The sequence below is a fragment of the Mesorhizobium sp. LEGMi-168a genome (genome assembly GCF_058312955.1).
The window spans coordinates 1-56,597 of sequence record NZ_JBZEGV010000009.1 but is presented as its reverse complement, the minus strand read 5'-3'; the positions used below and the strand labels follow the sequence as shown (position 1 = coordinate 56,597).

At 64.2% G+C, this 56,597-nt stretch carries 49 protein-coding genes (1 of these 49 running past the window's edge); 34 read left to right on the top strand and 15 right to left on the bottom strand.

Going from position 1 to position 56,597, the window contains the following annotated elements; translation table 11 throughout:
* Positions 1-368, top strand: partial view of a phosphate/phosphite/phosphonate ABC transporter substrate-binding protein gene (locus AC4FWB_RS14680; protein WP_491026856.1) — the end only. 565 nt of this gene lie to the left of the window's left edge; the window shows 368 of its 933 coding nt (coding positions 566-933); its start codon lies off the left edge, out of view; its stop codon occupies positions 366-368.
* A 7-nt stretch (positions 369-375) separates the two neighbouring features.
* On the opposite strand, the gene AC4FWB_RS14675 is transcribed toward AC4FWB_RS14680, so the two are convergent.
* The 3 genes from AC4FWB_RS14675 to AC4FWB_RS14665 form a co-directional block, all read right to left on the bottom strand.
* Complete coding sequence (locus AC4FWB_RS14675) at positions 376-987, bottom strand: TadE/TadG family type IV pilus assembly protein (RefSeq protein ID WP_491026855.1); 612 nt, start codon at positions 985-987, stop codon at positions 376-378.
* A 43-nt stretch (positions 988-1,030) separates the two neighbouring features.
* Complete coding sequence (locus AC4FWB_RS14670; RefSeq protein WP_491026854.1) at positions 1,031-1,636, bottom strand: TadE/TadG family type IV pilus assembly protein; 606 nt, start codon at positions 1,634-1,636, stop codon at positions 1,031-1,033.
* 138 nt (positions 1,637-1,774) lie between these two features.
* On the bottom strand, positions 1,775-2,197 hold the full coding sequence (locus tag AC4FWB_RS14665; RefSeq protein WP_491026853.1) for a pilus assembly protein N-terminal domain-containing protein: 423 nt from the start codon (positions 2,195-2,197) through the stop codon (positions 1,775-1,777).
* A gap of 356 nt (positions 2,198-2,553) precedes the next feature.
* Between AC4FWB_RS14665 and AC4FWB_RS14660 the strand changes: the two genes are divergently transcribed.
* The 9 genes from AC4FWB_RS14660 (at position 2,554) to AC4FWB_RS14620 (ending at position 11,726) form a co-directional block, all read left to right on the top strand.
* Positions 2,554-2,727 carry a Flp family type IVb pilin gene (locus tag AC4FWB_RS14660; protein ID WP_491026852.1) on the top strand — a complete coding sequence of 58 codons (174 nt, stop codon included), beginning with the start codon at positions 2,554-2,556 and terminating at the stop codon, positions 2,725-2,727.
* A gap of 161 nt (positions 2,728-2,888) precedes the next feature.
* Complete coding sequence (locus tag AC4FWB_RS14655; RefSeq protein ID WP_491026851.1) at positions 2,889-3,407, top strand: A24 family peptidase; 519 nt, start codon at positions 2,889-2,891, stop codon at positions 3,405-3,407.
* A 196-nt stretch (positions 3,408-3,603) separates the two neighbouring features.
* The gene (cpaB, locus tag AC4FWB_RS14650) at positions 3,604-4,416 is read left to right on the top strand and encodes a Flp pilus assembly protein CpaB (RefSeq protein ID WP_491026850.1); all 813 of its coding nucleotides are present in this window, start codon (positions 3,604-3,606) and stop codon (positions 4,414-4,416) included.
* On the top strand, positions 4,413-5,954 hold the full coding sequence (locus tag AC4FWB_RS14645; protein WP_491026849.1) for a type II and III secretion system protein family protein: 1,542 nt from the start codon (positions 4,413-4,415) through the stop codon (positions 5,952-5,954). The genes cpaB and AC4FWB_RS14645 overlap by 4 nt, the downstream gene beginning before the upstream one ends.
* A gap of 14 nt (positions 5,955-5,968) precedes the next feature.
* Positions 5,969-6,709 carry a CpaD family pilus assembly protein gene (locus tag AC4FWB_RS14640; protein WP_491026848.1) on the top strand — a complete coding sequence of 247 codons (741 nt, stop codon included), beginning with the start codon at positions 5,969-5,971 and terminating at the stop codon, positions 6,707-6,709.
* A gap of 30 nt (positions 6,710-6,739) precedes the next feature.
* A complete protein-coding gene (locus tag AC4FWB_RS14635) occupies positions 6,740-8,023 on the top strand; it encodes a CpaE/TadZ family protein (protein WP_491026846.1) in 1,284 nt (427 codons plus the stop codon).
* A gap of 30 nt (positions 8,024-8,053) precedes the next feature.
* Complete coding sequence (locus tag AC4FWB_RS14630; protein ID WP_491026844.1) at positions 8,054-9,553, top strand: TadA family conjugal transfer-associated ATPase; 1,500 nt, start codon at positions 8,054-8,056, stop codon at positions 9,551-9,553.
* Positions 9,554-9,683: 130 nt separating this feature from the next.
* Positions 9,684-10,697: a type II secretion system F family protein gene (locus AC4FWB_RS14625; RefSeq protein WP_491026842.1), complete on the top strand. Its 1,014-nt coding sequence runs from the start codon at positions 9,684-9,686 to the stop codon at positions 10,695-10,697.
* A gap of 12 nt (positions 10,698-10,709) precedes the next feature.
* Entirely contained in the window at positions 10,710-11,726 is a 1,017-nt protein-coding gene (locus tag AC4FWB_RS14620; protein WP_491026841.1) for a type II secretion system F family protein, read from the top strand.
* 90 nt (positions 11,727-11,816) lie between these two features.
* Here the strand turns inward: AC4FWB_RS14620 and AC4FWB_RS14615 are convergent, their stop codons facing one another.
* Positions 11,817-12,638, bottom strand: coding sequence for a tetratricopeptide repeat protein (locus AC4FWB_RS14615; RefSeq protein ID WP_491026839.1), 822 nt, complete (start codon positions 12,636-12,638; stop codon positions 11,817-11,819).
* Positions 12,639-12,880: 242 nt separating this feature from the next.
* Here AC4FWB_RS14615 and AC4FWB_RS14610 point away from each other — a divergent pair, with 242 nt between their 5' ends.
* From AC4FWB_RS14610 to pdeM, 5 genes are all read left to right on the top strand, one after another.
* Positions 12,881-14,245 (top strand): leucyl aminopeptidase family protein, encoded by a 1,365-nt coding sequence (locus AC4FWB_RS14610; protein WP_491026838.1) that lies wholly within the window; start codon positions 12,881-12,883, stop codon positions 14,243-14,245.
* 184 nt (positions 14,246-14,429) lie between these two features.
* A complete protein-coding gene (locus AC4FWB_RS14605; protein WP_059185013.1) occupies positions 14,430-14,780 on the top strand; it encodes a MarR family winged helix-turn-helix transcriptional regulator in 351 nt (116 codons plus the stop codon).
* 68 nt (positions 14,781-14,848) lie between these two features.
* Positions 14,849-15,709, top strand: a complete 861-nt coding sequence (locus AC4FWB_RS14600; protein ID WP_491026836.1) for a C40 family peptidase — start codon at positions 14,849-14,851, stop codon at positions 15,707-15,709.
* A 228-nt stretch (positions 15,710-15,937) separates the two neighbouring features.
* Positions 15,938-18,475 carry a ligase-associated DNA damage response DEXH box helicase gene (locus AC4FWB_RS14595; RefSeq protein WP_491026996.1) on the top strand — a complete coding sequence of 846 codons (2,538 nt, stop codon included), beginning with the start codon at positions 15,938-15,940 and terminating at the stop codon, positions 18,473-18,475.
* Between the two features lie 25 nt (positions 18,476-18,500).
* Positions 18,501-19,217 (top strand): ligase-associated DNA damage response endonuclease PdeM, encoded by a 717-nt coding sequence (gene pdeM, locus AC4FWB_RS14590; protein WP_491026835.1) that lies wholly within the window; start codon positions 18,501-18,503, stop codon positions 19,215-19,217.
* A gap of 8 nt (positions 19,218-19,225) precedes the next feature.
* Here the strand turns inward: pdeM and AC4FWB_RS14585 are convergent, their stop codons facing one another.
* The 3 genes from AC4FWB_RS14585 to AC4FWB_RS14575 are packed head-to-tail and all read right to left on the bottom strand — an operon-like array spanning position 19,226 to position 23,835.
* Positions 19,226-20,161, bottom strand: coding sequence for a dimethyl sulfoxide reductase anchor subunit family protein (locus AC4FWB_RS14585; RefSeq protein WP_491026834.1), 936 nt, complete (start codon positions 20,159-20,161; stop codon positions 19,226-19,228).
* 12 nt (positions 20,162-20,173) lie between these two features.
* Positions 20,174-20,908 carry a 4Fe-4S dicluster domain-containing protein gene (locus AC4FWB_RS14580; RefSeq protein WP_491026832.1) on the bottom strand — a complete coding sequence of 245 codons (735 nt, stop codon included), beginning with the start codon at positions 20,906-20,908 and terminating at the stop codon, positions 20,174-20,176.
* Positions 20,905-23,835 carry a molybdopterin oxidoreductase family protein gene (locus tag AC4FWB_RS14575; RefSeq protein ID WP_491026830.1) on the bottom strand — a complete coding sequence of 977 codons (2,931 nt, stop codon included), beginning with the start codon at positions 23,833-23,835 and terminating at the stop codon, positions 20,905-20,907. Before AC4FWB_RS14575 ends, AC4FWB_RS14580 begins: the two co-directional genes overlap by 4 nt.
* A 278-nt stretch (positions 23,836-24,113) precedes the next feature.
* Here AC4FWB_RS14575 and AC4FWB_RS14570 point away from each other — a divergent pair, with 278 nt between their 5' ends.
* On the top strand, positions 24,114-25,001 hold the full coding sequence (locus AC4FWB_RS14570) for a LysR substrate-binding domain-containing protein (RefSeq protein ID WP_491026829.1): 888 nt from the start codon (positions 24,114-24,116) through the stop codon (positions 24,999-25,001).
* Positions 25,002-25,316: 315 nt separating this feature from the next.
* Here AC4FWB_RS14570 and AC4FWB_RS14565 read toward each other — a convergent pair whose 3' ends face one another.
* From AC4FWB_RS14565 to AC4FWB_RS14550, 4 genes are all read right to left on the bottom strand, one after another.
* The gene (locus AC4FWB_RS14565; RefSeq protein WP_491026827.1) at positions 25,317-26,573 is read right to left on the bottom strand and encodes an Hsp70 family protein; all 1,257 of its coding nucleotides are present in this window, start codon (positions 26,571-26,573) and stop codon (positions 25,317-25,319) included.
* Between the two features lie 198 nt (positions 26,574-26,771).
* The gene (locus tag AC4FWB_RS14560; protein WP_491026825.1) at positions 26,772-27,566 is read right to left on the bottom strand and encodes a TIGR02186 family protein; all 795 of its coding nucleotides are present in this window, start codon (positions 27,564-27,566) and stop codon (positions 26,772-26,774) included.
* Positions 27,566-28,483, bottom strand: a complete 918-nt coding sequence (locus AC4FWB_RS14555; protein ID WP_491026823.1) for a sulfite exporter TauE/SafE family protein — start codon at positions 28,481-28,483, stop codon at positions 27,566-27,568. Before AC4FWB_RS14555 ends, AC4FWB_RS14560 begins: the two co-directional genes overlap by 1 nt.
* 211 nt (positions 28,484-28,694) lie before the next feature.
* Positions 28,695-32,798: a peptidoglycan-binding protein gene (locus AC4FWB_RS14550; RefSeq protein WP_491026821.1), complete on the bottom strand. Its 4,104-nt coding sequence runs from the start codon at positions 32,796-32,798 to the stop codon at positions 28,695-28,697.
* 459 nt (positions 32,799-33,257) lie between these two features.
* Between AC4FWB_RS14550 and AC4FWB_RS14545 the strand changes: the two genes are divergently transcribed.
* The 9 genes from AC4FWB_RS14545 (at position 33,258) to AC4FWB_RS14505 (ending at position 43,141) form a co-directional block, all read left to right on the top strand.
* Entirely contained in the window at positions 33,258-33,719 is a 462-nt protein-coding gene (locus tag AC4FWB_RS14545) for a MerR family transcriptional regulator (RefSeq protein WP_126102429.1), read from the top strand.
* Between the two features lie 238 nt (positions 33,720-33,957).
* Complete coding sequence (locus tag AC4FWB_RS14540) at positions 33,958-35,754, top strand: acyl-CoA dehydrogenase (RefSeq protein WP_491026819.1); 1,797 nt, start codon at positions 33,958-33,960, stop codon at positions 35,752-35,754.
* Between the two features lie 124 nt (positions 35,755-35,878).
* Positions 35,879-36,316 (top strand): endonuclease domain-containing protein, encoded by a 438-nt coding sequence (locus AC4FWB_RS14535; RefSeq protein WP_491026818.1) that lies wholly within the window; start codon positions 35,879-35,881, stop codon positions 36,314-36,316.
* Positions 36,313-37,482 (top strand): acyl-CoA dehydrogenase family protein, encoded by a 1,170-nt coding sequence (locus tag AC4FWB_RS14530; protein ID WP_491026816.1) that lies wholly within the window; start codon positions 36,313-36,315, stop codon positions 37,480-37,482. The genes AC4FWB_RS14535 and AC4FWB_RS14530 overlap by 4 nt, the downstream gene beginning before the upstream one ends.
* A 32-nt stretch (positions 37,483-37,514) precedes the next feature.
* Positions 37,515-38,723 (top strand): acetyl-CoA C-acetyltransferase, encoded by a 1,209-nt coding sequence (locus AC4FWB_RS14525; protein ID WP_491026815.1) that lies wholly within the window; start codon positions 37,515-37,517, stop codon positions 38,721-38,723.
* Between the two features lie 15 nt (positions 38,724-38,738).
* Positions 38,739-40,958 carry a 3-hydroxyacyl-CoA dehydrogenase NAD-binding domain-containing protein gene (locus AC4FWB_RS14520; protein WP_491026813.1) on the top strand — a complete coding sequence of 740 codons (2,220 nt, stop codon included), beginning with the start codon at positions 38,739-38,741 and terminating at the stop codon, positions 40,956-40,958.
* Between the two features lie 9 nt (positions 40,959-40,967).
* Positions 40,968-41,510, top strand: coding sequence for a thioesterase family protein (locus AC4FWB_RS14515; protein WP_491026811.1), 543 nt, complete (start codon positions 40,968-40,970; stop codon positions 41,508-41,510).
* Positions 41,511-41,604: 94 nt separating this feature from the next.
* The gene (locus tag AC4FWB_RS14510; protein ID WP_491026810.1) at positions 41,605-42,246 is read left to right on the top strand and encodes a S24 family peptidase; all 642 of its coding nucleotides are present in this window, start codon (positions 41,605-41,607) and stop codon (positions 42,244-42,246) included.
* Between the two features lie 10 nt (positions 42,247-42,256).
* Positions 42,257-43,141 (top strand): thermonuclease family protein, encoded by an 885-nt coding sequence (locus AC4FWB_RS14505; RefSeq protein WP_491026809.1) that lies wholly within the window; start codon positions 42,257-42,259, stop codon positions 43,139-43,141.
* Here the strand turns inward: AC4FWB_RS14505 and AC4FWB_RS14500 are convergent.
* Positions 43,104-44,753: a lysine--tRNA ligase gene (locus AC4FWB_RS14500; RefSeq protein ID WP_491026808.1), complete on the bottom strand. Its 1,650-nt coding sequence runs from the start codon at positions 44,751-44,753 to the stop codon at positions 43,104-43,106. The two genes, AC4FWB_RS14505 and AC4FWB_RS14500, sit on opposite strands and share 38 nt — an antisense overlap.
* Positions 44,754-44,910: 157 nt before the next feature.
* On the opposite strand from AC4FWB_RS14500, the gene AC4FWB_RS14495 reads away from it, so the two are divergent.
* Entirely contained in the window at positions 44,911-45,321 is a 411-nt protein-coding gene (locus tag AC4FWB_RS14495) for a tellurite resistance TerB family protein (protein WP_292339817.1), read from the top strand.
* Between the two features lie 157 nt (positions 45,322-45,478).
* Here AC4FWB_RS14495 and AC4FWB_RS14490 read toward each other — a convergent pair whose 3' ends face one another.
* Complete coding sequence (locus AC4FWB_RS14490; protein WP_491026807.1) at positions 45,479-46,351, bottom strand: ABC transporter substrate-binding protein; 873 nt, start codon at positions 46,349-46,351, stop codon at positions 45,479-45,481.
* A gap of 226 nt (positions 46,352-46,577) precedes the next feature.
* On the opposite strand from AC4FWB_RS14490, the gene AC4FWB_RS14485 reads away from it, so the two are divergent.
* The 3 genes from AC4FWB_RS14485 (at position 46,578) to AC4FWB_RS14475 (ending at position 48,983) form a co-directional block, all read left to right on the top strand.
* Positions 46,578-47,309 (top strand): LuxR family transcriptional regulator, encoded by a 732-nt coding sequence (locus AC4FWB_RS14485; protein WP_491026806.1) that lies wholly within the window; start codon positions 46,578-46,580, stop codon positions 47,307-47,309.
* 277 nt (positions 47,310-47,586) lie between these two features.
* A complete protein-coding gene (locus AC4FWB_RS14480) occupies positions 47,587-48,225 on the top strand; it encodes an acyl-homoserine-lactone synthase (protein ID WP_491026805.1) in 639 nt (212 codons plus the stop codon).
* 11 nt (positions 48,226-48,236) lie between these two features.
* Positions 48,237-48,983, top strand: a complete 747-nt coding sequence (locus AC4FWB_RS14475; protein ID WP_491026804.1) for an enoyl-CoA hydratase-related protein — start codon at positions 48,237-48,239, stop codon at positions 48,981-48,983.
* An 86-nt stretch (positions 48,984-49,069) separates the two neighbouring features.
* On the opposite strand, the gene ppk2 is transcribed toward AC4FWB_RS14475, so the two are convergent.
* A complete protein-coding gene (gene ppk2 / locus AC4FWB_RS14470) occupies positions 49,070-49,975 on the bottom strand; it encodes a polyphosphate kinase 2 (protein WP_491026803.1) in 906 nt (301 codons plus the stop codon).
* 191 nt (positions 49,976-50,166) lie between these two features.
* Between ppk2 and AC4FWB_RS14465 the strand changes: the two genes are divergently transcribed.
* The 3 genes from AC4FWB_RS14465 to AC4FWB_RS14455 all read left to right on the top strand — a co-directional run bounded on the left by AC4FWB_RS14465 (position 50,167) and on the right by AC4FWB_RS14455 (position 53,365).
* Positions 50,167-51,432 carry a sensor histidine kinase gene (locus tag AC4FWB_RS14465; RefSeq protein WP_491026802.1) on the top strand — a complete coding sequence of 422 codons (1,266 nt, stop codon included), beginning with the start codon at positions 50,167-50,169 and terminating at the stop codon, positions 51,430-51,432.
* Between the two features lie 108 nt (positions 51,433-51,540).
* Positions 51,541-52,266 (top strand): phosphate signaling complex protein PhoU, encoded by a 726-nt coding sequence (gene phoU / locus AC4FWB_RS14460; protein ID WP_491026801.1) that lies wholly within the window; start codon positions 51,541-51,543, stop codon positions 52,264-52,266.
* Between the two features lie 88 nt (positions 52,267-52,354).
* A complete protein-coding gene (locus tag AC4FWB_RS14455) occupies positions 52,355-53,365 on the top strand; it encodes a magnesium and cobalt transport protein CorA (RefSeq protein ID WP_491026800.1) in 1,011 nt (336 codons plus the stop codon).
* Between the two features lie 113 nt (positions 53,366-53,478).
* Here the strand turns inward: AC4FWB_RS14455 and AC4FWB_RS14450 are convergent, their stop codons facing one another.
* Positions 53,479-53,997: a GcrA family cell cycle regulator gene (locus AC4FWB_RS14450; RefSeq protein WP_491026799.1), complete on the bottom strand. Its 519-nt coding sequence runs from the start codon at positions 53,995-53,997 to the stop codon at positions 53,479-53,481.
* A gap of 356 nt (positions 53,998-54,353) precedes the next feature.
* On the opposite strand from AC4FWB_RS14450, the gene AC4FWB_RS14445 reads away from it, so the two are divergent.
* Together AC4FWB_RS14445 and argF are read left to right on the top strand one after the other, a co-directional pair.
* The gene (locus AC4FWB_RS14445) at positions 54,354-55,553 is read left to right on the top strand and encodes an aspartate aminotransferase family protein (RefSeq protein WP_491026797.1); all 1,200 of its coding nucleotides are present in this window, start codon (positions 54,354-54,356) and stop codon (positions 55,551-55,553) included.
* A 16-nt stretch (positions 55,554-55,569) separates the two neighbouring features.
* On the top strand, positions 55,570-56,496 hold the full coding sequence (gene argF / locus AC4FWB_RS14440) for an ornithine carbamoyltransferase (RefSeq protein ID WP_491026796.1): 927 nt from the start codon (positions 55,570-55,572) through the stop codon (positions 56,494-56,496).
* Positions 56,497-56,597 lie beyond the last annotated feature (101 nt).

Genomic DNA, 56,597 nt, shown 5'->3' with positions numbered 1-56,597 from the left:
CGGCCGAGACGATGCTCGGCGACGGCGAAGCCGACGGGCTGTTCGGCTGGGAGCCTGTCGACGCCGGTGGCCAGCCCACCGATGCGGGCGGCACGATCATGCGGCTCGAGGCTGCCGGCGTCTCGAAGACGTCGCTTCGGGTGCTATGGACCTCGGCTCCGCTGCGATACGGGCCTCACGCCGTGCGCAGCGATCTCGATGCCGAGGCGAAGCGCCGGCTGGCCGTGTTCCTGACCAATCTCAAGTCGCTGACCCCCGATGTCTACGATCTTGTGGAATCGACGCATTCCGGCGGGTTCGAGCTCGCCACGTCAAAGGACTACGCAACGGCCCTCGCCATCGTGCGGCGGGAAGGGAACGGCCAGTAACAATCTTTCAGCAGTCGCTGCAGGGAACGGTGGGGCCGCGGCGCGGCCTCAGATAGTAGGTTTCGCCCATCGATATGTTGTTGAAGGCCGAGGTCAATCCAAGCGTCTTCGAATTGTCGGCCGACCAGGTGATGATCGGCTTATAGCCGAGGTCGCTTTCCACGCGGACAAGGAAGGTGTTGCGGATATTCAGCGTCGCCGGAACGGTGGTGATGCTGTCCTTCAGCGCGTCGGCGCCATAGGTGGTGCCCACAAGCTTGCGCGACCATGCAACCTTCACCTTGGGCGACGCCTCGTCGGTGATCTGGATGCCGGTAATGATGATCGTCGGCGTGGAGCGGTTGTAGGGCTGCAGCGTCGATGAGCCGATCGTCATGATCGCATCGAGATCGGCTTTCGTGACGTTCGTCTGCTGCGTGACGAGATCCGCCACCATGCTGCCGATGCGGCTGACCTTCTTGCTGGTCTCGATCGCCTGCGAGGCTTCCATCGTGATGAAATACATGATGAGCAGCACCGGCACGATGAACGCGAACTCGATCGCCGCGACGCCCCGGCGATCGCGGCAAAACCGCGCCGCAATAGCCGAAATTCCCCTGTGTGCCCCCGCACGGTACATGTCTTACCCCCAACGCCCGCCGTAGTCTCAGCCGGCCGCAATCTCAGTCGTCGAATGGTTCGTTCTGCCACGTCACGGACGCGAAATGCAGCGTCTTGCCGCCGTTCAGATTGGCCATCTGCTTGGCCAGGAAATCGGTCATGACCGGCCATTTGTAGAAGACCCTGAGCATGTTCCTCGATTCCGCCAGCCCGGGAGACACCGTGAAAGTCGTCGAGCTCGTGCCTGTCAGCAAGATTTCGCCGTTCTGGATCTTGAAGCCCGCAGCCGCTGCGGCAGCGAAGGTCGGATATTCGCGCAGGTCCACCAGCAGTGAAGCGTTTGACCCGGACCCCGGGCAATTCGTGGTGACCATGATCGCCATCCTGTCGCAGATCAGCGTCTTGATCGAGGCTTCGGTGACGTTGGCCTTCTTGAGCTGCCCGGTCCGCAGCTGGCGGGCGATATCGTCGGTGACGTTGGCCATCACCTCCTGGCCGGCGAACGAGATGCAGCTTTCGAGGATGGCGAAAACGAGCAGGGCGAACGGCATGGCCAGCATCGCGAATTCCAATGCCGTGCTGCCGCGTCTGTCGCTGAAGAAGCCATGACGGGGCTTTGCCCGTCCCTTGCTGTCCATGCCACCCCCCGGTGCCGGATCCTTGCTCATGTCCCGTTCCTGCCGATCCCTCGCAATGTCGGCGGCAACATAGCGAAAACCCATTGAGGCCCGGTTTGGATGAGCGTTAAATTCGCTGGGCGGCCTTTAACCCGCCATTAACGTCGCGTGCGCCTGCGTGCGTCGACCTTAGCGGGCGGCGTTCATTTCGGTTTCGGAAGTTCTCTCGGCCTCGCTCTTGTATGAGCTTTCGCAATAGGGCGTGCAGGACATGGTCTGGACTTCGGCGCGCCTGTAGATGCGCACCGAAGACGCAGCTTGCCGCACGACCGTCACCTGCTCATCGATGATCGGACTGCCATCCTGGTCGAGCACGACCAGATTGGTGACGCCGAAACCCTTGCCGGTGAGCACGACCGTCGAGGCGTCCTGCACGGCTGCGTCGGCGATTGCCGGATTGCCGATGACGATCGTATCGGCGGCGCGCGACAACTTGACGATCTTTGCCTGGTTCATGGTGACTTCGATGCCGGCGCCGGCACTGGCCGGCACGACAAAAGCCGCAACCGCCAGCAGCGCGGCAACTGGAAATGGCGATCTCGACAAGGACATTAAGGCGCTCCGAAGCGGCAGACTGTTCAACGGAACATGAACGAAATTGGTGAACCGACGGTTAAACGCCGCATGGCTGCGGTAAGGATTGGTCGCCTCAAGGACCATGCGCCAGCAGCATGCGCTGTTTTAGCAAGATCGCGGGTGTGCCGGATCTCCGCCCTTTTCCCGCCTGCCGGTCCGATTCTGGACGTTTAGGCCACGGTTAACTATGCAACGGGTTCGCCTGCGGAAAGGAATCGGTAAGGGTGTTTATTAAGCCGATTGAAAGAGCTTCTCCCTACATTCGCAAGCATCCGATCGACCGCCAGAGAAGTTGACGGAAGTGCTGTAACACGTGGAGTAGGAGCTCTCGAATGTCTAACCTCATCGCACGTTTTGTGAAGGATGAATCCGGCGCGACCGCCATCGAATACGGTCTGATCGCCGCTCTCATCGCGCTCGCCATCATGGTCGGCGCCGGCTCGCTCGGCAACGCCCTGAACGCCAAGTTCAAACACATCGCCAGCGTGGTCTCGAGCTCGAATTAACCCGGGCTAGCTCATTGTCTTGGAAAGAAGGGCCGCCCTCCGCGGCCCTTCTTCTTCTTCTGTATTTCTCCTTCGCATGGAGACTTTGACCGTTCGTCCTCATCAATCGTTAATGAGGCATGTCTACCTGAAGCGGAAGTTCCACCCCAGGCGCCACCTCCATGCTTGAAGCTGTAATCTTCGTCGTCTTTCCTTTCTGCATGTTGTTTGCGGCGATCTCCGACATGCTGTCGATGACGATCGCCAACCGCGTGCCGGTGCTGCTCCTGGCGACGTTCGCCCTGGTGGCTCCGTTGACCGGGATGGATTGGGCAACCTATGGCGGGCATTTCGCGGCTGGTGCCCTGGTGCTGGCGGTGACCTTCGGCCTGTTCGCGCTCGGCGGCATGGGCGGCGGCGATGCCAAGCTTCTGGCGGCGACCGCGGTGTGGATGGGGCTCAACATCAGTCTTGTCGGCTATCTGGTGACCTCGACATTGATCGGCGGCATGCTGACGATTGCCATTCTGGCCTATCGGAAATCGCCGCTTGCTGCCTATACCGGCCACAGCCGTTTTCTGCGCCATTTTGCCGATGAGAGCGTAGGCATTCCCTATGGCGTCGCGCTTGGTCTCGGCGGGCTCCTCACCTTTCCGGATTCTCCGCTGATGGTCTGGGCGCTGGACAGGCTCACCGCCTGACTCGTTTTCCTGACAAGGGCAGTTCTCGAGGCGGCGTGGCCGCCTTTTTTCGTTAACGGCAAGCGGTTCCGTCCAATTTGAGTAAACCTTAAATTAATCACGATCGTAAGCATTACATTAACCTTGTTTTGACGATTGCAACTGCAAAGTCCGACCTGGCGAGGTGGTTTGCCTTGAGGCGAAGGGTTCGGACGAAATGCCAGCATCCCGACTGATTATTCTGGGCGTGGCTGTGGCCGCGGCGGGTGGCGCGGGTTATGTCGCAAAGAACATGGTGGTGGCGCCGCCGCCCCAGGTGGTCCTCGACGCTCCCAAGCAGCCGGCGATCGCGCTGCAGGATGTGCTGGTGCTTTCCGGCGATGTCGGCATGGGCAGCCAGCTCGGCAAAAACATCAGCTGGGAGCAATGGCCGGCCAGCGGCGTCAACGCCAATTTCATCACCCGTGCCGCCGAGCCGGACGCGGTCGAAAAGCTCAAGGGCTCGGTGGCGCGTGTGGCCATGTATACCGGCGAGCCGTTGCGGCGCTCCAAGCTGGTCGGCGAGGGGCAGAGCTTCATGTCGTCGATCCTGCCGTCCGGCATGCGCGCCGTCGCGACCGCCATATCGGCCGATACATCGGCGGGCGGCTTCATCCTGCCCAATGATTTCGTCGACGTCATCATGACCCGGCGCGCCGACACCGGCAACGGCGGCAGCGGCTTCAACACCGAGACCATCCTCAAGAACATCCGAGTCCTGGCCATCGACCAGACCATCCAGGAAGACGAGGAAGGCAAGAAGACCAGGGTCGGCCAGACCGCGACGCTGGAGCTGACGCCGCAGCAGGCGGAGATCATCACCGTGGCGCAGCAGATGGCGGACCGCCTGACACTGGCGCTGCGCCCGATCGTCGACGCGAATGAGAAAAGCCCGGGCGAGGCCGACTATCTGGTGAACGGCAATGGCCGGCGCGGCACGGTGCGGCTGATCAAGTCAGGCGAAGTTTCCGAAGTGGGAGCAAGGAAATGAGGCTAAACGGCAAACTGCCGGTCATGGCGGCGGCGGCAATCGGCCTGTTCCTGCTCGGCGCCAACGCGCCCGGCCTCGTCGAGGCCAAGGCCGCGAACAGGGCGACAGGCGTGACGGCCTCGGTCGCCACGCAGCGCGTCAAGCTCGGTCTCAACAAGTCGGTGGTCATCGATCTGCCGAGCGACGCCTACGACATCCTCGTCGCCAACCCGGCGGTCGCCGACGCGGTGACGCGCACGGCGCGCCGCATCTATCTGTTCGGCAAGGCGGTCGGCGAAACCAACATCTTCGTCTTCGGCCCCAACGGCGAGCAGATCGCCAGCCTCGATCTTGCGGTCGAACGCGACGTTGCCGGACTGGAAGAATACCTCAAGCGCTTCCTTCCGTCCTCTGAGATCAAGGTCGAGCTGCTGAACGACAACGTGATCCTGACCGGCATGGTGGACACGCCGCTCGACGCCAAGCGCGCCGTCGATCTGGCGACCATCTTCGTCTCGGGCGGTGAAGCCACGACCGGCCAATATTCGCAGACAGCCGCCGGCGGATCGGCCAACGGCGGGGTCGACATCAACAATCCCGACCAGGAGCGCCGGGTCTCCAAGATCGTCAATCTGTTGCAGATCGTCGGCGACGATCAGGTGACGCTGAAGGTGACGGTGGCGGAAGTCAGCCGCTCGGTGATGAAGCAGCTCGGCGTCAACATGATCGGCAGCGGCAGCGCCAACGGCATTTCGTTCAGCACGGCAAGTTCTCCCGCCTTCGGGTTGGGCAAGCCGATTTCGCAGTCAACCGGCTTGGCGCTGGGAGACACCGTCGGAAACGGCATCCAGACCTACATCAATGCCATGGAGCAAAGCGGCGTCATGAAGACGCTGGCGGAGCCGACCCTCACCGCCGTTTCTGGCGAGAAGGCGACATTCAAGGTGGGCGGCGAATACAATCTGGTCAGCGGTCGCTCGAGCAACGTGTCGACTGACAACCAGACCGGCCTGACCACATATAGTTTCGACAAACTCGAATACGGCATTGGTCTCGAGTTCCAGCCGGTCGTGCTGTCGGCCGGGCGTATAAGCCTCAAGGTCAGAACCGCAGTTTCGGAGCCGACCACCGAAGGTTCGGCGACCATCGAAGGCGGAGGCACCACGCCCGGCATGACGATTTTGTCGCTCCGCAAGAGGTTGGCCGACACCACCGTCGAATTGCCTTCGGGCGGATCGATGATGATTGCCGGCCTCGTCCGCGACGACGTTCGCCAGGCTGTTTCAGGGCTGCCCGGCCTGGCCAAGATCCCGGTGCTTGGCGCGCTGTTCCGCAGCAAGGACTTCGTGCGCAACGAGAGCGAGCTCGTCATCATCATCACGCCTTACCTGGCAAGGCCGGTGGCGCGCAACGAACTAGCCAAGCCCGACGACAATTTCAATCCGCCGAGCGACGGCGCCGGCATGTTCCTTGGCCGCGTCAACCGCGTCTACGGCACCATGCAGACCGACAGGCCACCCGGCCGTTATCACGGCGTGGTCGGCTTCATCTACAAGTGAGCGGGAAAGCGGACATGTCTCAGTCAGCATATAAGGCCATCACGATCGCGACGACAGGATCGGGCCGGGAGCGCATCCGCCGGTCTGTCGTCCCGGCCCTGGCGATCGCGCTTGCGGCGTCGCTCGCCGGCTGCGCCAACTGGCACAGCGACAGCGTGACGGTCGGCGCCATCCCGGATGATTACCGCACGAACCATCCGATCGTGATCGCCGAGAAGAACCAGAAGATCGATCTGCCGGTCGGCGCCGGCGATCGCGGCATGACCGGCGCTCAACGCGACACGCTGCTCGGTTTTCTCGATAGCTATGACAGGAGCGCCGCGCCGACGTTGACGATCGCGACCCCCGTCGGATCGGCCAATCAGGCCGCCGCCACCGCCGCCAGCCGCGATTTCGCCAGGTTGGCAATGGCTGCCGGTGTCAAGCGCAACCGGATCGTCATGACATCCTATCAGTCTGCCGTGCCGGAGGCCTCGGCGCCGGTGCGCGTCGCCTTTGTCGCGGTGAGGGCCCAGACCGACAAATGCGGGCGTTGGCCGGACGACCTCGCGGAGACGTCGGAGAACAAGCATTACGCCGACTTCGGCTGTTCCTACCAGAACAACCTTGCAGCCCAGATGGCCAATCCCAACGATCTGATCGGGCCGCGCAAGCAGTCCGACATCGATGCCGAAAATCGCAGCAATGTGATCGATGTCTATCGTGGCCGAGGCATTTCGGACGAGTTCCTTGGCAATTCGGAAGTGACGTTCTGAGCCGCGCCGGATGACGGAAAGAGCATGACGATGAGCAATCTTGCCTACGACACGCCCGCAGATACCGGCGATCTTTCGCAACAGGACATCGCCGCCATGCAGGCGCTGCGCCCGGTGCCGCGCATCTCCATCCAGGCCTTCTGCGAGACCGAGGGCGTCGCCAGCCCCATCGAGCGTGCCGGCGAGGATCGCCGCATGGCCAAGGCCCATCTCAAGGTCCATATGGGCGGCATCGCCACCGCGATCGAATTCTACCAGTCGGCGCCGACACCCAACCTGATCCTGCTGGAATCGCGCAGCGAGCCGAAACAGCTGCTCGAACAGCTCACTCAGCTCGCCGAATATTGCGATCCGTCCTCGAAGGTAGTGGTCATCGGCCATTACAACGATGTCGGCCTCTACCGGGAGCTCATCCGTTCCGGCATTTCCGAATATGTCATCGCGCCGGTCTCGATGACCGATATCGTCAGCGTCGTGTCGTCGATCTTCGTCGATCCCGAGTCCGATCCGATCGGCCGCTCCATTGCCTTCATCGGCGCCAAGGGCGGCGTCGGCTCCTCGACGATCGCCCACAACGTCGCCTGGGCGATGTCGTCATTGTTCAAGTCTGAAGTCGTCGTTGCCGATCTCGATCTCGCCTTCGGCACCGCCAACATCAACTTCGACCAGGACCCCGCGCAGGGCATCGCCGAGGCGGTTTTTTCGCCCGAACGCGTCGACGAGGTCTATCTCGATCGGCTGCTCGCGCAGTGCGCCGAACATTTGTCTCTGCTGGCTGCACCCTCCACACTCGAGCGCGTCTACGATTTCGATCCGGACGCCTTCTCCCAGGTCATCGAAACGGCGCAGCGCAGCGCCCCTTTGCTTGTGCTCGACGTCCCTCACGTCTGGAGCGGCTGGACGAAGAGCACGCTGATCAAGGCCGATGAGATCGTCATCACGGCCACGCCCGAGCTCGCCAATCTGCGCAACACCAAGAATATGGTGGATATGCTGAAGCGCCTGCGTCCGAACGACCCGCCACCGAAGCTGATCATCAATCAGGCAGGTGTTCCGAAACGGCCGGAGATCGCGGCATCGGATTTTTCCGAACCGCTCGGCATCACGCCCATGGCGGTGATCAATTTCGAGCCGCTTTTGTTCGGCAACGCGGCCAACAACGGCCGCATGCTTGGCGAGATGGACGCCAAGAGCCCGGTCGTCGGCACGATCAACGAAATCGCGCATGTGCTGACCGGGCGCAGCGAAATCAAGGTGAAGAAGAAGGCAGGCCTGGGCTCCATCCTCGGCAAGCTTTCGCGCAACAAGAAGTGACGCTCGCAAAGCGGCATCGGATAGTCGATCATGTTTGGTAAAAGAGGCACAGACGACGGCAGCCGGGCAGCTCCCGAATTCCGTCCGCCGGCACCTCCTCCCGCCGCTCCCGCTCCGACCGGGACGATGGCTCTCGATCGGCCGGCCGCGCCGGCGCCGAGCACGCCCGCTGCGCCCCCCGTTCGCCGTCCGGTGGAAGCACCGCCGATGGCGCCCGAGCCGCCGAGAAGAGTCCAGCGCGAGCGCAGCGAGACCTACTACGACACCAAGAGCCAGGTGTTCTCCGCGCTGATCGACACGATCGACCTGTCGCAGCTCGCCAAGCTCGATCCGGAAAGCGCGCGCGAGGAAATCCGCGATATCGTCAACGACATCATCGCGATCAAGAACTTCGCGATGTCGATCTCCGAGCAGGAAGAGCTGCTCGAGGACATCTGCAACGACGTGCTTGGCTATGGGCCGCTGGAGCCGCTGCTCGCCCGCGACGACATCGCCGACATCATGGTCAACGGCTCCAAGAACGTCTACATCGAGGTCAACGGCAAGGTCGAACCGACCAGCATCCGCTTCCGCGACAACCAGCAGCTCCTCAACATCTGCCAGCGCATCGTCAGCCAGGTCGGCCGCCGCGTCGACGAATCGAGCCCGATCTGCGACGCGCGTCTTCCCGACGGCTCGCGCGTCAACGTCATTGCGCCGCCGCTCTCCCTCGATGGCACCGCGCTCACCATCCGCAAGTTCAAGAAGGACAAGCTGACGCTCGACCAGCTGGTCAAGTTCGGCGCCATCTCGCCGCAAGGCGCGGAGATTCTCAAGATCATCGGCCGCGTCCGTTGCAACGTCGTCATCTCGGGCGGTACCGGTTCGGGCAAGACGACGCTGCTCAACTGCCTGACCAACTACATCGATCGCGAGGAGCGGGTCATCACCTGCGAGGATTCGGCCGAGCTGCAGCTGCAGCAGCCGCACGTGGTCCGTCTCGAAACCAGGCCGCCCAATCTCGAAGGCGAGGGCGAGGTGACCATGCGCGACCTCGTCAAGAACTGCCTGCGCATGCGGCCCGAACGCATCATCGTCGGCGAGGTGCGCGGTCCGGAAGTGTTCGACCTTCTGCAGGCGATGAACACCGGCCATGACGGTTCGATGGGAACGATCCACTCCAACAGCCCGCGCGAATGCCTGAACCGTATTGAATCGATGATCGCCATGGGCGGCTATTCGCTGCCGCAGAGAACGGTGCGCGAGATCGTCGTCGGCTCGGTCGACGTCATCATCCAGGCGGCCCGTCTGCGCGACGGTTCGCGCCGCATCACCCACATCACCGAGGTGATCGGCATGGAAGGCGATGTCATCATCACCCAGGATCTCGTCCTCTACAACATCAAGGGCGAAGACTCGAGCGGCCGTCTGATCGGCGAGCATGTCTCCACCGGCATCGGCCGGCCGCATTTCTGGGATCGTGCCCGCTACTACGGCGAGGAGCAGCGTCTGGCCAATGCGCTCGAGGCCATGGAGAAACGCGCTGACTGATGCATCTGGAGGTCTGAAGCAATTCCAGGAAAAGTGTGAAGCGGTTTTCCGTCCGGAATTGCGTCTAAACGAAGAAATGGGCGGTTCGCCGTTTCTGTGAAACGGCGAAATGCCCTAGGGATCCCGGTCGATGTTCGGAATTGACACCACGGTTCTGGCTTTCGTTGTGCTTGCGGGCTTAAGCGCCGGCGCGGTGGCCTATGCTTTCCTGTTCAAGCGCATCGATAACGAAAAGCAGGCCGGCAAGCGGCTTGAGACGATCAAGGCGGCCGAGACCGACCGGTCGGTGGTGAAGGCTTCGCGCGACCGGGCCGCGGAAGCGGTCCGGCGGCGCAAAAGCCTCCAGGATTCGCTCAAGCAGCTCGATGAAAAGCAGAAATCCAACGACCGCAACATCAAGAAGCCGCCGCTGAAGGCCCAGATCCGCCAGGCCGGCATGACGGTTTCCATCGAGCGTTTCTACATCTACTCGGTGATCTGCGGGATCGTGCTTACCTTTCTCGTCTATCTCGCCGGTGCGCCATTGCTGGTCCTGCCTGGCGCTCTCCTGGCGGGCGCCTTCGGCCTGCCGCGCTGGTTCGTGTCGTTTCGCCGCGCGCGCCGGGTGAAGGCTTTCCTGGAGGAATTCCCGAACGCGCTCGACATCATCGTGCGCGCGGTCAAGTCCGGCCTGCCGTTGAACGATGCGATCCGCCTGATCGCGAACGAATCTCCCGAACCCGTTCGGGCCGAGTTCCGCCGCATCGTCGATTCCCAGCAGATGGGTCTGTCGATCCCCGATGCCACGCTGCGCATGTCCGAGACCATGCCCTGTTCCGAGGCGGGCTTCTTCGGCATCGTCATCCAGATCCAGTCGCAGGCCGGCGGCAATCTCTCCGAGGCGCTGGGCAATCTTTCGCGCGTGCTGCGCGACCGCAAGAAGATGAAGGCCAAGGTGCAGGCGCTGTCGATGGAAGCGAAGGCATCCGCCGTCATCATCGGCGCCTTGCCGTTCGTCGTCGCCTTCCTGGTCTATCTTTCTAGCCCGAACTACATCATGCCTTTGTTCACGACCAGCGTCGGCAATCTGATCCTCGGCTGCTCCGGCGTCTGGATGTCGATCGGCATCCTGGTGATGCGCAAGATGATGAATTTCGAAGTGTAGGGGCGCGGACCCATGACAGACCACGTCGTCAAGACGCTGACCGATCCTTCCTTTCTTATCGCGCTCCTGGTCGGCATCGCGGTTTTTGCGACCGTCTTCACGCTCATGCCGGCGCTTGGCGGCAATCAGCTCAAGGCGCGCATGAAAAGCGTGGCGCTCGAACGTGACGAGCTGCGTTCAAAGCAGCGTGCGCGCCTCGCCAGCGAAGCCGACCGCCGCCGCAAGGGCCTGCGCGAGGAGCAGTCGATCGGCATGCGCAACATCGTCGAACGGCTGGACCTCAAGCGCGCGCTTGCCGACGAAGGCACGCTGCAGAAGCTCAAAGTGGCGGGCTTCCGCGGCCAGAATCCACTGACGCGCTTCCTGTTCTTTCGCCTGATCCTGCCCTTCATCGGTTTCGCGCTGGCGGCGATCTACGTCTTCCTTCTCGGCGGTCTGCCGCAACAACCTGCCTTCATCAAGCTGTTCGTCTGCGTTCTGGTCGCCTATGGCGGCTTCTATGCGCCGATCCTCTATGTCAACAACCGCGCGACCAAGCGCAAGCAGTCGATCCAACTGGCATGGCCGGACGCGCTCGACCTGATGCTGATCTGCGTCGAATCCGGCATGTCGGTGGAAGCTGCGCTTCGCAAGGTCGCCGACGAGATCGGCGCCCAGTCCGTGGCGCTCGCCGAGGAATTCGTGCTCACCAACGCCGAGCTCTCCTATCTGCAGGACCGCAAGGTCGCCTATGAGAACCTGGCAAGCCGCACCGGCCTGGAATCGGTGAAGTCGGTTTCCCAGGCCCTGGTTCAGGCGGAGCGTTACGGCACGCCGGTGGCGCATGCCCTGCGCGTGCTGGCCTCGGAGAGCCGCGACATGCGCATGAACGCGGCCGAGAAGAAGGCCGCGGCACTTCCGCCGAAGCTCACCGTGCCGATGATCCTGTTCTTCCTGCCGGTTCTGTTCGCCATCATTCTGGGGCCGGCCGGCATCCAGGTCAGCCAGCGCGGCATCTTCGGCGACCAGCACAATTCCAGCAGCGAGTAGGCGAAGCTGTTGAGGTCATGACAAAGCCGCATGGCGGGTGCCGCGCGGCTTTTCGTTGGTTGGCGGAGATGGATTGCCGCGGCAGCGCGGTCAGTTGGTCGCGACCTTATCCTTGTCCTGATCCTTGAGCTGGCTCCAGGTATTCTTCTGGGCAAGCATCTGGCGCAGGTAGGCGACGTTGGCTTGCGCCTGCTCGGGCGAAAGCTCCTGCGAGGCGATTTTCTCGGCCTCGTCGAAGCGGCCCTGCAGGCCGACGACCAGCGCCAGGTTCTGCCGCACGCGGCTGTCGGCTGCCGGCTGCTGGGCGGCCGAGCGCATATAGGTTTCGGCGGTGCGCAGATCTCCCTCCAGCACATAGGACATGCCGAGATTGGAGAGGATCGAAGGTTCGTTCGGCTTGAGCTCGAGCGCCTTTCGATAGTCCTGACGAGCCTCGTCCCGCTGCCCCATCTGGTCAAGGATCGCGGCTTCCGCCGAAACCAGGCGCCAATCCGGATATTCCGGCGTCTGCGCGCGGCGCACTGCATCGAGCGCCTGCTCGAACTGCCCGTTGGCGGCCAGCGCCTTGCCGTAGGCGGCGAGCACGTCACGGTCCTTGGGGTAGGCGATTGCGAGCTTGCGCATCACGGCCAGCGACTGGTCGGCGTCGCCATCCATCTGCAGCGCCGCGGCGAAATTCGTGGCGATGCGTTTGTCGTTCGGGCTCCTGGCATAGGAATCGCCAAGTCTGGTGGTGGCGCTGTGCAATTCGCTGGCCGACATTGTTTCCAGCGGTCTGTTGTCGGAGCGGGAAATGGAGCCCGTCGTGAATTTGCTGGTGCTGCCGCAGCCCGCCACGCTGGCCGCCAGCGCTGCCACGAATGCCGCGGTGATCAGACGTTTGCCTGCGACGTTCAACGCTTTGATCGGCATCGGCGCTGGTCTCCATTCCTGCGCGGCCATTGTCTGGCCGTCTTCCCTCCCGCAGAAATATTCTGTTAACCCTAACGGACGGTTAAGAAGGCCTCTGAAGTTCCTTCGTGTAGGCGAGGCCCTGGTCAGGGAAACGACCAACTTCTCGGAGGCAACCGCGTTCGGACCCACGCTGTCACTTGCCCACCGGCGACGCCTCTGTCAGTGGAAACGAGAACAAACCTTGAGTCGGAGACTGTCGAATGGCCGTCGAACTTGTCGAACGCAAACCTGAGAACGCCTTGCCGGTTCATCTGGTGGCAAAGGACGGTCTTGAAGAAGCCGGCCTCGCGCCAGCGGCAATTGCCTGGGCCCGGGCGAACGGCTTTTCCGGCGAGGCAGGCCGGACCCTGATCCTGCCGGGCGAGGGTGGCGCGCTCGCCGGCGCGCTGTTCGGCATCGGCGACGGCGAGAGCCAGCTTGCCGTCGGCGCCCTGGCGAGATCGCTGCCCGAAGGCGAATGGCATTTTGCCCAGGATTTGCCCGCGCCCGATCTTGCGGCGCTGGCGCTCGTCCTCGGCGGCTACGTCTTCACCCGCTACGGCAAGAAGCCGGGCAAGGCGTTGCGCTTCGCGCTGCCACCGGGCACCGACGGCGCGCATGTGCGCCGCATCGCCGAGGGCGTGTTCCTGGCGCGCGACCTCGTCAACACGCCGACGAGCGACATGGGGCCGGCTGAACTGGAGGAGGCCGTCCAGGCATTGGCCGCCGACCACGGCGCCGACGTCTCCGTCGTCAAGGGCGACGATCTCCTGGTGCGGAATTTCCCGATGATTCACGCCGTTGGCCGCGCCTCGGCCGGCGCGCCGCGGCTGATCGACATGACATGGGGACCGAGCGACGCGCCTAGGGTGACGCTGGTCGGCAAGGGCGTCTGCTTCGACACCGGCGGCCTCGATATCAAACCGTCGTCGGGCATGCTGTTGATGAAGAAGGACATGGGCGGCGCCGCCAATGTGCTGGGTCTCGCCTCCATGATCATGGCGGCGAGACTGAATGTCCGGCTGCGTGTGCTGATCCCCGCGGTCGAGAATTCGATCGCCGGCAACGCCTTCCGGCCGGGGGACGTGCTGAGGAGCCGCAAGGGCATCACGGTCGAGATCGGCAACACCGACGCCGAAGGCCGCCTGGTCCTGGCCGACGCGCTGGCGCTTGCCGACGAGGAAAGGCCGGCCCTGCTGGTCGACATGGCGACGCTGACCGGAGCCGCCCGTGTCGCGCTCGGTCCCGATCTGCCGCCCTTCTACACCGGCGACGAGGCGCTGGCCGCCGATCTGGCTGAGGCTTCGCTCGCCGTCGAGGATCCGCTGTGGCGCATGCCCTTGTGGCGGCCCTACGATGCAAAGCTTACCTCGAAGATCGCCGACATCAACAACGTCACCACGGATGGTTTTGCCGGATCGATCACCGCAGCTCTCTTCCTCAAGCGCTTCGTCGAGAGAACGCCGGCATGGGCGCATTTCGACATTTTTGCCTGGAATCCTGCCGACCGCCCGCACGGCCTGACAGGTGGCGAGGCTCAAGGCATTCGCGCGCTGGAGCGGATCATTTCGACAAGGTTCGGATAGAGCAATTCCAGGAAAAGTGCGCAGCGGTTTTCTGTCCGGAGTTGCGTCAGACAAGAGCGCAATTCCAGGAAAAGTCTGAAGCGGTTTTCCGTCCGGAATTGCCTAAAACAAATACTCGGCGAGAAGCCGGCAAAACGCCGTGGACTGAAACGGAAGCGAAACAATTTGCCGTCATGATTACGCCATGTCGATCTCGATGCGCCCGAGCCAGGCCTTGCGACTGTGGCAGCAGGTGTTGCTGTCGCAGGTGCGCGACGGCGCGCCCGATCTCACCATGCGCCAGACGGCGATCCTGCTCACCATCTATCTCGACCCGCCGCCGCACACGGTGCGCGGTCTGGCCGCCAGGCTCAATGTCACCAAGCCGGTCATCACCAGGGCGCTCGACACGATGGGCGCGCTGAAGCTGGTCTCGCGCCACCGCGACGAGCTCGACAAGCGCAACGTGCTCATCCGGCGCACGGTCGAAGGCGCGCTCTTTGTCGAGCGCTTCGGCGATGGTATCGTTGACCGGGCGCACGAATTACCAATCTAGAGCATGATCCCGAAAAGTGGGAACCGGTTTTCGGATAAGATCATGCTCAATCAAGCAGAGTTATCGATTTGACCGCCAGGGATGCCCGCCTTCACGCCTTTCGTTCCGATCTCGCCGATGCCAGGCTGAAAGGAGAGGTCGCCGCCGACCGCTTTGTTGCCGGCCGGCCGGCGCGGATCACGACTTCCGTCGCCGACCTGCGCAAGGCGCCGCGCCCCGATGCCGGCGTCAACACCCAGGCGCTGTTCGGCGACGACGTGCTTGTCTTCGAGGACGCGGAAGGCTGGGCCTGGGTGCAGGCCGAGCGCGACGGCTATGTCGGCTATGTCGCCGACAATGTTCTTGGGGCTCGCGAGCATGCGCCGACCCACATCGTCTGCGTGCCGCGCACCTTCCTTTATCCGGGGCCCGACCTGCGCTTCCCGATCAGCGGCCAATTGTCGATGGGCTCGACGGTGACGGTCACCGGTTCCGCCGAAACGCGCGGCACGCATTACGCGCTGCTGCCCTCCGGCCAGGCGATCATCGCCCGCCATCTGCGGCTGGTCGCCGACCTTGCCGACGACTACGTCACGGTGGCCGAGAGCTTTCTCGGCACACCCTATCTGTGGGGCGGCGTTTCCGGCTTCGGCATCGACTGCTCCGGGCTGGTGCAGCTTGCGATGCGCATGATCGGCAGGGATGTGCTGCGCGATTCCGACATGCAGGCCGCGAGCATCGGCACGCCGTTCGAACCGGGTCCCGATTTTTCCGGGCTGCAGCGCGGCGACCTCGTCTTCTGGAAGGGCCACGTCGCCGTCATGACCGACGCGAAAGACATGATCCACGCCAACGGCCACACCATGTTGGTCTCGCGCGAGGGCCTGAAAGAGGCGGTCGAGCGGATCGGTTATCTCTATGGCGGTCCGACGGGGTTCCGCAGGCCGTAGCGCCAGCTTCCCCTTCTCCCCTTGTGGGAGAAGGTGTCGCCGAAGGCGACGGATGAGGGGTGCTCCAGGGAAAGCCAGCGTCTCACTTCGCTGGAACACCCCTCATCCGTCTCGGCGCTATCGCGCCGATCCACCTTCTCCCACAGGGGGAGAAGGGGACAAGGCGCCTGATCCCCTTTTGTTCCGATTTTTCTTGGCGATTGCTTGCCGTCGCGCTACCTCTGGCGCGTGACAGAGCAGCCGCGCCTTGCCGAACAGAATGCCGCCGTTCTCCTGCCCGAGCCATTCGTCAAATGGTTCGGCGCAAAAGGCTGGTCGCCGCGCGTCCACCAGCTCGAACTGCTCGCGAAGGCGCAAGGTGGACAATCGGTGCTGCTGATCGCGCCGACCGGCGCCGGCAAGACGCTCGCCGGCTTCCTGCCTTCGCTGACCGACCTGGCCAACCGGCCGCGCCGCAAACCCGGCCAGGCGCATCGCGGCATCCACACGCTCTACATCTCGCCCCTCAAGGCGCTGGCCGTCGACATCGAGCGCAACCTCGGCAAGCCGGTCGAGGAGATCGGCTTGCCGGTCACCATCGAGACTCGCACCGGCGACACGCCCTCGCACAAGCGCCAGCGGCAGAAACTGGCGCCGCCCGACATCCTGCTCACCACCCCCGAGCAACTCGCCTTGCTGATTGCTGGAAACGATGCAAAACGTTTCTTCGAGGACCTGCGCTATGTCGTGCTCGACGAATTGCATTCGCTCGTCACGTCGAAGCGCGGGCATCTTTTGGCGCTCGGCCTGGCGCGGTTGCGCACCTTCGTTCCCGAGCTGCAGACCATCGGTCTGTCGGCAACCGTCGCCGAGCCGGATGAATTGCGGCGCTGGCTGGTTGCGCAGAATCCTCCCAAAAACGCAAAGAACCCCGACATGGCCGGGCTGATCACTGTCGCCGGCGGCGCCAAGCCCGACATCTCCATTCTCGACTCGCGCGAGCGCGTGCCGTGGTCGGGGCATTCGGCCCGCTACGCCATTCCAGAGATATACGAGGCGATAAAGCAGCACCGCACGACGCTTCTCTTCGTCAACACGCGCAGCCAGGCCGAGCTTTTGTTCCAGGAGCTGTGGCGGGCCAATGAAGACTCGCTTCCGATCGCCCTGCATCATGGTTCGCTCGACGTCGGCCAGCGCCGGCGCGTCGAGAAGGCGATGGCCGACAATGCGCTGCGCGCCATTGTCGCCACCTCGACGCTCGACCTCGGCATCGACTGGGGCGATGTCGATCTGGTCGTGCATGTCGGCGCGCCGAAGGGCGCCAGCCGCCTGGCGCAGCGCATCGGCCGCGCCAACCACCGCATGGACGAGCCGTCGAAGGCGATCCTGATCCCTGCCAACCGCTTCGAGGTGCTGGAATGCCGCGCAGCCCTCGACGCCAACTATCTCGGCGCGCAGGACACGCCGCCGCTGGTCAAGGGCGCGCTCGACGTGCTCTCCCAGCATGTGCTGGGCGTCGCCTGCGGCGGACCATTCGACGCCGACCATCTGTTCGAGGAGATTCGAACTGCGGCTCCCTATGCCGCTCTGGAGCGCGAGACCTTCGACCGCGTCGTCGACTTCGTCGCCACCGGCGGCTACGCGCTGAAGAACTACGAGCGCTATGCCCGCATCCGCCGCAACAAGGACGGGCTCTGGCGCATCTCGCATCCAAGTGTCGCGCAGCAATACCGGCTCAATGTCGGCACCATCGTCGAGATGCCGGAACTCAACATCCGCTATGTCCGGCAAGGCCGCGGCATGGCCGGCCGCGGCGGGCCCGTGCTCGGCAAGATCGAGGAATATTTCGCCGAGACGCTGCGCCCCGGCGACAATTTCCTGTTCGCCGGCAAGGTGCTGCGCTTCGAAGGTATCCGCGAGAACGAGTGCGTCGTCTCCAACGGCGCCGGCGCCAACATCATCGTGCCGTCCTATGCCGGCGGCAAATTCCCGCTGTCGACCTATCTCGCTGAGCAGGTGCGCGGCATGCTGGCCGACAGCGGTCGTTGGAAGGTCTTGCCCGAGCAGGTCGCAGACTGGCTGCGGATACAGAAAGAGAGGTCCGTCTTGCCGAAGCGTGGCGATCTCCTGATCGAGACCTTTCCCCGCGGCAACCGTCACTACATGGTCGCCTATCCCTTCGAAGGCCGGCTCGCGCACCAGACGCTCGGCATGCTTTTGACGCGCCGGCTGGAGCGAGCGCATGCACGGCCGCTCGGCTTCGTCGCCACCGACTATTCGCTGGCCGTCTGGGCGCTGGACGATATGGCGGCGCTGTTCAAGGCGAAGAAGCCGTCGCTGGCCGCACTTTTCGACGAGGATATGCTGGGCGACGATCTCGAGGCCTGGCTGAACGACAGCTGGATGCTGAAGCGCACTTTCCGCACATGCGCCGTCATCGCCGGGCTGATCGAGAAGCGCTACCCCGGACAGGAAAAGAGCGGCCGCCAGGTGACGGTCTCGGCGGACTTGATCTACGATGTGCTGCGCAGCCACGAGCCGGACCATATCCTGCTGCAGGCAACACGCACCGACGCCTCGGCCGGCCTGCTCGATGTCAGCAGACTTGGCGAGATGCTCTCGCGCGTGCGCGGTCGAATCGTGCATAAGCATCTCGACCAGATCTCGCCGCTGGCGGTGCCGGTGATGCTGGAGATCGGCAAGGAATCGGTCAATGGCGGCGCCAACGACACGCTGTTGATGGAGGCCGCCGATCTGGTCGAAGAGGCGATGGGCGGCCGAGCGTAACCGACTGAGAGAGGGCCACGAGGGGATGAATTTTTCGCTGTCGCGCGCGACGCTGATCGCCGAGGCCGACCTTGTCGGCATCGCCGGCGAGCGCGCGGTCTGCGACCGGCGTGGCGTTCTCTATTTCCCCGATCTGCGGCTGCTCGCGGTCTCCGACCTGCACCTCGAAAAAGGCTCTTCTTTCGCCAGGCGCGGTGCGTTGATCCCGCCTTACGACACGGGCGCCACCTTGCTGCGGCTTCAGGGAGTTATCGCCGATTATCAGCCGCGGATCGTCGTCAGCCTTGGCGACTCCTTTCATGACGGCGGTGGCGCCGAGCGCATGCATTCGAGCTTCCGCGAACGGTTGGAGGCGATGATGGCCGGCCGCGACTGGTTCTGGGTTGCCGGCAACCACGATCCGGATGCGCCCGCCGACTTGCCCGGCGAGACGGTCAAGGAACTCGCCATTGGCACGCTGCTGTTTCGGCACGAGCCCTCGAAGGCAAGGGTCGAGGGCGAAATCGCCGGCCATCTCCATCCTTGCGCGCGCATCGTGCAGCGCGGCCGCTCGGTCAGGCGGCGCTGCTTCGCCGGCGATGGCGGCCGCATGATCATGCCGGCCTTCGGCGCCTATACCGGCTCGCTCAACGTGCTCGACCGCGCTTATGCCGGCCTGTTCCGGCTGGAAACGCTTGTTGCCTATATGCTGGGCGCCGAGCGCATTTTCGCCATCTCCGGCTCGATGCTGCGGCCGGGCTGAAGCCGCCTCTATCTGCCATAGTAGAGCGTGACGGTGTGCTTCGCTTCGGCGAAGAACAGCCAGCGCTCGACCAGCATGCCGGCAAATTGGGAGATGGCCGCAAGCGCCGATGCAATCGCCGCGAAGGGCCATGGTGAGGCAAGGGCAATAGCAAGCAAGACAGCCGGGGCGGCGAAAGCCAGGCTCTGCGCGATCTGCCTTAGCTTTGCGCTGTGCTTGCGTGCGATGCGGAATCCCATCTCCTTGAGCAGGTAGTTTTCTTCCGTGTGCGGCCATTCGATCGACCGCACCGTGCCGCCGGCCAGCCCCGTCGCCGTATTGGCAGTGGTCGGGATCTCCAGCCGGTCGTTGTATCGCCAGGTCGCCAGCTTCCAGGCCCAGCCGGCAAGCGTGGCGAGCAGCGCTCCGGTCGACACCGCCGTCGAGCCCACGGCGAAACCCTGGAGCAGGGCGTTGGCGAGAACGCTGCCGGTCATCGCCGAGAAAATAAGATAAGCCGGCAAAGTATAACGGCTGTGCCACTGCGCGATCGGCTTGAGCGAGGCATAGATCATGCCTGTCGTGCAGACCGTTGCAATTGCACCGGCCGCCGCCAGCAGGCCAGCGATGGCCACCCAGCCGCCGGTGTGGCCGAGAAGCACCCAGCCGAAGCCGAACAACGCGGCAGGTACAAACGTCGCGACCGAGGCCACACCTTCGCGCGACAGCCAGGAGCTGCGCCATTGCGAGAAGGCGCGCCAGGCGCGCTCGGGCCGGCCAAGATGGCTGGTCGAGGTGAGCAGGCCGGCCGCGATCAGGCCGAGCGCAAGCGCCATGCCGGCGAGCCCAAGCCAGAACCCGGGTTGGATGAAACCTAACCCGCCAAGCAGGCCGAGCAGCGCCAGCAGGCCGTAGCCGGCGCCGGTCGCGGTGGTGAAGAAGATGACGGAAAAGGCGGGATGCATGATCGGCTGAAGCTAGTTCGAAAGCATGCGGTCGATCCAGCCGAGAAAGCCGCCTTCCGTCTTGATAGGCTCCAGCGCCGGCGCGTCCACTTTCGCCGCGCGTTCGCTGCGGGCGCGCGGCGGCAGGTACTTGTTGGTCGGCTTGTAACCAAGCTCGGGCATCAGCTCGACACCGCCGCGCTCGACAACCAACTGCGAGATGGCGGAGGCCGGATCGCCCAGATCGCCGAAATGCCGGGCGCTGGTCGGGCAGGCCGCGACGCAGGCCGGCACCCGGTCTTCCTCGGCCAGATTGTCGTTGTAGATGCGGTCGACGCAGAGCGTGCATTTCTTCATCACGCCGACATCGGTGTCGAACTCGCGCGCGCCATAGGGACAGGCCCAGCTGCACAGCTTGCAGCCGATGCATTTATCCTCGTCGACCAGCACGATGCCGTCCGAGACGCGCTTGTAGGAAGCGCCGGTCGGGCAGACGGTGACGCAGGCGGGTTGCTCGCAATGCAGGCAGGAGCGCGGAAAATTCACCGTACGGCCGCCCATCTCGGTCGTGTGCTCATAAGCGTGCACACGGTTGAACCAGACGCCGTCGGCATGTGCGCCATAGGGATCGGTGTCTGTCAGCGGCGCCATATGGCCGCCTGTGTTCCATTCCTTGCAAGCGGTCACGCAGGCCTGGCAGCCGACGCAGGTGTCCAGATCGATGACGAGGCCAAGCTTTTTCTCCGTCCGGGCGGGAAGGCAGGTCATTCGGCGGCTTCCCTCTTCATGCGGAATTCTGCGCCGAAGCGAAGCACATCCGGTGGCGGCTCGAACTGGGGCGGCTGGGCAAAACGTTCGAATTGCGGTTCGGTGAATCCTGCTTCTTCCGCCGCGCATTTGGCGATGCGCACGCGCACGTCGAACCATGCCGCCTGCCCGGTGACCGGATCGGAATTCGAATAGCGCCTGCCATTGGCATCGGCAGAGGTCTGGTCGCCGATGATGTGGTTGAGCAGGAAGCCGCGGTTGCTCTCCGCGGCATCGTCCTTCAGGCCCCAGCTGCCGCGGCGCTTGCCGATCGCGTTCCAGGTCCACACCGTGTCGGGGTTCACGCCATCGATCAGCTTGATCTGGCCTTTCACCCGGCCGTTGATGCTCTCGATCCACACCCAGTCGTCATCGGCAAGGCCGAGATTGGCGGCGGTCTGCGAATGCACGAACAGCCGGTTCTGGCTGGTGATTTGTCTTAGCCACGCATTCTGCGAGCCCCAGGAATGGTACATGTGCATCGGTCGCTGCGTCAGGGCATGCAGTGGGTATTTTTGCAGATCGACGGCCTCGTCCTCGAAAGGCGCGTACCAAAACGGCAACGGGTCCATATAGCTCTCGATGCGGTCGCGTTCGGCCTTCGGCGGCTGCGCTTTTCCATGGCCGCGCGCGGCGAGGCGAAAGCGCTGGATCGGCTCTGAATAAAGCTGGAAGACGATCGGCTCCGCCTTGGCGATGAAGCCCATTTGGACGGCGAAATCGAGATAGGCGCGGTTGCCCATCTTGTAGTAGCGCTGGTCGTCGGAAAAATCGTGGTGCCAGAAGCCGCCATTGTCGATGTAGCGCTGCAGCTGGTCCGGATTGACCTCGCCCTTGCCGATCGAGCTTCCGTCCTTGCCGCGCCAGCCGGCGAGCGGGCCGATGCCGGGCGCGCGCTCGTGGTTGACGATGTAGTCGGCATAGTCGCGGTATTTCGCCGAGCCGTCCTCGGTGACGAAGCCGGGCAGGCCGAGCCGCGCGCCAAGCTCGATCAGCACCGACTGGAACGGCCGCACGTCGCGGTCCGGCTGCACGACGGGATGGCGGATGGCGTCGCCCGGCCCGTCGGCATGGCTGATCGGCCGGTCGAGCAGGCTGATGCAGTCATGCCGCTCGAGATAGGTCGTGTCGGGCAGCACCAGGTCGGCAAACGGCACCGTCTCGGAATAATAGGCGTCGGAATAGATGATGAAGGGGATCTTGTACGCGCCCGACGAATCCTTGTCGGTCAGCATGGCGATGGTCTCGACGGTGTTCATCGACGAGTTCCAGGCCATGTTCGACATGTACATCATCAGCGTGTCGATCGGATAAGGATCGCCGGCCCAGGCGTTACGGATGACCGAGTGCATCAGGCCGTGCGCGGCTAAAGGCGCCTCCCAGGAATAGGCCTTGTCTATGCGGGTAGGGCGGCCGGCCTCGTCGACGAGCAGGTCGTCCGGCCCGCACACGAAGCCGAGCGGCATGCCGTCCAGCGGCGCCATCGGCCGCGCATTTTTTCCAGCGGGTTTTGGCCCCGGAGGCGCGCAACGGGGGTAGGGCGGCTTGAACCGGAAGCCGCCGGGAACGTCCACCGTGCCCAAAAGCACCTGCAGCAGATGGATGGCGCGGCAGGTATGGAAACCGTTGGAATGGGCCGAGATACCACGCATGGCGTGCATCGAGACAGGCCGGCCTTTGATCGTCTCGTGACGCCGGCCCGCCCAATCGGTCCAAGCAACCGGCAGTTCGATCGCCTGCTCGAAAGCGACATGCGCCAGCTCCGCCGCGATCCGGTGGATCGTATCGGCGCTGACCCCGCAGCGCTCTGCCACCGCATCCGGCGAATAGCTTTCGTCCAGATATCGTTCTGCAATGAGCTGGAACACCGGCACGCAGCGGCTGCCATTGACCGTGTAGTTGCCGGTCAGCGCCGGCTTTGCCTCGGGGTCGGTTGCGTTGACCAGCGCCTTCGCCACCCTGTCCCAAGCCAGCAGGTTGCCGGCATCATCGCGCGCGAACAGTCCGTCATCGACCGCGCCGGGCTCCTGAGTCACAAGCACTGCGGCGTTAGTGTAGCGCAGCAGATAATCGAGATCGACGCGGCCGGCCTTCAGCAGTTCGTGGACGATGGCGAACACGAACAGGCCGTCCGTGCCCGGCCGGATGCCGATCCAGTCGTCGGCAATCGCGTTGTAGCCTGTGCGGCACGGATTGATCGAAACGACCTTGGCGCCGCGCGCCTTGAGCTTGCCGAGGCCGATCTTGATCGGGTTGGAATCATGGTCCTCGGCGACGCCGAACAGCATGAAGTATTTCGTGTTGTCCCAGTCGGGCTCGCCGAACTCCCAGAACGAGCCGCCGATCGTGTAGAGACCGCCGGCCGCCATGTTGACCGAGCAGAAGCCGCCATGGGCGGCGAAATTCGGCGTGCCGAACTGGCTCGCCCACCAGCCGGTCAGCGATTGCGACTGATCGCGCCCGGTGAAGAAGGCGAGTTTCTTTGGATCGGTCCGCCGGATCGCCGAAAGCCGCTCGCTGGCGATTGTGAGCGCTTCGTCCCACTCGATCTCTCGGAACTCGCCTGAGCTGCGCGGGCCAGTGCGCAGAAGCGGCTTCTTCAGCCGCGCCGGGCTGTAGTGCTGCATGATCCCGGCGCTGCCCTTGCCGCAGATCACGCCGCGGTTCACCGGGTGGTCCTTGTTGCCGTTGATGTAGCGCACCTTGCCGTCCTTGATGTGGACGTCGATGCCGCAGCGGCAGGCGCACATGTAGCAGGTGGTCTTGGCGATGCGATCGGAAACGCTCGGCGCGGTATCGACGCCGTCGCCCTCGTTGGGCGCTTGGCTGTCGGCCAGCGGCTGCTGGGAGGGTGCGGAATTGGCACCGCGCGGCGCGCCGCTGTTCATGATCCGCGAGCGCTCTTACCGCTCGCCATCCTGGCTTTCGTCTTCGGCCCTGGTCCGCGCATATAGTGGAGCTCGGGATGGTAGCGCTCGCCGGCCAACTGCCGCCTCAGCCTGCGGCTCCAATGCGCGAAAAGGGATTTGAAGCGCCCGATCATTTCCAACCTTGGCTGTAGAACAGCCAATTTTTTCCAAGCTTTGGCAAAAAGTTAGAACAAAGAGATTGATCTGTCTAACAAGCGGTGCTTGTAATTCCGATCGGTTTTGCTTCTTAGTTGGCCATGACCCTCGATCAGTTGCGCATATTCGTCGCCGTCGCCGAACACGGCCACATGACCAAGGCGGCCGAACTGCTAGGCATCTCCCAGTCCGCCGCCTCGGCGGCCATCCGCGCGCTCGAAAGCCAGCATGGCGTGCGCCTGTTCAACCGCGTCGGCCGCAACATCGAGCTGGCGCAGACCGGCCATCGGTTCCTGCCCGAGGCCAAGGCGGTCCTCGAGCGCGCTGCGGCCGCTCACAACGTGCTGGAGCATGTCTCTCAGACCGTTACCGGCAGCCTGTCGATATCGGCGAGCCAGACCATCGCCAGCTATTGGCTGCCGCGGCGCCTGGCCGCGTTCCACGAAGCCTATCCAGCGGTGCGCCTCAGCGTCACCATCGGCAACACCCGACAGGTGGAGGCCAATGTGCTGGACGGCCGGGCCGATTTCGGCCTCGTCGAGGGACGCACCGAGTCCGACATCCTGCGGCGCGCCACGGTCGACGAGGATCGCCCCATGCTGGTGGTGGCGCGCTCGCATCCGGACATTCCGATGACGCCGGCAGGAAACCTCGACATCAGGGCATTGCGCTGGATCATCAGGGAAGGCGGCTCGGGCACGCGCGAGGCGCTGGAGGATTTTGCGCGCAGTGAGGGCGTCGCGCCGGCGGAGCTGCAGATCTTTCTCGTACTGCCCAGCAACGAGGCCGTGCGTCAGGCGGTGGAGGCCGGCGCCGGCGCCACCATCATTTCCGAGCTCGTCGTCGCGCGCTCCCTGGCGGAGGGCAGCCTGCGGTCAGTGCCGGTCGATCTGCCGAAGCGCGATTTCGCCATGATCACCCACCGCGACCGGCAGGCGAGCCTCGCCCAGATGGCGCTGAAGGCTCATTTGGGTGGAAAGGTCGGCTGACGCCAGGACGAGGATCGTCGCAAACGCTCGCGATTGTTCGATACCTCCGAACTTCGTCATTCTAGGGCGAAGCAGTCGCGAAGCGACGTCGCGGAGACCCTAGAATCCATTCCGTTACGTCGGCCGGGGAATGCAACGGAGCAGAATTCTGCACGGCCGCGACACTCGAATGTCACGGAATGGATCCTCGCGTCTGCGCCGCGTCGCTGCGCTCCTTGCTCCGCCCGTGGATGACGAAGAGATGGGCGTTTTGGCCAATCTCCTGGGCACGCCGCCCGCTACTGGATGCAGCTAACTTGCGGCAAAAACTGGCTGTCAGGCGAATTTCCGCCGCGCATCCAGCGCCAGGCCGAGCCCGACCGAGCCGAACATGTCGCCTTCGATGACGGAGGCTTGCGGCACCAGCGAAAGGATCCGCCGCTTTGCCAGCGGGATCGCGGTCGAGCCGCCGGTCAGGAACACGGCGGTGATGGCCGAAGCGGGGACGCCGGCGTCGGCGATCGTCTGCCTCACCGTCACGGTCACCCGTTCGATGTCTCCGCCGATCGTCTCCTCAAGCCCCTCGCGCGTGATCCCGGCCGCGAAGCGCGCGGCGGGCAGCGACACCTTCACCTCGGCCGAGGCCTGGTCGGTCAGCGCGATCTTGGCCCGTTCGACCAGGCCGGCCATCGCGTGGCCGTAACGATGCTCGACGATGTGGATGAAGCGGTCGACGAGGTCGGCGCGCTCGGCCTCGAAGCGGATTTGTTTCAGGTCCGACATCGCCTTGGCGGTGTAGACCAGGTTGATGCGCTGCCAGGTCGCGAGGTCGATGAAATAGCTCGCCGGCAGGTTGCGCTTGCCGTCCTTGGTCGGCGTCAGATAGCCGAGCTCGGGCATGACATGCGCGATGCTGAGCAGCCGGTCGAAGTCCGTGCCGCCGATATGGATGCCGCGATTGGCTAATATGTCGCCCTTGCGGTCGTCCGAGCGGGCGCGCTCCGGCGAGACGCGTACCACCGAGAAGTCGGAGGTGCCGCCGCCCATGTCGACGATCAGCGCCAGCTCTTCCCGGGCGACGTTCTGTTCGTAGTCAAGCGCCGCCGCGATCGGCTCGAACTGGAAGGCGATATGCTTGAAGCCTTGCCCGCGCGCAGCCTTTTCGAGCTCGCCCTGTGCTTTCGCGTCGGCTTCGGCATCGTCGTCGACGAACTGCACGGGGCGGCCGAGCACGACGCGTTCGACAGGGCCGCCCGCATCGTCTTCCAGCCGCTTTTTTAAATGGCTGAGGAAGAACCCGATGATATCGACGAAGCCGATCAGGCGCGCCTTGATGCGCGTCTTCTCGTTCGCAAGCGAGCTGCCGAGCACGCTTTTCAGCGAACGCATCAGCCGGCCCTCGACGCTGTCGGTATAGTCGGCGATCGCGCGACGGCCAAAATAGGTATGGCCGTCCTCGAAGTTGAAGAAGACAGCGCTCGGCAAGGTGGGCTGTTCGCCCTCCAGCGCCACCAGTCGGGCGCGGCCGTCGCGGATCACGCCCACCGTGGAATTGGACGTGCCGAAATCGATGCCGCCGAATGCTGATTGCATCGCAGCCTCCTGTCATTGCTTCATGGCGGCAGGCAAACGCATCGACGCGCCGTCGCCCGGATAGCCGGACCGCTCTGCCGAAATTGAATGTGAGTGCTTGTCCCTAGGGGTGGGAGGCGGCGATTTATCGCAAAACCGGGAAAAGGGAAACCCCTCTTTTCACGGGAAAATGGGTGTTCCCATTTTTCCCGCGAAGCATCAATCCTTGCGGAAGACCAGGCGCCCGAGCCACCCGGTCAGCATCGCAAGCGACACGGCGAACGCACCGTAGAGGAAGGAATAGTCGTGCGCGACGCGGAAGATCGACTGCTCGAAGCCGGACTTGCGGATTTCGAGCTGGGCGGAGCTTTCCTTCACGAACATGCCGCTCTTGAACAGGAAGGCGCGCGCCTTGTGCGTGCCGACCGGAATGTTGGGCGCCAGCCGCACGGTGGCGCGGAACAGGCTCTGCGACAGGAACTGCACGCCGCCGACATTCTCGCTGTAGAGGCCGGTTGCCGTCTTGCGCTCGCGCAGTGCCGCGGTGAACTCCTCGATCGTCGCTGGGTTGTCGGTCTCGTCGGCGGGCTTCATGTAGAGGTTCTGCGAGCCCAGCGAAAGCTGCTTGTACTTGTTCGGGTCGGCGATGTCCTGCAGGGGCCGCGTCGTGGCGACCGAATAGGACACCGGCACGTTCTCGAAGGTTTCCGATTCCAGGTTGATCCAGACGCCGAGCACCCTGTCCTTGCGGCGCACGACGACCGGCCGCGGCGGCCCTTCGAGCACGACGACGACGTCGTAGCGCCCCTGCCGCGAGACCAGCGGATCGGGATTTTCAAGCGATCCAAAGATGGTGAGGTCCGCGCCGGAGAAACCGGCGGTGATCGAGATGGCGTCGGTGGACAGGCCAATCTGGATGCCCTCGGCGGCGGGCGGCGTTTGCGCCGTCGCCGGCGACAAGGCGAAGAGGAGTGAAAGTGAAACGGTGGCTGCGAACGCTTTCAATCCCGCCATCAGCTCAGGCCCGCGAGCGAATAGAGGTTGGGCGGCGTCACGAACAGATCGATGGCAAGGCGAATGGCGACCGCCAGCACCAGCATCGCCAGCAGCGCCCGCAACTGCTCGCCGCGCAGCCTTTGGCCGGCCTTGGCGCCATATTGCGCGCCGGCAACGCCGCCGGCCATCAAGAGGAAGGCGAGGATGACGTCGACGGTCTGGTTGGTCGTGGCATGGACCAGCGTGGTGTAGGCCGAGGTGAAGATGATCTGGAACAGCGAGGTGCCGATAACGACGTTGGTCGGCACCTTGAGCAGGTAGATCAGCGCCGGCACCATGATGAAGCCGCCGCCGACGCCCATGATCGACGACAGGAAGCCGATGGCCGCGCCGAGCCCGAGCACCGGGATGACGCTGACGAACAGCTTCGAGGCGCGGAAGCGCATCTTGAACGGCAGCCGGTGAATCCAGTTGTGCTGGCCGGATTTCTTCAGCACAGGCGCGGCGCCGCTGCGGCTGGCGCGCAGCGCATTGACGCTCTCGACCAGCATCAGTCCGCCGACGGTGCCGAGCAGCGCGACGTAGAGCAGCGAGATGAAGAGGTCCAACTGGCCGAGCCGGCGCAGCAGCGCAAACACATAGATGCCGGCGGTCGAGCCGACGATGCCGCCGGCCAGAAGCACGCCGCCCAGCTTGAAGTCGAGCGTGCCGCGCTTCATGTGCGAAAGCGCGCCGGAGAAGGAAGAAGCAATGACCTGGTTGGCCCCGGTGGCGACCGCGATCGCCGGCGGGATGTTGTAGAAGATCAAGAGCGGCGTGATCAGGAAGCCGCCGCCCACCCCGAACATGCCCGACAGGAAACCCACCGCCGCGCCCATCGCCAGCAGCACGAAGACGTTGACGGAAATTTCCGCGATCGGGAGATAGATGCCCACCCGTCTGTCTCGATCAGTTTGCCTCTCGGCGAATGCCGCCGTCCCCGGCAGTTTCCCACCGAAAAAAGCAGTTTCGCACCGAAAAGCCAATTTTTTCTTGCGCCGGCGCGGCGGCAGGGTCAAACCCTGCCGCCGCGCCGAAACAAAAACCATCTCAATCAGTTAACAGGCAAATCTGTGGCAAGCCGTCGCGGAAGCGACGCACCTGCAATTATTTGCGCGCCAGCAGCGCCTTGACGAGCGGCGCATCGATCTCGCCGGTCGGCTTCATCTTGTTGTCGGTCTGGAAGGCCATGATGGCGCTCTTGGTCTTGTCGCCCATGACGCCGTCGGCTCCGCCGGCTTCATAGCCGTTCTTGTTGAGGATCAGCTGGATATTCTTCACCGCCTTCTTCATGTCGATGCTGGCGGTGGTCTGCGGCGTGCTGTCCTGCCAGGATTCCGGAATGTCGGAGGAGTTGGCGGTCGCGTTGAGGGGCTTGGCCTTCCACAGTTCCGTGGCGGCGCGGGCGCGCTCGAGCTGCTCGGGCCTGAGCGCATTGGCGATCTCGTCGCGCTTGGACGCGGCGTCCTTGTCGCCGGTCTTGGCGACAAGCGCGAACCATTTGTAGGATTCCTCCAGATTCTGCTTCATGCCGACGCCCTTGGCCGAAAGGATGCCGAGGTTGAACTGGCTGTCCTTGACGCCGAGATCGGCGGCCTCCTGGAACCAGTGCGCCGCCGATTCATTGTCGGTCACGCCGTCCGCCGCCATGGCGAACAGCACCGCCAGATTGTGCATGGCGCTGGCGTTGCCCTGTTCCGCCGCGAGCTGGTAGTAGGTCTTGGCCTTCTTGATGTCGCGCGCGACGCCGATGCCCTTCTCGTAGAAATTGCCGATGCGGTATTCGGCCGGCGCGAAGCCCAGTTCGGCGGACTTTTCATACCATTTGGCGGCGGCCGTCATGTCTTCCTTCACGCCGCGCGATTCCGCGTAGCGCGAGCCGATCTCGAACAGCGCCTTGGCATCGCCGCCCGCGGCCGCGTCGCGCAGCGCCACCGGGCCGATGTCGGACGGGATGTCGATCTTGACGGCCGAATTTGCGGGCTGGCCGCCGGCCGGCGGGACGGTGCCGGTGGTGTCGGCGGAGGTGGTTGCTGGCGTGTTGGCCGAAGAAGCGCCGGCTGCCGGAGCGCCGGGCACTGGTGTGCTGGCCGCCGGCGCGCCGGTCATGGGCTGTGCATCCGCATCGGTGTCCATGGCCGGTCCGTTCACCGCCGGAGAGACGGGCTCGGACGGCATGGTCGAAGCCATCGGCGCCGGCGCAGGCTGGGTCGGCGCGGACAGAGCCGTCGGAGCAGGCGCCGGTTCGGCCGGCGCCGCGGCGGCGGGCATCTCGGGGCCGGACGGCTGAGCGGCCACCTGTGGCGCCGGATCGTCCTTCGAGGGCTCGGCCTGCCTGACGGCGCGGGCCGGCGCGCTCTCTGGCTTCGCGGCGTCCGTGTCGGCCTTGGGCGCGCCGGCGGCATTGAGCGACGCGGTATCGACCGCCTGTGTGGACACGATCGGCGCCACGTCGTTGCGCGCGACCGGCGCCGGGTCGGAGAAGAAGGCCTTGCCGAGCTGCAGGCCGGCCAGCGCCATCATGATTGCGGCGGCCGCCATCAGGATCGGCTTGCGCCGCGCCTTGAGCAGGTCGCCGATTCTGAGCGCCTTTACCGGGCCGGTCATCGTCGACTGCCGCTTCAGCGCGTCGGCTTCCGCGGCGGCGGCTTGCGCCGCGCGGCGGGCGGCCGCGATGAAATCGGATTTGGCGGCGTCGGTCTCGCTGCGCTTGGCCGGCTGGCCGCGCTCGTCGCGCACGCGTTTCATGATGGCGTTGAGGTCCGGCGCGCCTGAGCCCGGCTCCAGCGGCCGGTTGGCTGCTTTGGGATCGAGCGGTTCGTCGATGTCGACGGTCGGAACGTCGCCGGCTGGCGCCGAGCCCGCAAGCGGTGGCGTGTCCTCGTCCTTCTTGCCCTTGAAAGCGCGCGCCAGCCCGCTGAACATCGACTTCTTGCGGCCAGTTTTCTCGGCCTTCTCGCCGATCGCGTCCGATCCGAGCGCAGCCATGGCGGCGGCGGCCGCGGCTTCGGCGGGCGTGCGCGGTCCAGGCTCGCCACGCGTAACATGTTCGCCTTGCGTAGGCGGCTCGTTGCGCAGGATGGAGGCGGCGCGCGCGTCGAGATCGGCGATGTCTCCGGTCAACGGCAGCGGCTGGTCGATATCCATCGACGGTGCGTCCTGCACCGCGATCTTGCCGGCGCGGCCGGCCCGTCTGCCGCCCGGTTGCGGATCGACGAGTTCGCTGACCGCTTCGCTCGGCTCGCTGGCCTCCAGGGAACCGAGCCGGTCGACGATCTTGAGCAGCGTGTCGTGGATGGCCTCGAAGGTCCGCGAATTGCGCTCGTCGGAACGGCGGGTGAGTGCTTCGAGCGTCTTCAGGTCCTGCGCGAGGCCGCCCACGGCGGCCGCGTTGGAAGCGGCCGTGCTGGAGCCCGACTCGGCCAGCGACCGAACGGCGTTCTCCGCCGCCTCGCGCGCGACGCTGAGGATGGAATCGCGCGTGCCCGCCAGCGACTTTTCGATCTCGTTGAGGCGCGGGCTGATGTCCTCGAATTCGGGCAGCGGCGCGCTCGGCCTGGACAGATGCGCCGAAAGGGCGGTCACCTGCGACTCCAGGCTGCGGATCAGCGCCGGATCGATGCCGGCGACCTGCGCGGCGGACGATTCCAGCCGGCTGGAAATGTCTTCGAGCCGGCTTTCCAGGCCGCGGATCGCCATGTCGTTGGCAGGATCGGCCGCGCGCGTCTCGATGCGCTTGGCAAGCGCGGTGAAGCGGGCGTCGATCGCCTCCATGATGCCGGCGCCGTCGTCCTGCTGCATGCGCCGGTCGAGCCTGTCGGCGACTTCGTCCAGCCGCCGCTCGAGGTCGCGGAACAGCATGTTGCCCTGCTCGATCGCATCGCCCTGGCGGCGCTCGAGCAGGCTGGACAGCGCGTCGAAGCGCTGCTCCAGGCCCTGGAAGATATAGTCGGCGTCGGGCATTGCCGGCGCGCGGTCTATTCTGTCGGTGATCAAAGCGATCTGCTTGCCCAGACGCTCCATCGCCTGCTCCGGCAGGTTGGTGCGTCCGGCGAGTTCGTCCACCCGGCTGGACAGAAGGTTGAGGCGGTCGATGACCTCGGCGCCGGGCCGCGACTGCGCGACCTCCTCGATCTGCTGCGCCAGCGAAGCGATCCGCCTCTCGATGCGGCCGAAGGTTTCCGGGTCGAAGGCATTGGCCTGAGCGGCCACCGTCGAGGCGACGATGGCGCGCGAGATCTCGTCCAGCCGCTCGTCGATCATGGCAAGCGTCTCGCCGCCGCGCATGGTCTGCTGGCTGGCGAAACGGTCGACCGCGCCGGCAAGGGTGCGCACCTTTTCCTCCAGCGAAGCGAGCGATAGCGACTGCGGCAGGTTGTTGACCGCGCTGCTGATCTGTTCGAGCCGGTCGGTGAGGACCGAAAGGTTGGGACCCTCGGCGCGCTGGCGCTGGTCGGCGTCGACGCGATCCTCGAAGGCGCTCCAGCGGCGGTCGAAATCGTCCCAGCGGCGATCGGCGGCCCGCACGCTTTGATCGACGGCCTGCACGCTTTCCTCGCGCGCCAGCGTGTCGAGCGCCGCCTTGACCTGCTCCAGTTCCAGTCGCAGCAGATTGACGCTGCGGTCGTCGCTCTTTTCGGCAAGCGTGTGGATGGCGCCGGAAAGCCGCTCGAACTCGACGCCGAGCTCGGCGCTGCTCTTGTCGGGCGACGAGCCATGCTGGCTGTTCGCCTGCATGGCGCGATCGATGTCCTTGCGCAGCGCGTCGAATTCGCGCTGCAGGCCGGCGGTCATCTGGTGGCGCAGCTCTTCGCGCAGGCCGCGCAATTCGACGGCGATCTTGCCGACCATCGCGACGCCGTCTTCCTGTCCGCGCACCCGGTCGATGTCGCGGGCGATGGCCTGATAGTTGGGGCCGAAGTCGGAGGGCGCCGGGTTTTGCGGTGCTTTATTTTGCGAACCCCGATTTTGCTCCCTCTGCGCGGCGTAGGCATCCTCGTACCAGCGCGGCGAACCATAAGGTTGCGCGGCCGCGTAGCGCGGCTCGGCGGCCGGCCGCCGCGGATCGGGACGTTCGGGCATGTCGGTGCGGGTCCGTTCCAGCCGCTGCTCCAGCGTTTCGAGCGAGCGGTTCAGCTCCTCCAGCGAGGTGTGCGGCCGGCGTTGCCTGCCGGCATTGAGTGTATCGAGATAGGACCGCTTGCTGTTCATCGATGCGCCCGTGTTCAGAATGACCGGCCGTGGCCGGTTTCCCAAAGTCCTGCCGGGAACGAAGGCGGCCGCGCGGTTCTGCTGCGGAGGAAGACGGGCTTCCCGGGTTTTCACCCACGCTTCGAAGACCGTGAAAAATTCGCTACAGGATAAACACGGGTGACCGACATGCGCACATTTCGCCCAACGTGGTAAACAAGGCGTTAACCAAGCTTAAGAAGTCGCGCATAATCGTAAGCCCACCTGGGTGGGCATCCGGGTGCGGCATAAAGTTCTATTCCGACAACGCCCTTGCGTCAGGTGCCGGCTGTCGGTATAGAATTGACGTAAACGTAAAAGGTGCGAAGCCGTGCCTCTTGCGATTGATTTGTCGAAACCACGATTGGAAGCACGCCCCCGCTTCCACTCAGGCGACGCTTGGTCCGAGACCGCGACGCCATCAGGGGAAAGCCAGTGACCATGAAACTTGTTTCGCCCGGCGAAGCCGCGGCCAATAGCAATGACATTCCGGCCGAGGCCGGTGAGGAATTCGTCCGCATAGGCGAGATGGCCAAGAAATACGGCGTGACCTTGCGCACGCTGCGTTTTTATGAGGACAAGGGCCTGCTCAATCCGAAGCGCGACGGCTCGACCCGTCTTTATACGCGCCGCGACAAGGCCCGGCTGAAGCTGATCCTGCTCGGCCGCAAGGTCGGGTTCTCGCTGCGCGACGTCAAGCAGATGATGGACCTTTACGATCCGACCGGCTCCAACACCAAGCAGTTGCGGCTGGCGCTCGACAAGTCGGAGAAGCAGCTCGCCCGCCTGCAGAAGCAGCGGACGCTGATCGAGGACGCCATCAACGAACTGAGCAATTCGATGACGGTCGTTCGCCGGATGCTCACCGAGCGGGCCGCGCCGCAGGCAAGCGCCGCCGGCTGATCGCTCTCGCGCTTCAGTAGCGACGATCCCGAAACAGAGAGCCGCGTGGCCTTGGCCGCGCGGCTTTTTTTCGTTGCTTTGCGCTCCGTGTTCACCAAAATTTTTCCGGCTGCGACAAGATTGACGTTTACGCAAACGTCAATTTTTGCTATCGGGGCGTCGACATCGGCTCGGCCTCCCATCCGGACCTGGATCGGGAGCTTGCTAGCTGGCCAAGACCGCAAGGGTGGAGGAAGGCATGACGATCTACAGGGCGCCCGTCCAGGACACGCTGTTCGTGCTCAACGACGTGCTCGGCTATCAGCGCTATTCCAATCTTCCGGGCTTCTCGGACGCCACGCCCGACGTGCTCGAGACGATTCTCGCCGAAGGCGCCAAGCTTGCCGAGAACGTCATGCATCCGCTGAACCGGGTCGGCGACATGGAAGGCTGCGTGCGCCATGACGACGGTTCGGTGACAACGCCCAAGGGCTTCAAGGACGCCTTCGACCAGTATCGCGAAGGCGGTTGGATGGGCCTTGCCGCGCCCGCCGAGTTCGGCGGCCAGGGTCTGCCTTATGCGGTCCATACCGCCGTCTCCGAGTACATGATTTCCGCCAACATGGCGTTGATGATGTATCCCGGCCTGACGCAGGGCGCGATCGCGGCTATCGTCACCCACGGCACCGACGAGCAGAGGGCTACCTGGCTGCCCAGGCTGATCGAGGGCACCTGGACCGGCACCATGAACCTGACCGAGCCGCATTGCGGCACCGACCTCGGCCTGTTGCGCACCAAGGCGGTGCCGAACGGCGACGGCACCTACAAGATTTCCGGCCAGAAGATTTTCATCTCCGCCGGCGAGCACGACATGGCGGACAACATCGTCCACCTGGTGCTGGCCCGCGCCGAGGGCGCGCCGGAAGGCGTCAAGGGCATCTCGCTGTTCATCGTGCCGAAGTTCAAGCTCGATGGCTCGGGCAATCCCGGCGAGCGCAACGCGCTCTCCTGCGGCTCGATCGAGGAGAAGATGGGCATCCACGGCAACTCGACCTGCGTTATGAACTATGACGAGGCGGAGGGCGCCCTGCTCGGCGAGTTGAACGGCGGCCTGAAGGCCATGTTCACGATGATGAACGAGGCCCGTCTCGGCGTCGGTCTGCAGGGGCTGTCGGTCTCTGAGATCGCCTATCAGAACGCGGTTTCCTATGCCAAGGACCGCCTTCAGGGCCGCTCGCTCTCGGGTGTCAAGGCGCCGGACAAAAAGGCCGACCCGATCATCGTCCATCCGGATGTCCGCCGCTCGCTGATGACCATGAAGGCGTTCAACGAGGGTGGCCGCGCGCTGGCGCTGTGGACGGCGATCAAGTCGGACGTCGCCCACCGCTCCGGTGACGACAGGGACCGCCAGGCGGCCGACGACTACACCGGGCTGATGACCCCGGTGGTCAAGGGCGTGCTCACCGACAAGGGTTTTGACCACGCGGTGATGGCGCAGCAGGTGTTCGGTGGCCATGGCTATATCGAAGAGCACGGCATGAGCCAGTTCGTGCGCGATGCCCGCATCGCCATGATCTATGAGGGCGCCAACGGCATCCAGGCGCTCGACCTCGTCGGCCGCAAGCTGGCGCAAAATGGCGGCCGCGCGGTGCAGGTCTTCTTCAAGGAGGTCGGCGAGTTTTGCGAGGAGAACCGGGCCGACGAGAAGATGGCGCCTTTCACCAAGGCGCTGAAGAAGGGCCTCAACGACCTGCAGGCGGCGACGATGTGGCTGATGCAGAACGCCATGGCCAAGCCCGACAATGCGGGCGCCGCCTCGACCGACTACATGCATCTCTTCGGCCTGGTCGCGCTTGGCTACATGTGGGGCCAGATGGCCAAGGCCGCCCACACGAAGCTCGCGGAAGGCGCCAACGGGGCCGCGTCGTTCTACGACAACAAGCTGGTGACGGCGCGCTTCTTCATGGAGCGGATCATGCCGGAGACGGCGACGCGGCTTGCCCGCATTTCCAGTGGCGCGGACACGCTAATGGCGCTGCCGGCGGAAGCGTTCTAGAAATGCTCGGCGTCCCCCTCCCCCTTGAGGGGAGGGTGGCCAGACGAAGTCTGGTCGGGAGGGGTCGCCCGCGACGAACTCGACGCCAATTCTGACGATGCGCACTGGGAGGAGGACCATCGCAATGCGCCGGACGCGAGTGAGTTTCGAGATGCGGCAGAAGGCACGTTCGCTTCGTCTCCATGCGACGAAGGCGGAGTCCTTGCTATGGTACGAATTGCGCGAACTTACTGCTGATGGCCTGAAGTTCAGGCGGCAGTCGCCGATCGGCCCGTACATCGTCGATTTCGTTTGCCCGCGGGTCAAACTGATCGTCGAGGTTGACGGCGATCTGCACGAAACTGAAGCAGGCAAGCGCCATGATATGAATCGCGATGCCTATTTGCGGTCGCTTGGCTACGTGATCGTCAGGATTGACGAGCCGGATGTCATTAACAGTGCGTGGCATGTGGCGCAGTTCGTTAAGGATAAGGCCGAGCACTTCACCGGCGACCCCTCCCGGCCGCTTCGCGGCCACCCTCTCCTCAAGGGGGACGCTGGCGCAGCAGAGGAAATAGCATGACAAATCCAGCCGAAATTCTTGGCTTGCCGAAGCCCGCCTGGGCGGCGGACGAAGTCGGCATGCTCTACGACATGGCGACCCGCTTCATGGCGGAAGAGATCGCGCCGCGCTACGACGAGTTCGAAAAGAACGAGATGGTCGACCGCGAGAGCTGGCTCAAGGCTGGAGCCGCCGGCCTGCTCTGCGCCTCGATGCCGGAAAAATACGGCGGCTCCGGCGGCACCTTCGCGCATGAGAGCGCCATCATCGAGGCGATCGGCCATGTCGGCGTCGACGGCTTCGGTATCGGCCTGCACAATTCGATCGTCGCGCCTTACATCCTGCACTACGGCTCCGAGGAGCAGAAACAGAAATGGCTGCCGAAGCTGGCGACCGGCGAGCTGATCGGCGCCATCGCCATGACCGAGCCCGGCGCCGGCTCGGATCTGCAGGGCGTCAAGACCCGCGCCGAGAAGGACGGAAACCACTACAAGATCAGCGGTTCCAAGACCTTCATCACCAACGGCCAGCTCGCCAATCTGATCATCGTCGTCACCAAGACCGATCCGGAAAAGGGCGCCAAGGGCACCTCGCTGATCGTCGTCGAGACCGACGAGGTCGAAGGTTTTCAGCGCGGCCGCAACCTCGACAAGATCGGGCTCAAGGCCAACGACACGTCCGAGCTGTTCTTCAACGACGTGCGCGTGCCGACCTCGAACCTGCTCGGCCACGAGGAGGGCAAGGGTTTCGTCCAGCTGATGCAGCAATTGCCGCAGGAGCGGCTGCAGATCGGCACCGGGGCGATCGCCATGGTCGAGCGGGCGCTGGCGATCACCATCGACTATGTCAAGGAGCGCAAGGCCTTCGGCAAGGCGATCATCGATTTCCAGAATACGCAATTCCAGCTGGCCGAGCTGAAGACCGAGGCCACGATCGGCCGCGTCTTCTACAACGATTGCGTCGCCCGCCACATCGACGCCGGCCTCGACCCGGTGACGGCATCGATGGCCAAATACTGGCTGTCCGACCTGCAGGGCAAAGTCGTCGACGAATGCCTTCAACTGCATGGCGGCTATGGCTACATGAATGAATATCCGATCGCCCGCATGTATCGCGACGCCCGCGTCCAGCGCATCTACGGCGGCACCAACGAGATCATGAAATTGCTGATCGGGCGCTCTCTCTGAGCGGCGTTTCAGCAAACCCAAGGAGCAGAAAAATGGCAGAAGCTTACGTCTACGACGCCGTGCGCACGCCGCGCGGCAGGGGCAAGAAGGATGGCTCGCTGCACGAGGTGCCGGCCGTGCGGCTCGCCGCCAAGACGCTTGAGGCGCTGCGCGACCGCAACGGGCTCGACACCGGCAATGTCGACGACATCATCTTCGGCTGCGTCGATCCGGTCGGCGAGGCGGGCTCGGTGATCCCGCGCGCTGCCGCCTTCGAGGCCGGCTACGACACCAAGGCGCCGGGCATGCAGATCTCGCGCTTCTGCGCCTCGGGCCTCGACGCCATCAATTTCGGCGCCGCCAAGATCGCGCAAGGCGCGGACGAGATCGTGATCGCCGGCGGCGTCGAATCGATGTCGCGCGTCGGCATGGGCATGTCCGGCGGCTCCTGGTTCATGGACCCGTCGGTCGGCCTGCCCGGCTGGTTCGTGCCGCAGGGCATCTCGGCCGACCTGATCGCGACGAAATACGGCTTTAGCCGCGACGATGTCGACGCTTATGCGGTCGAGAGCCAGAAGCGCGCGGCCAAGGCCTGGGAAGAGGGCCGCTTCAAGAACTCGGTGATCCCGATCAAGGACCAGAACGGCCTCACCATCCTCGACCGTGACGAGCACATGCGGCCCTCGACCGACATGCAGTCGCTCGCCTCGCTCAATCCGTCCTTCGTCATGCCGGGCGAAATGGGCGGCTTCGATGCGGTCGCCGTGCAGAAGCACCCGGAAGTCGAGGAGGTCAACCACGTCCACCATGCCGGCAATTCCTCCGGCATCGTCGATGGCGCCGCTGCCGTGCTGCTTGGCTCGAAGAAGGCCGGCAAGGCGATGGGCCTGAAGCCCCGCGCCAGCATCCGCGCCTTCGCCAATATCGGCTCCGAGCCGGTGCTGATGCTGACCGGCCCGGTCGACGTCACCGAGAAGCTTCTGAAGCGCGCCAAGATGAAGCTGTCGGACATCGACCTGTTCGAGCTCAACGAGGCCTTCGCCTCGGTTGTGCTGCGCTACATGCAGGCCTTCGACATCCCGCACGACAGGATCAACGTCAATGGCGGCGCGATAGCCATGGGCCACCCGCTCGGCGCCACCGGCGCGATGATCCTCGGCACGGTGCTGGACGAGCTGGAGCGCCGCGACTTGAACACCGCTCTGGTCACGCTCTGCATCGGCGCCGGCATGGGCACCGCCACCATCATCGAACGCGTCTGACGGGGAGAGAAAAAGATGAGCTACACCAATTTCACCCTCGACGTGGACGCCGACGGCATCGCTCTGGTCACCTGGGATATGCCGGACCGCTCGATGAACGTCTTCACCGAAGAGGCGATGCGCGAGCTTAACGCCATTGTCGATCACGTGGCCGGCGCCGCCGCCATCAAGGGCTCGGTGATCACCTCGGGCAAGGACAGCTTCTCCGGCGGGGCCGACATCACCATGCTGCAGAAGATGCTCGCCACCTTCGCCGTCGAAAAGGAGAAGGACCTCCAAAAGGCGACCAAGGCACTGTTCGACAATGCCGGCTATATGACCGGCCTGTTCCGCAAGATCGAGACTTGCGGCAAGCCATGGGTGTCGGCGATCAACGGCACCTGCATGGGCGGCGCCTTCGAGATGTCGCTCGCCTGCCACGGCCGCGTCGCCGCCGATTCCGACAAGGTGAAGATGGCGCTTCCCGAGGTGAAGATCGGCATCTTCCCGGGCGCCGGCGGCACCCAGCGCGTGCCGCGGCTGACCGATCAGCAGCAGGCGCTGCAGATGCTGACCTCCGGCCAGAATCTTACGCCGCAGAAGGCGAAGTCGATGGGCCTGATCCACGAGATCGCCGAGCCGAAGAAGCTTGTCGAGACCGCCAAGGCGATGATCAGGAACGGCCTGAAGCCGGTCGCGCCCTGGGACGAAAAGGGCTTCAAGCTGCCGGGCGGTCCGATCTATTCGGCGGCTGGCGCCAATCTCTGGCCGCCGGCCATCGCTATCCTGCGCCGCGAGACCTATGGCAATTACCCGGCTGCCGCCGCGATCCTGAAATGCGTCTATGAAGGGCTGCTGGTGCCGTTCGACACCGCTTTGCGTATCGAGCAGCGCTATTTCACCGAGATCATGCAGACCAAGGAGGCGGCGGCGATGATCCGCTCGCTGTTCGTGTCGCTGCAGGAACTGAACAAGGGCGCGCGCCGCCCGGCCGGCGTGCCGGACACCAAGTTCAAGAAGATCGGCATCCTCGGCGCCGGCTTCATGGGTGCCGGCATCGCCTATGTCACGGCCAAGGCCGGCATTCCGGTGGTGCTGCTCGACCGCGACATGGAATCGGCCGAGAAGGGCAAGGCGCATTCCGACAGCCTGATGGCGGATCAGGTGAAGAAGGGCCGCGCCAAGCCCGAGGACAAAGACAAGCTTCTGTCGTTGATCACGCCGACTGCCGACTATGCCGATCTTGCCGGCTGCGACCTCGTGGTCGAGGCTGTCTTCGAGGATTCGGCCGTCAAGAAACTCGCCACCGAGAAGGCGGAAGCGGTGCTGAAGTCGTCGGCGATCTTCGCTTCCAACACCTCGACCATCCCGATCACGGCGCTGGCGAAGAATTCGGCGCGGCCGAAGAATTTTGTCGGCATCCACTTCTTCTCGCCAGTCGACAAGATGATGCTGGTCGAGATCATCCTCGGCAAGAAGACAGGCGACAAGGCGCTTGCGGTAGCCATCGACTTCGTGCGCGCCATCAAGAAGACGCCGATCGTCGTCAACGACACGCGCGGCTTCTACGTCAACCGCTGCGTCCTCCGTTACATGTCGGAAGCCTACAAGATGCTGATCGAGGGCGTTCCGGCGGCGATGATCGAGAACGCCGCCAAGGCCGCCGGCATGCCTGTCGGCCCGCTGGCGCTGACCGACGAGACGGCGATCGACCTTGCCCAGAAGATCATGAAGCAAACCATCAAGGATCTCGGCGAGAAGGCCGTCGACCCGAAGCAGATGGCGCTGATCAACACCATGGTCGACACGCATGGCCGCTTCGGCCGCAAGAACGGCAAGGGCTTTTACGACTATCCCGCCAAGCCGGCCAAGAAGAAGCTATGGCCGGGGCTCAAGGATCTCTATCCGCAGCTCAAGCCCGAGAAGGTCGACTATGAGGAGCTGAAGGAGCGCCTGCTGATCACCATCGCGCTGGAGGCGGTTCGCGTGATGGAGGAAGGCATCGTCACCGATCCGCGCGAGGCGGATGTCGGCTCGATCCTCGCCTTCGGCTTCGCTCCCTTCACCGGCGGCGCGCTCTCCTACATCGACGGTATCGGCGCCAAGCGTTTCGTCAAGATCGCCAAGGGCCTGCACAAGAAATACGGCGCCGAGTTCAAGTCGCCCAAGCTTTTGCTCGACATGGCAGAGAAGGGCGAGACCTTCTACCAGCGCTTCGACCCCTATCAGAAGGGCGAGGTGAAGAAGGCCGCTTGACGCCCAGTCATGTATGTCTGGGGGCGCCTCGCGCGCATGATGGCCACGGCGTCCAGCCGTGGCCCTTACGTGGTCGGCGATCAGAGTCGGCTGGCCTTCCGCTGCCTGCCGACCGACATCGATTTCAACAGCCATCTCAACAATGCGCGCTACATGATGCTGGCCGACCTTGGCCGCATCGATGTCTTTCTTCGCGTCGGTCTGGTCGCGCTCGCGCGCCGCAACGGCTGGGCGCCGATGATCGGCGGGCTGCAGGTGACCTATGTGCGCGAGATCAGGCTGTGGCGCCGCTTCGAGGTGCTATCGTCGATCGAGACCTGGGAAGGCACTTCCGTGATCGGCAGGCACCGCTTCGTCCTCGACAATGGCGAGACGGCCGCGCTGATCTTGACCACTGGCGGCGTCTACGACCGTCGTGGTCGCCGTTTTCTCGAGATCGACGACGTTGTCGCGGCGCTCGGCCGTTCCGCCGAGCCGCGCCCGCCGACCGAAACCGAACGGGCGTTCATGACCTCGCACCAGAACCTGCGCGATCAGGCCAAGCGGGCCTGATTGCCGGCGACCTGACGCTTCGCCAGTGGACAATCAACCCGCCGCGCGCTAGACAGCGTTGAGGCATTTTTTCCTGTTTCGAAGGAGAGCGGACTTGCTCTCACACGATCGCGTCTGGGCCGCAATCGACGCTCTCGCCGAGCGCTATTCGCTGTCGGCTTCCGGTCTCGCCAGGCGCGCGGGCCTCGATTCGACCGCTTTCAACAAGTCGAAGCGCCTGTCCTCCGACGGCCGGCCGCGCTGGCCGTCGACCGAATCGCTGGCCAAGATCATCGAGGCCACCGGCGCCTCGCTGGAAGAGTTCACCGTGCTGGTCGAAGGTCGCGGCAGCCCTGCCGCGCCGCAGTCGCGCATCGCCGTGCCGTTGCTCGGCTTCGCCCAGGCCGGCGCCGGCGGCTTCTTCGACGATGCCGGCTATCCCTCGGGGCAGGGCTGGGATCTGGTGGAGCTTCCGGCGCGGGCGGCCGAAACCTCCTATGCGCTGAAGGTCCAGGGCGATTCCATGCTGCCGCTCTACCGCAATGGCGACGTGCTGATCGTCGAACCGGGCGCGCCGACGCGCAAGGGCGACCGCGTCGTCGTCAAGACCGCCGCCGGCGAGGTCATGGCCAAGGTGCTCGAACGGCTGACCGCCAAGTCGATCGTGCTGGTTTCGCTCAATCCCGCTCACCCGGACCGCGACATCCCGATGCGCGATGTCGAATGGGTGGCGCGGATCGTCTGGGCAAGCCAGTAGGTCCGGGCCTGTGCGGGTCCTCCATTTTGCCCTCGCGGTTCTGGCAGTTCCGGCAATGGCGGCGCTGGTCGTTGCTGGAGGCCGCTCGCTAAAAGGCAGCGAAAGCGTCGTCACGGTCGACCAGATCGATCCGGCCGATATGCTTCCGGGGCAAGGCACCGGCGCGGCGCCCCAGGAGCCGGAGACCGAGGAACCGGCAACCTCCGCCATTCCAGCGCCGGCCGCTCCGCAGCCGCCCAAGCCGCCAGCACATTCGCGATCGATCGATCCCGAAGTCGTGGCGCCGCCCGAAATGCCCGACGAGACGCTCGAACGGGTCGAGCCGCGCGCGCCGCTCAGCGATCTGGCGCTGGCCGGTCCGCCCAAGCCGCCCAAGCTGAAAATGCCGGACGACTGGAATGGCACCAAGCTGTTCCAGCCGGTTGCCACCGCCGCCGGCTTCATCGAGGCAAAAGGCTACGCTGTCGCCATCGCCGGCATCGACATCGTCAAAGCGGAAGAAACCTGCAGCGACGAAGGCAAGTCCTGGGCTTGCGGCGCGCGCGCCAGAACGGCGTTCCGCGCCTTCCTGCGCGGGCGCACCGTGGTCTGCACCGTGCCGCCGGAGGGGGGCCGCGATACCATTTCGGGCGAATGCCGCGTCGGCAACAAGGATATCGGCGAGTGGCTGGTGGAAAACGGCTGGGCGCGCGCCGCGCAAGGCAGCCCTTATGTCGAGGCGGGCGACAAGGCGCACGCGGCCAAAAAAGGCATCTTCGGCGCGGCGCCGAAGCTCGGTGGCCTGCCGGCATTGCCGGCCGCTACCGGCCCGGCGCCTGCCGCGCCAAGCTCTATTCTGCCGGCGGACGACGGCGCGGTTACGCCGCCAACTGACCAGCCAACGCCCGCTCAATGAGCGCGCGCGTCTCTGCGATGCCGTAAAGCGCCGCGAAGGAGCCGAAGCGCGGCCCGCGCTCCTGCCCGATCAGCACCTGGTAGATCATCTGGAAGAAGCTGACCGACACGCCGGGGCCGCCCTCCGGGCTTTGCTTGGAATGGTCCTGATAGCGCTCGATCCGCCGCGCCACGTTGAGCGCCGCGTTCTGGATCGCCTCGCCGTCGGCGCCTTGCGGCAGGGCGGCGAGCGCTTCCGAGAGCTTCGCCAGCGCCTCGCGCTCCACTTCGTCGGCGGCGCGATAGACCTTGGTCGGCTTCACGAAGTCGTCGAAATAGCGGATCGCATAGCCGGTCAGCCGGTCGAGCTCAGGGTGGGTCTTCGGCGTCACGCCCGGCGCATGCCGCGAGATGAAGCCCCACAGCACCGCCTTGTCATGCGCGTTTGAGGCGCTGACCAGATTGAGCAGCAGCGCGAACGGCACCGGCAGATCGATGGGCGGCGGATTGCCGTCATGCATGTGCCAGACGGGGTTGCCGAGCCGCTCCTTCCAGTCCTGCCGCGGATAGGCGCCGAGGAAGGAATAATATTCATCGACCGCCTTGGGGATGACGTCGAAGTAGAGCTTCTTGGCCTGCCGCGGCCGTTGGTACATGTAGAGGCCGAGGCTCTCGGTCGGCGCATAGGTCAGCCACTCGTCGATGGTGAGGCCGTTGCCCTTCGACTTCGAGATCTTCTGGCCGTTCTCGTCGAGGAACAGCTCGTAGACGAAATGCTCCGGCGCGCGGCCGCCGAGGATGTTGCAGATGCGGTCGTAGATCGCGGCGTTGGTCTGGTGATCCTTGCCGAACATCTCGAAATCGACGCCGAGCGCCGCCCAGCGCATGCCGAAATCCGGCTTCCACTGCAGCTTCACCTTGCCGCCGGTGACCGGCAGCGTGGTTTCGGTGCCTTCGTCGTCGAAGGTGATGGTGCCGGCCTTGGCGTCGACATGCTTCATCGGCACGTAGAGCACGCGGCCGCTTTTCGGCGAGATCGGCAAGAACGGGCTGTAGGTCGCCTGGCGCTCCGGCCCAAGCGTCGGCAGCATCACTGCCATGATCTCGTCATAGCGCTCGGCGGCGTGCAGCAGCACCTCGTCGAAGCGGCCTTCCTTGTAGTACTTCGTCGCGCTGGCGAACTCGTAGTCGAAGCCGAACGTGTCGAGGAAGCGGCAGAGCATCGCGTTGTTGTGGTCGGCGAAGCTCGCATAGTCGCCGCCGAAGGGATTGGGCACCGCCGTCAGCGGCTTGTGCAGATAGGGCTCGAGCGCTGCGCGATCCGGCACATTGTCGGGAATCTTGCGCATGCCGTCCATGTCGTCGGAGAAGCAGAGGAGCTTGGTCTTGACCTTGTCCCCGGTCAGCACCCGGAAGGCGTGCCGCACCATGGTGGTGCGCGCCACCTCGCCGAAGGTGCCGATATGCGGCAGGCCGGACGGGCCATAGCCGGTCTCGAACAGGACGGTGTCCGGAAAATCCTTGTCCTTGTAGCGAGCAATGATCTTCTTGGCTTCCTCGAACGGCCACGCCTTGCTCTCGGCGGCCGCCGCAAGCATCTCGGGATTGAGATCGATGATGTTTGATCCCGTCATGTCAAAGGTCCAGTCATGTGCCGGCTTTCGCCGCGGGTAAGATTTTTCAACCGGTCTCTAGGCGCGACTGGCCGGAGCGTCAACGATTTGCGGCGGTTTTCCTTGCGGCGCCACAATGGCGCTCCTACGTTGGGGCCATGTTATCAAGGAGTTTTGAATGCCTTTGACGCCACACGAAGCCCTGATCCATCTGATGGTCATCACCTCGGCTTCCGATCGCGACATGACCGATGTCGAACTGGCGCGGATCGGCGACGTCGTCCGCTCGTGGCCGGTGTTCGTTGACTTCAACCAGGACAGGCTGGTTGCGGTTGCTCAAGCCTGTCAGAAGGCGCTGCATGAGAAGGACGGGCTGGAGGGCGTGCTCGCCGGCGCCGCGGAAGCGCTGCCCGAACGGCTGCGTGACACGGCTTATGCGGCCGCTTTCGAGGTCGCGGCCGTCGATCTCGAAATGCGCATGGAGGAGGTGCGGGTGCTGCAGCTCATCCGCCTGAAGCTCGATCTCGACACGCTGACCGTCGCCGCGATCGCCCGCGCGGCCAAGGCGCGCCTGCGCACGCTCACGTGACAATTAGCACGGATCGAGGGCTGCTGAGATTCAGGTCAGCCTGAGCCGAGAATGGTGGTTTCCGAGAACCGGAGCGGAACGTACTTAAAGTACGTGAGCACCGGAAGCGGAGGAAACCGCCATTCGCAGGCCGGCATCACCTGAATATCGGCAGCCCTCAGAAAAAGCTCACCGGAAAATAGCGCAGATAGAACTCGGCGAAGGTTCCCTTGATGGAGATTTCCTGCAGCGCGTAGTCAAAGGCGGCCGCCAGCGCCGGATCGCCGGCCCTGGTGGCGATCGCCATGCCTGAGCCCAGATATTCTGGCGCCAGATAGGGGCCGCCGGCAAAACGGCAGCAGCCGGCGGCGTCGGAACCGCCAAGCCAAAACGAAAACCGCATGCCGTCGCCGAAGGCGGCATCGATCTTGCCGGCCTTGAGGTCGGCGTAGAGGGTCTCAGGCTTGTCGAAGGGCACCACCTGGACAGTGCCGAAATAGTCGCGCAGCATCTTTTCATGCGCCGAGCCGGCAATGACACCGACCCGCTTGCTGCGCAGCTTGTCGAGGATCGGTTCGGTGAACGCTTTGGCCTTCGGCATGATGAAGCGCGCCGGGAACTGCAGGTAGGAACGTGAGAAGGCGTATTTCTCGCGGCTTTCCGGCGTTGCCGCGATGCCGGCGATGATCGCCTCGCCTTCCCCCTTCTGCAACGCGGCGTCGAGCTCGTTCCAGGGCAAGGCCTGGATCTGGCATTTCTCGACGATACCGAGCTCAGCGCAGATCGCCCTTGCCAAGTCGATGTGGAAACCCGACAGCCGGCCTGAGCCGTCGAGGAAATTGAAGGGCGGAAAATCGGTGGTGGTGAGGAATCTCAACCGTGGCAGCGCCGAAAGATCGGGCTTGGGCAGCCGCTCCTTGGCATCCCACAGCACCGGAACTTGCGGCTCCGCGGCCTGAGTCGCGCCGGCAAGCGGCAGCGCCCCGATCAGCGCCGACAGCACGATCAGAAATATCCACCGGAAAGTCACGATAAGGCTCCGCCCAGTCATGTTCTTGGCTTTTCGTATGAAAACGGGGCGGGCACAATTGTTTTTGATTTCAAACTCGGGAATTCGGCGTATGGTTTAGCATGTTTGCAAGTGGCAGCGCGCGCCGGCAACGGGGGAGATCACCGGCGCGACGAGGGAGCTTGCAGCACGGGGGTTGATGGCGAAGGGTGGTTCGGGCATCTACCGTCAGTGATGAAGCAGGAAGCAACATGGGGTAGATGTTGCGATGAGCATGTTCGATAGAACTCTCGAATACATAGACCAATTGCAGCACGCCAGCACGGCGGCGGCGGTGTGCGAACGGCTGCTCGGCGTCACCTCGAATTTCGGGCTGACGGCGCTGATGGCTGGAACCGTGCCGCACCCCGGCACCCCGCGCGGCCAGCAGAAGGACCACGTCCTGCTCTGCGACTGGCCGGGCGAGTGGCTGGAGCGCTACGTGGCGCGCAACTATGTCGACCATGATCCGGTTGTCAGCCACATGAAGCAATTGCAGGCTCCGTTCCAGTGGCGGGAAGCCTCGCAGGCCATCGTCATCGACAAGAGCAGCGACGAGGTCATGGGCGATGCCCGCGAGTTCAAGCTCCGCGACGGCCTCGCCTTCCCGCTGGTCACGCTCGACGGTCAGATCGTCATGGTCTCGCTGGGCGGCGAGTCCGTCGAATTGTCGGAGGCCGAGTTCGGGATGGTTTCGCTGGCGTCCACCTACGCCATCGGCCGCGCCATGCAGCTTCACACCATGGCCGGCAAGGTCATCGACCACATAGAGTTGACGCCGCGTGAGCGCGAATGCCTGCAATGGGCGGCCGTCGGCAAGTCCGAGTGGGAGATTTCGCAGATTCTCGGCATCTCGGAGCACACCTCCGAGAAACACCTTCTTAACGCCAAGAGCAAACTGGGCGCCGCCAACCGTGTGCAGGCAGTCGCGGAGGCCATTAGGCGCGGCTATATCAGCTAGGTCGGCCGGTGACGGCCCAGAAATTGTCGCCCACGCATTCGCGTAATATTTTAGGCAAAGGCCGGCCGTATCCTCGTCTTAAGAGAGGGCTAATACTTTCTTAACGCCAAAGCAAACTGGCCGCCGTCAACTGCGTTCGGGCAGTCGCGGAGGCGGTTAGGCGCGGCTATATTAGCGAGGTCGGTCGGTGCCGACCTAGAAATTCTTGCCTACGCGATCGCGTAATATTTTCGGGAAAGCCCGGCCGTATCTTCCTCTTAAGCCTAGGAGACGGCTAATGCTTTTTTCCCTCACCACTCAGGAATTGATGGAGCGTCCCGACCTTTGGGAAGCGGTCCATCGCCTGCGCTACAAGATCTTCGTCGAGGAGATGGGATGGGCCGATCTCGATCGCCCGGACGGGCTCGAGATCGATCAGTTCGACCATGACGAGGCCGAACATCATCTCGTCATCCGCAACGGCGAGCTCGCCGGCTATCAGCGCATGCTGCCGACGACACGGGCGCACCTTCTGACCGACGTCCTGTCGGATCTCTACGAAGGGACGCCTCCGTCGGGGCCGAATGTCTGGGAGCTGACCCGCTATGCGGTGGCGCCGGGCTTTCGCGACGGTAAGCGCGGCGTTTCGACGGTCGGCACCGAGCTGATCGCCGGCTTCGTCGAATGGGGCCTCAAGCGCAACGTCAACCAGGTCATCATCGAGTTCGAACCGATGTGGGTGCTGCGCGCGCTGCAGCTGCACTTCCTGGCGACGCCGCTCGGCTACCAGCGTACCTATGGCAACCAGCAGGTCGTGGCGACGCTGCTCACCTTCACCGAGCACACGCTGAATGTGGTGCGCCAGCGCCGCAACCACTTCCTGCCGGTGCTCAACCGCGGCTACCCCGGCCAGCTCGGCCTGAGGCAGGCTTCGTGAGGGAGGTGGTCATGGGCTTCCATCCTGAACCGGAACTGCACGGCCACACGCTGGTCGTCACCGTGTCCTCGCATGATGGCCGGCCGGTGCTGGACAGGCACGCCTATGCGAGCCTCGCCAGAACCTTCCACGAGGCCGCCGTCAATGACGACGTTCGCGTGGTCGTGCTGCGCGGCCTCGCCGGCTGCTTCTGCCTCGGCGGCGACTTTTCGGAGTTCCTCGACGCCACCAAGCACCAGCAGCTGATCGCCGCCGTCACCGACATGTTCCGCATGCTGGCGACCTTCCCCAAGCCGGTCCTGGCCTGCGTGGACGGCGACGCCGTCGGTGTCGGCTGCACGATCCTGTTCCACTGCGACATGGTGATTGCCTCGAGGGGCAGCACCTTCAGGGTGCCGTTCGTCGATTTCGGCCTCGTGCCGGACGCGGCGACCAGCATCCTGGCGCCCCAGAAGCTCGGCTATGCCGGCGCCTTCCGCTTCTTCTGCCTGGGCGACACACTCGGCGTCGACGACGCCAAGGCGCTCGGCCTGGTCGGCGAGATCGTGGAAGGCAGCGCCGAGGAGACGGCCTTGGCGCGGGCAAGGCAGCTCGCCAAGAAGCCGGTTGCCGCGCTGTTGCAGACACGCGGTCTGCTCAAGGGCGATACGGACGTTCTGTGCGACCGCATCGACCACGAGATATCGCTGTTCCAGCAGGCGCTCCAGGACGACGCCACGCTGAAGCGGCTGCAGCGGATCGCCCGCCTCGCCGCTTAGACCCGGCATGAAACCTCAGCGCCGCGCACCGGAAGGATGCGCGGTGCTGTAATCTTGAGGCGCCGATCGCCGGCCGCTGGGGAACGCTATTTCTCCAGGAACGACGGCCCTTCGCCGATGATCTTCTTGTCCATCTTGCCGATAGTGTCGAGATCGCGCTCGTCATAAGGCAGCGACAACAGGATCCGCTGCATGACGGCGAGCCGCGCCCGGCGCTTGTCGTTGGCGCGCACGATGATCCAGGGCGCGAACTCCTTGTGGGTGCGCTCGACCATCAGATCGCGCGCCCTGGTGTAGTCGTCCCATTTGTTGATGCCGGCAATGTCGATCGGCGAGAACTTCCAGTTCTTCAATGGCGACCAGCGGCGGTCGTGGAAGCGTTCGAGCTGCGTCTCGCGGCCTATGTTCAGCCAGAATTTGAAGAAGTGGATGCCCTCGTTGCAGATCATGCGCTCGAAATGCGGCGTCTCGTCGAGGAATTTCTCGTGCTGTTGCGGCGTGCAGAACCCCATGACCGGCTCGACGCCGGCCCGGTTGTACCAGGAGCGGTCGAAGGTGACGAACTCGCCCGAAGTCGGGAAATGGTCGACATAGCGCTGAAAGTACCATTGCCCGGTTTCCGTCGGTGTCGGCTTGGTCAGCGCCACGTTGCGCGCCGTGCGCGGATTCATGTACTGCCGCAGCACGAAGATCGTGCCGCCCTTGCCGGCGGCGTCGCGCCCCTCGAACAACGCCATCACCCGCTTGCCGGTCGCCTGCAGCCAGGCCTGCGCCTTGACCAGTTCGATCTGCAGGCGCTCGAGCTCCTTGTCGTAGTCTTCGCTCTTCATCTTCTTGTCGTACGGATAGCCGCCGGCGGTCAGCTTGTTGTCCTCGATCCAATTCGGAAGCGCCGGGTTGTCGATGTCGAACTCGCGTTCCTTGCCGCCGATCCTGATCCTGATCGGTCCCGCGGCGGGCGCCGCTTCGGCGGTTTCCTTGGCATTTTTCATCGAGGCGAACCCTTTCCAGCTTGCGGACTCATGCTATGGAGCCTCCACGACGCCCGCGTCCATCCGGACGTGGGACGTCGTAGCACTTTGATTTTGCGCATGAACATTCCAGAAAATCGATTCCGATTTTTGCGGGGTCATGCGCCGGTCCGGTCGGGCGAACTTTCACCCGCGGAGATACGGGGCAGCGCATGGTCGACACGGGTGCAGAGCGAAGAGGCGCGATGGAAGCCGTCGCCGCCCGGCTGCGGCGCCGTCGCTGGTTGCTGGCCGCGGCCATCGTTGCGGTCCTCTCCGTCTACGCTTTTGGCGGCATCTCGATCTATGTGCCGCTGCTGGCCCTGGTCTTGTTGGTCGCGGCGGCAATGTTGCCGGCCGATGTCGAACGCCAGTCCGCCGATGGCGCGGCGGCGATCGAGGCCGGCGGGCTGCAGCGGCTCTCCGGCGAATATCTTGCCGCGGCCGTCGCCGACCCGCTGATCATCTTCGACCGCGCGGCCAGCATCGTCCACGCCAACGCGGCTGCCTTCGCCGCCTTCGGCGGGCTGGCGCCCGGCATGTCGCTGTCGCTCAAGTTCCGTGCGCCCGAAATGCAGGCCCTGCTTGACGGCATCGTCTCGGGGGCCGTGGCCTCCGATGTCGTCGACTATACCGAGAAGCTGCCGGTCGAGCGCACATACCGGGTGAGCGCATCTTCGGTCGGCCATGCCACCGATCTCTACGTTCTGGTGTTCAAGGATCAGAGCGAGGCGCGCCGCATCGACCGCATGCGCGCCGACTTCATCGCCAATGCCAGCCACGAGCTGCGCACGCCGCTCGCCTCGATCGCCGGCTTCATCGAGACCTTACGCGGCCCGGCGCGCGGCGATCCGGCGGCACGCGACCAGTTCCTGCAGATCATGCAGAACCAGACGGGCCGCATGGCGCGTTTGATCGACGACCTCTTGTCGCTGTCGCGGCTGGAGATGAAACCCTATCTCAGGCCGGGGACCGAGGTCGATCTTCGCCAGACCATCGAGAGCGTCATCGATTCCCTTGGCCCGGTCGCCAGCGAGAACGGCCTCGTCATCGAGCGGGATTTCGTCGATGGTCCGCTTTCCGTGCCCGGCGACCGCGACGAGCTCTTCCAGGTTTTCGAGAATCTCCTGGAGAATGCCTGCAAATACGGTCAGTCGGGCGGGCATGTTACCGTATCCATCGCCCGCAGCGAGGATGGCCAGGATGCAGGCATCGACGTCACCATAAGAGACTATGGCCCTGGCATCGCCGAGGAACACATCCCACGCATCACCGAGCGTTTCTACCGCGTCGATGTCGAGAGCAGCCGCGCCCAAAAGGGCACCGGTCTTGGCCTTTCGATCGTCAAGCATATATTGACCCGTCATAACGCCAGGCTGTCGATCAGGTCGGAAGTCGGCAAGGGCGCGGCGTTCACGGTTCATTTGCCGGCTCAATGATCCTATATTGGTTGCCAACCGGCAATTTCGTCTTTCTGTCATCCGGCTCGCGTATCAGCGACAGATTGAGGGAACGCACCAGCCGGCAGAAACCGGGAAGGCATAGCCATGCAGTCCGTCCACATTGTCAGTGCCTATGACGAAGAACTGAAATTCCTGTCGAAGCGCATCGCCGCCATGGGCGGGCATGCCGAGCGCATGGTCGAACAGGCGATCGCGGCCCTGGTCAATGCCGACCCAGGCCTCGCCCAGAAGGTCATCCAGGACGATCTCGTCCTCGACGAGGGGCAGCGCGAGATCGACGACAAGGCGATCATCATCATCGCCAGGCGCCAGCCGATGGCGACGGATCTGCGCGAGATCGTCGGCGCCATCCGCATCTCCGCCGACATCGAGCGCGTCGGCGACCTCGGCAAGAATGTCGCCAAGCGCGTCGCGGCGGTCATCGACGGCCGCCAGCCGAACAGCCTGTTCCGCGGCCTCGAGGCGCTGGCCAACCTGGCGCTGACGCAGCTCAAGGAAGTGCTCGACGTCTATGCGTCGCGCTCGGTTGAGAAGATCGGCTTCGTGCGCGACCGCGACGACCAGATCGACGCCATGTACACCTCGCTGTTTCGCGAGCTTCTGACCTACATGATGGAAGATCCGCGCAACATCACGCCCTGCACGCATCTGCTCTTCTGCGCCAAGAACATCGAGCGGATCGGCGACCACGCCACCAACATCGCCGAAACCATCTATTACATCGTCACCGGCGACCAGATGCCGGCCGATCGGCCGAAGGGTGACAAGACCGACCAGGTGGTGTCCCCAGGGACGGTATCGGCTACGTGAACAGCCAGCCTCTCGAACGGCTTTCTAATTTAGGCTAAGCTCCTCCAGATGCAGTGATTTTGTCAGTCGCAGTCTCGGGAGGTTTGCGATGGAACAAGTTCGAAACCTGACCCCGACCCCGCAGCCGACATCGGGCATCATTGCGTCCAGCGTCTATTCCGCCGGCAAGCGCGTCGCCGACATATCGGTCGAAGAGGCTGGCGAATGGGCGGCAAGGCCCGACCATGTCGTCTGGATCGGCCTGCTCGAGCCCGACCGCAACCTGTTGCTCAGGGTGCAGGCGCAGTTTCACCTGCATGATCTCGCGATCGAGGACGCCGAGCATCCGCATCAGCGGCCGAAGATCGAGCAATATGGCGATGCCTTGTTCATCGTCGCCCGCACCGCTCAGCTGATCGATGGCCGCGTTACCTTCGGCGAGACGCATCTTTTCGTCGGCACCGGCTACATCGTCAGCGTCCGGCACGGCCCGTCGACCTCCTACGCCGCGGTGCGCCAGCATTGGGAAAGCTGCCCCTCGTCGCTCGCCAAGGGCGAGGATTTCGTCCTCTATGCCATTCTCGATTTCATCGTCGACAACTACATGCCGGTGCTCGAGCAGATCGAGGACGAGGTCGAGCAGATCGAGGACAAGGTGTTGCTGAAGCCGATGACCGGCGCCGATATAGAACGGCTCTACATGCTGCGTCGCGATCTGCTCAGGCTGCGCAACGCGGCGCTGCCGCTGGTCGAGGTCTGCCGGCGGCTCACCAGCGCCGATCTGCCGCAGATCCACGGCGCCATGCACCCGCTGTTCCGCGACGTCACCGATCACATCCGCACCGTGCAGGAAAAGATCGACAGCCTGCGCGAGGTCCTGGCCTTCGCCTTCGAAGCCAGCCTTCTGGTCGGACAGAGCCAGGAAACGGCGATTTCCAAGAAGCTTGCCTCATGGGCCGCCATCCTGGCGGTGCCGACGGCCTTCGCCGGCATCTACGGCATGAACTTCACCGACATGCCTGAACTGAAGATGGAATATGGCTATCCGACCGTGCTGGTCGCGATCGCGCTGATCTGCGTGTTTCTGTATTGGCGGTTCAAGAAGAATGGGTGGCTGTGAAAATAGGGGAGTAAGGGAGTAGGGCAGTAAGGGAGTATGTCAGGAATTGCCGAGAACCGCGCTCAAAAGCGCTATTTTTACCTACTCCCCTACTGCCTTACTCCCCTATTCCCCTATCTCGCCCTGCGCCTTTCCGCCGCCGGCTGGAACGCGACACGCGAGTGATATTTGCAGTATGGCCCGGTCTCGGCGGCGTCGTTGCCGCAGAAGGAGAAATCTTCCGACAGCGGATCGCCGTTCGGCCACTTGCAGGTGCGCTCGGTCAGCTCGACGAGCTGCAGGTTGCGCGAGATCGGCACGACGACATTCTCGACCGGGCGGATATAGTGGCGCGCCACCGGCTCTGCGTCGAACTGCACCTGCAGCGCGGTCGCGCCGATGGAGGCCGTCACGTGACGTGTCGCGCTTGCCGCGCGAGCCACCGATTTCTGTATCGAGGCCCCCTGCGTCGCTTTCTTCTGTCGTGCAGGCGCTGCGGTCGCGCGGCCGCGGCCCGAGAGTTTCAGGCGATGCACCTTGCCGATGACGGCGTTGCGGCTGACCCCGCCGAGCTGTGCGGCGATCTGGCTGGCGCTGAGACCCTCCGACCACAATTTCCTGAGAAGTTCGACCCGCTCGTCAGTCCAGTTCATGAGACCGCGCTCCTGCTGAGGCGTACGGCAGTCAGAATCCTTTCCCGCCCCGGCTCCCGCCGGGCAAATAACACCACATCTACCGGGTGATTAGATCCGCCGCACGAAATCTAGTTATTTCTCGACTACAATTACCTTAAGCGCTGACTCGGTGACAAGAGTCCCCAGGGCAACACGATTCGGTTTTTTCGGTTTTCCCCAACTTGCCTGACCGCTTATGAGCCGGCGTGCCGTCGGAGTCTTGCCGCGCGCTTCTGCGCGACGTTTTCGTTGACTTCATGACCGAAAAACATGATAAGCCGCAAAGGCCGCCGCATTGGCGGCTTTTTTGATTTCCGGTTCCGGAGACGCATATAATGAGCGGTTCGGCGCTTTACGAGACTTTTGCTCGCGCACCCCTGGCTTTCGACCACGGGGAGGGGACCTGGCTGGTCACCGACAAGGGCGAGCGATATCTCGATTTCGCCGGCGGCATCGCCGTGAACTCGCTGGGCCACAGCCATCCGCATCTGGTGGCGGCGCTCACCGGGCAGGCCGCCAAGCTGTGGCACGTCTCCAATCTCTACGAGATCCCCGAGCAGCGCCGGCTGGGCGAGCGGCTGGTCGAGGCGACTTTTGCCGACAAGGTGTTCTTCACCAATTCCGGCGCCGAGGCGCTGGAATGCGCCATCAAGACGGCGCGGCGCCACCAGTTCGTCAAGGGCCACCCCGAGCGCTTCCGCATCATCACCTTCGAGGGCGCGTTCCACGGCCGCACGCTGGCGACGATCGCCGCCGGCGGCCAGTATAAATATCTCGAAGGCTTCGGGCCCAAGGTCGAGGGCTTCGACCAGGTCGGGTTCGACGACATCGACGCCGCCGAAAAGGCGATCACGCCGGAAACCGCGGCGATCCTGATCGAGCCGGTGCAGGGCGAGGGCGGCATCCGCCCGGTGCCGACGCAATCCCTGAAACGGTTGCGGCAGCTCTGCGACAAGCACGGCCTGCTTCTGATCTTCGACGAGGTCCAGTGCGGCATCGGCCGCACCGGCAAGCTCTTCGCGCATGAATGGGCGGGCGTGACGCCTGACCTGATGGCGATCGCCAAGGGCATCGGCGGCGGCTTCCCGATGGGTGCCTGCCTTGCAACCGACGATGCCGCGACCGGCATGACGGCGGGCGTGCACGGCACCACCTTCGGCGGCAATCCGCTGGCGATGGCGGTGGGCAATGCCGTGCTCGACGTCGTGCTGGCAGACGGCTTCCTCGAGGATGTGCAGCGCAAGGCGCTTCTCTTGAAGCAGGGCCTTGCGGCGGTCGCCGACGAATTCCCCGAGACTATCGAAGGCATCCGGGGAACCGGCCTGATGCTTGGCCTGAAATGCGTCATGCCCAACAACAAGGTGAATATGGCGCTGCGCGACCAGCACCTGCTGGCGGTGCCGGCCGGCGACAACGTCATCCGCCTCTTGCCGCCGCTCACCGTCACCGACGAGGAGATCGGCGAGGCGCTGAAGCGCATCCGTGCTGGCGCCAGGGGCCTCACCGACGCGATTGCGGCCGAAGCCGCGAAGTAATTCTGGAATCCTGCCGATGAGCGTTCGCCACTTCACCGATCTGTCAGCCGTTTCCGCGGGCGATCTGCGCATCATGCTGGACGACGCGGTGGCGCGAAAGACCAGGCTCAAGGCCGGCGAGCGTTCGAAGCCGCTCGAAGGCAAGGTGCTGGCGATGATCTTCGACAAGCCGTCGACGCGCACGCGCGTGTCCTTCGATGTCGGCATGCGCCAGCTCGGCGGCGAGACCATCATGCTGACCGGCACCGAGATGCAGCTCGGCCGTTCCGAAACCATCGCCGATACCGCCAAGGTTTTGTCGCGCTATGTCGACGCCATCATGATCCGCACCACCTCGCATGACCGGCTGCTGGAGCTCACCGAGAATGCCACCGTGCCGGTCATCAACGGGCTGACCGACGACACCCATCCCTGCCAGCTCATGGCCGATATCATGACCTTCGAGGAGCATCGCGGTCCGGTGGCGGGCAAGACCTTCGCCTGGACCGGCGACGGCAACAATGTGCTGCACTCGCTGCTCGAAGCCTCGGCGCGGTTCCGCTTCAATCTCAATGTCGCGGTGCCGGAGGGCAGCGAGCCGTTCGAGAAATATGTCGACTGGTCGAAGGCCAATGGCGGCAAGGTCAGGTTCGCCCGCTCGGCCGAGGAAGCGGTCGACCAAGCCGATTGCGTCGTCACCGACAGCTGGGTGTCGATGGGCCAGGAGCATCGTGCCCGCGGCCATAACGTCTTCCTGCCCTACCAGGTCAATGCAGCGCTTATGGCCAAAGCGAAGTCCGACGCGCTCTTCATGCACTGCCTGCCGGCGCATCGCGGCGAGGAGGTCACCGACGAGGTCATCGACGGACCGCATTCGGTGGTGTTCGACGAGGCCGAGAACCGGCTGCACGCCCAGAAGGCGGTGCTGGCCTGGTGCCTGGGCAGGGGAATCGCACATGAGTAGAATTGGACTCTTGCGGCGGTTATCGAAATGGATTCTGAAGGACCTCTGGATGATCGGAGGTCGGCATGGTGTTTCTGGATGTATTTGGCGAGGTTCCGGAC

What these genes read in the sequence shown, in the direction of transcription:
- AC4FWB_RS14570 (WP_491026829.1), top strand. Translation starts at nt 24,114, where the DNA reads ATGACCCTCGATCAGTTGCGCATATTCGTCGCCGTCGCCGAACACGGC.
- AC4FWB_RS14615 (WP_491026839.1), bottom strand. Translation starts at nt 12,638, where the DNA reads ATGCCGATCAAAGCGTTGAACGTCGCAGGCAAACGTCTGATCACCGCG.
- AC4FWB_RS14500 (WP_491026808.1), bottom strand. Translation starts at nt 44,753, where the DNA reads ATGACGGGATCAAACATCATCGATCTCAATCCCGAGATGCTTGCGGCG.
- AC4FWB_RS14545 (WP_126102429.1), top strand. Translation starts at nt 33,258, where the DNA reads ATGAAACTTGTTTCGCCCGGCGAAGCCGCGGCCAATAGCAATGACATT.
- AC4FWB_RS14520 (WP_491026813.1), top strand. Translation starts at nt 38,739, where the DNA reads ATGAGCTACACCAATTTCACCCTCGACGTGGACGCCGACGGCATCGCT.
- AC4FWB_RS14475 (WP_491026804.1), top strand. Translation starts at nt 48,237, where the DNA reads ATGGGCTTCCATCCTGAACCGGAACTGCACGGCCACACGCTGGTCGTC.
- AC4FWB_RS14565 (WP_491026827.1), bottom strand. Translation starts at nt 26,573, where the DNA reads ATGCAATCAGCATTCGGCGGCATCGATTTCGGCACGTCCAATTCCACG.
- AC4FWB_RS14515 (WP_491026811.1), top strand. Translation starts at nt 40,968, where the DNA reads ATGTATGTCTGGGGGCGCCTCGCGCGCATGATGGCCACGGCGTCCAGC.
- AC4FWB_RS14530 (WP_491026816.1), top strand. Translation starts at nt 36,313, where the DNA reads ATGACAAATCCAGCCGAAATTCTTGGCTTGCCGAAGCCCGCCTGGGCG.
- AC4FWB_RS14660 (WP_491026852.1), top strand. Translation starts at nt 2,554, where the DNA reads ATGTCTAACCTCATCGCACGTTTTGTGAAGGATGAATCCGGCGCGACC.
- cpaB (WP_491026850.1), top strand. Translation starts at nt 3,604, where the DNA reads ATGCCAGCATCCCGACTGATTATTCTGGGCGTGGCTGTGGCCGCGGCG.
- AC4FWB_RS14465 (WP_491026802.1), top strand. Translation starts at nt 50,167, where the DNA reads ATGGTCGACACGGGTGCAGAGCGAAGAGGCGCGATGGAAGCCGTCGCC.
- AC4FWB_RS14640 (WP_491026848.1), top strand. Translation starts at nt 5,969, where the DNA reads ATGTCTCAGTCAGCATATAAGGCCATCACGATCGCGACGACAGGATCG.
- ppk2 (WP_491026803.1), bottom strand. Translation starts at nt 49,975, where the DNA reads ATGAAAAATGCCAAGGAAACCGCCGAAGCGGCGCCCGCCGCGGGACCG.
- AC4FWB_RS14535 (WP_491026818.1), top strand. Translation starts at nt 35,879, where the DNA reads ATGCGCCGGACGCGAGTGAGTTTCGAGATGCGGCAGAAGGCACGTTCG.
- AC4FWB_RS14525 (WP_491026815.1), top strand. Translation starts at nt 37,515, where the DNA reads ATGGCAGAAGCTTACGTCTACGACGCCGTGCGCACGCCGCGCGGCAGG.
- AC4FWB_RS14485 (WP_491026806.1), top strand. Translation starts at nt 46,578, where the DNA reads ATGAGCATGTTCGATAGAACTCTCGAATACATAGACCAATTGCAGCAC.
- AC4FWB_RS14635 (WP_491026846.1), top strand. Translation starts at nt 6,740, where the DNA reads ATGAGCAATCTTGCCTACGACACGCCCGCAGATACCGGCGATCTTTCG.
- phoU (WP_491026801.1), top strand. Translation starts at nt 51,541, where the DNA reads ATGCAGTCCGTCCACATTGTCAGTGCCTATGACGAAGAACTGAAATTC.
- AC4FWB_RS14630 (WP_491026844.1), top strand. Translation starts at nt 8,054, where the DNA reads ATGTTTGGTAAAAGAGGCACAGACGACGGCAGCCGGGCAGCTCCCGAA.
- AC4FWB_RS14540 (WP_491026819.1), top strand. Translation starts at nt 33,958, where the DNA reads ATGACGATCTACAGGGCGCCCGTCCAGGACACGCTGTTCGTGCTCAAC.
- AC4FWB_RS14610 (WP_491026838.1), top strand. Translation starts at nt 12,881, where the DNA reads ATGGCCGTCGAACTTGTCGAACGCAAACCTGAGAACGCCTTGCCGGTT.
- AC4FWB_RS14455 (WP_491026800.1), top strand. Translation starts at nt 52,355, where the DNA reads ATGGAACAAGTTCGAAACCTGACCCCGACCCCGCAGCCGACATCGGGC.
- AC4FWB_RS14620 (WP_491026841.1), top strand. Translation starts at nt 10,710, where the DNA reads ATGACAGACCACGTCGTCAAGACGCTGACCGATCCTTCCTTTCTTATC.
- AC4FWB_RS14450 (WP_491026799.1), bottom strand. Translation starts at nt 53,997, where the DNA reads ATGAACTGGACTGACGAGCGGGTCGAACTTCTCAGGAAATTGTGGTCG.
- pdeM (WP_491026835.1), top strand. Translation starts at nt 18,501, where the DNA reads ATGAATTTTTCGCTGTCGCGCGCGACGCTGATCGCCGAGGCCGACCTT.
- AC4FWB_RS14480 (WP_491026805.1), top strand. Translation starts at nt 47,587, where the DNA reads ATGCTTTTTTCCCTCACCACTCAGGAATTGATGGAGCGTCCCGACCTT.
- AC4FWB_RS14575 (WP_491026830.1), bottom strand. Translation starts at nt 23,835, where the DNA reads ATGAACAGCGGCGCGCCGCGCGGTGCCAATTCCGCACCCTCCCAGCAG.
- AC4FWB_RS14605 (WP_059185013.1), top strand. Translation starts at nt 14,430, where the DNA reads ATGTCGATCTCGATGCGCCCGAGCCAGGCCTTGCGACTGTGGCAGCAG.
- AC4FWB_RS14670 (WP_491026854.1), bottom strand. Translation starts at nt 1,636, where the DNA reads ATGAGCAAGGATCCGGCACCGGGGGGTGGCATGGACAGCAAGGGACGG.
- AC4FWB_RS14445 (WP_491026797.1), top strand. Translation starts at nt 54,354, where the DNA reads ATGAGCGGTTCGGCGCTTTACGAGACTTTTGCTCGCGCACCCCTGGCT.
- AC4FWB_RS14585 (WP_491026834.1), bottom strand. Translation starts at nt 20,161, where the DNA reads ATGCATCCCGCCTTTTCCGTCATCTTCTTCACCACCGCGACCGGCGCC.
- AC4FWB_RS14580 (WP_491026832.1), bottom strand. Translation starts at nt 20,908, where the DNA reads ATGACCTGCCTTCCCGCCCGGACGGAGAAAAAGCTTGGCCTCGTCATC.
- AC4FWB_RS14490 (WP_491026807.1), bottom strand. Translation starts at nt 46,351, where the DNA reads ATGACTGGGCGGAGCCTTATCGTGACTTTCCGGTGGATATTTCTGATC.
- AC4FWB_RS14550 (WP_491026821.1), bottom strand. Translation starts at nt 32,798, where the DNA reads ATGAACAGCAAGCGGTCCTATCTCGATACACTCAATGCCGGCAGGCAA.
- AC4FWB_RS14560 (WP_491026825.1), bottom strand. Translation starts at nt 27,566, where the DNA reads ATGGCGGGATTGAAAGCGTTCGCAGCCACCGTTTCACTTTCACTCCTC.
- AC4FWB_RS14655 (WP_491026851.1), top strand. Translation starts at nt 2,889, where the DNA reads ATGCTTGAAGCTGTAATCTTCGTCGTCTTTCCTTTCTGCATGTTGTTT.
- AC4FWB_RS14675 (WP_491026855.1), bottom strand. Translation starts at nt 987, where the DNA reads ATGTACCGTGCGGGGGCACACAGGGGAATTTCGGCTATTGCGGCGCGG.
- AC4FWB_RS14625 (WP_491026842.1), top strand. Translation starts at nt 9,684, where the DNA reads ATGTTCGGAATTGACACCACGGTTCTGGCTTTCGTTGTGCTTGCGGGC.
- argF (WP_491026796.1), top strand. Translation starts at nt 55,570, where the DNA reads ATGAGCGTTCGCCACTTCACCGATCTGTCAGCCGTTTCCGCGGGCGAT.
- AC4FWB_RS14645 (WP_491026849.1), top strand. Translation starts at nt 4,413, where the DNA reads ATGAGGCTAAACGGCAAACTGCCGGTCATGGCGGCGGCGGCAATCGGC.
- AC4FWB_RS14495 (WP_292339817.1), top strand. Translation starts at nt 44,911, where the DNA reads ATGCCTTTGACGCCACACGAAGCCCTGATCCATCTGATGGTCATCACC.
- AC4FWB_RS14665 (WP_491026853.1), bottom strand. Translation starts at nt 2,197, where the DNA reads ATGTCCTTGTCGAGATCGCCATTTCCAGTTGCCGCGCTGCTGGCGGTT.